The following is a 57,671-nucleotide window of genomic DNA, read 5'->3' as shown; positions in this document are numbered from 1 at the left end:
ATTAACTTCGACTTAATGATCGATTGATAACTGTAAGTGCCATCTTTCGCCATCACTAAAGTAGACACCGGCTGCTTGCGAATCAATTGCAGAGTCAAACCTTCCAGTGCGATACGCTCCAGTTTTGGATTTACTGCGATCAAGGAAATAGAGCGGGCTTGTTCTTTATTGAGATAATTCAAACCACCATCAGCTTTGTAACCCACCAATTGAGTCAGTGGTGAAACCAATGCCTGGTTTTGAGCGAACACACTGCGACCACCGCCGGCTTCAAATCCTTCGGCTTCAAAATGAAGGCGATAGGTGCCTTTGGCGTATTGATTCAGTAGCAGGTCAAATTTTGCGTAACCATCGGCATCGGTGGTTTGGTCGGTTAAACGCTCGTTGATGACACGCAATTGCGCTTGTTCATCGCGTAATGGATCAACAAAACGATATCCTTTGAACTGACTGAAATAGAACTCGGATGGGGTTAGATCCAGCGTTGCAGACACTTTTCGATCTTGAGCCGGAGTACCGAATAGGTTTTTCAGTTCAATCTGAGCCTGGATTTGTTCCTGGTTGAACCAGCCTTTTGATAGATTTGGAATCAGTGACGAGCTGATCTTCATGGTATCCGGCTGGAATTCCTCGACGGTAAAGTCCACTCCGCCCAGTCGGTAATCCAGATAGCCCTGTTTGGTCAGTAAGTAGAGGTTTGCTTGGTATTGGCCTGTGCTACTGGTCAGTTTGGTCTTAAAGGATAAGTCGAACAGACCTTCTTTATTGAGCGTGAGCTTTTTACTCAAGACCTTCTTGCCGCGTGCGTCGGTGATGGTGAATTCCAGTGGTAGGCCAGCGGTAGAGCGGAAGTCGCTGTCTTTCACAATATTGGCAAACTTGACGGTTTCACCAGGGCGATAAATACCACGGTCGGTAATCACATAGGCAGATAATTGATTCTGATCTGACCCCATCTGTGTTTCACCGGAGACATCAAATCGGGAGTAGTTGATCTGGCGAGTGTATTGATCATACGGTAGGAAGGTGCGGTCCTTACCTTTAGAGACTAAGAAAACCGTGGGTTGTTGTTCACGATAGAGACGGCTTAAATCGTGCAGTTCAACCTGCCCTTGTGGATCAGTTGTGCCAGAGAATACAGGCACACCGTTTTTACCCAAGACTTCGACAGAGGCATTGGCCACAGCCTGGCCGGTGGCGATGGATTGCACAAACACATGCTGGCGATTGAAATCACGGGTCTTCTTAACGATCACGCCCAGGTCTGTTACTACAATCAGACGTTTGTCTTCCTGACCGTAGACCTGACGGTTGCGGTTCATGTCCCAACCGGACACTTCCACAAAGAACACGCCCATACCGGCTTCTTTCAAATAAGAAGCTAACGAAACGGAGGCGTAGTTCAATTCTTTTGGATGCTTTTTGCTGAGCTTTAAAATTTGTTCATAGGCAACCGTGATGTTGTCTTTCGAGAACTCATAGTTTCGGAAATATGGGTTCTGAACATCACCACTGGTTTGGCTGATCAGGTGGTTCAGCTGCTTGTCTTGTAGTTTGTGAATGCCGACTTTTAACGCTGTATGACCACGAGACATCAGACTCAGGGTTTTATCACCAGACAGTGAAAGCAGGGAACCGTCACCCATGATGCTGGCTTCTTTCGGGTAATCATCAATGTAGATCACTTCATGGAAGTTCTTCGCCAGGGCGTAATCGCTACTCGATTTCATGCCTTTCTTGACGTTCACATAGATAGCGCGGCCTTCCGGTACATCCAGTTTTAGATTGTAGTAAGGGGCGCTTGCGTGCTCGTTTTCCATCCATTCAGGCGAAAGTTTTTGCATCTTCTTCTTGGACAGAGACAAGGCGCGATCAATATTCCAACGACGATCCTTCTTAGGTAGCAGGTAGACCTCAAGGTTGCTCTGAACTTCATCTAAGGTAATGCCATCGGTGAATTGCAGGCTCAGGATTTGTTCTGGCTGATTGTCCTGGTTTCTTAGAATTCGAACGTCGGCATTGCTGACTTTCAGGAAGTCGCTGATGTTGGGTAACAGAACCTTTTTGTTAATTCGGTTGCTTAGCGTTGCGTCAGATCCGACGGTTTTTAGCTCTTTTGAGACTTTTAAATAGGCGTATTGATCATGAACAGGCAGGCTGATTTGCTCACTCTTCAAGTAAATTTCACGATCATTCAAGCCGTAGTTAATCTCAAAACTCGGTTTATAGGTCTTGCTTAAATCCTCGCCACCGTCTTGAGGTTGAATAATTTCGAAGCCTACATGCTCTCTGAGGGTTTCTTTATCCACAGGGTGACTGAATGACACGGTTGCCACTAAATATTGGGCATTTCGTTTTGTTGGATCTTTATACAAGCGGAAGTCTTCTGTGGAAGCAGAGAAATCACGTGTGGTGAATTCATAACTCAAATCCGCCATTTCAATGTGATCCGCAAAGAAGTTTTCAGCGAAAGTCACTTTGTATTCCTGGTTCGCAGGCCAGTCTGCATCCGGGGTAAATTGAATGCGGTTGTCACCCACCCAGCGCCATGTACCTGCGCGGTTAGGGAAGAGCTTAATGCCTTGAGTGATCTCCTTATCGACTTGCTCAATCGGAGCCACTGAAAGGCGAGTATCCGGTCGCGCAATCAAGCCCGTAGACAGGTAGTTGGAGAAATCTACGGTTTGATAATCAAAAGAGATTGTCAGGGGTTTTGGCCGGATGGTCTCTTCATTCTGTGAGATTCCCGGTTGGCTGAGTAACGCCGTGACTTTCGGCGGTTTGGGAACAAACAGGTGATACCATGTGCCGCCCAATAGTCCAAAAATAATGAGACTGATCGACCAGAATTTCTTGGGTTTGGTGCGACGGGTTTCATTTAGTCCGGACAGCCATCCAGGCACCGTCCAGCTGATGCCGAGAAAACGAAAAAAGATCAGGTTCAGCACCCAGGTGATGGGTGAAAAGACTAATTTAACAACGAACCAGATAATCGACATCAAGCTTGATGCGATAGCAAACATGGCACTTCTCCCTGTGGCATTTTCTTTGAAATATTTTAGACGACGTTACTCGAACGTGAGGCGGTGAAGTATAACTTTCGCACCAAGATGCGTCATTGTAAAAAACAATGTTATTGTTTCAGATTGTAAAGGTATGGACTGCGGTGAAATGCCTAGGGAAGGAATTATTTAATGTTTTACCCGAGACAGCATCAAGGCTTTTTCATCGCCGGCGAAAACCCCAAGATGGGCGCTAACGCAGTGAGGTAGGGCAGCGAGCGAATAACCACCTTCCAGCATACTGACAATTTTTCCGCCGCAATATTTATAAGCTTGGTTTTGCAACCAACGGGTGAGCCAAGCAAAGTCTCGGGTTTCCCACTCAACGGTCGCCATTGGATCTTGTCGGTGGGCATCAAACCCAGCAGAAATAAGTATGAGTTGTGGTTGGTGGATGGCGAGCGCCGGTTCCCACACGTCGTGTACCGCCTGACGCATAAACTCCCCATTGCTGTGCTCTTCAATCGGCAAATTTACAATGTGTTCGGGCAATCCATACCAGTGGCTATTCGGGTAATAAGGGTGTTGGAATGAAGTGCAGACTAACGCTCTTGGATCATCGCGCAAACACTCGATGGTGCCGTTGGCTTGATGAACATCAAAATCAATAATAGCGACGCGCTCTAAGCCGTAATGGTCCAGGGCGTATTTGGCCGCTATGGCAATATTGCTGAAGAAGCAAAACCCCATCGCCTTACGAGGTTCAGCATGATGACCTGGCGGACGAGTCGCACAAAAGGCCACTCGGCTGTTCTTACCTGACGTGCCATCAGATGCTTTTCCTAATACTGCATCCACCGCATTCATACCTGCACCGGCCGCGTACCAGATGGCATCCATTGAAGTTGGACTCAGCGCCGTATCTTCGTCCACCATAATCAAGCCATGAGCGGGCTCAATCCCTAACAACTGATCTATGTAACCGGCAGGGTGAACCGTCTCAACCCATTTACGATCCGCCTTCGTGGCCATCTCTTTATTTAATGCATCAAAAAACGGCTGCTTTTCCAGATGCTTCATTATCTCAATCAAGCGTTCCGGGCATTCCGGGTGGTGATCCGTCATGCGGTGATCCAGGCAAGCGGGATGCGTAATAAAGGTGATGTCTGACGAAGAGTGGTCTGTCATGGGCTTTGGCAGTGATTCGGTCGGTTTAATTTTTGGCAAAGTATACCCTCTAACTTAGCCGTGTCGTCAAAAAAAGTATTGAGATAGGTTAATCTTTGTTTAGTTCCCACATGCTTTCTAAGGGCAAGCGCAATATACTGCGCAGACAACCTATCCACAGAGTTCATAAAGGGATTTAACTTGTAGGTCTGAATGGTATGGCAACTAAATATCTCAAATACTTTTTTGAACCCCGCTCGATTGCAGTGATTGGGGCTTCGGATAAAGAAGGCAAGATGGGGCAGATTGTCCTTAAAAACTTGCTGGAAAGCGATTACAGCGGGCCAGTCTATGCTGTGAACAAGCATAAGACGGGGGATATTCAGGGCGTTCCTACTTATAAGCGCATTAAATCTCTACCAGAAAAACTCGATCTGGCCGTTGTTTGTACTCCGCCCGAGACGTTATTGCTAATTATGCAGCAGTTGGTTTGGAAAGGGGTTCGGGCGGTAATGCTGCTAACGGGGGGGTTATCTCGTAAACATTCGTGGTTTGATAACAACCTGAACCAAGCCGTATTGCGTCTTGCAAAAGTAAATAACGTTCGTGTGATTGGCCCGAATACTTTGGGGCTGATGTCGTCGGTGAATCCGATCAATATTAGCTACGGGCATTTGCCAATCCATAAAGGCAATGTGGCGTATGTTGGTCAATCAGGAACGGTGGCCAGTAGTGTGCTCGATTGGGGACATGCACACGGGTTTGGTTTCTCGCACTTCATTAACCTGGATGACCGTGGCGATGTGGACCTTGCCGACATTGTGGATTATTTGTCTCTGCATCGTTCGGTTCGGGTAATTTTGCTGCATGTGGAACACATCAAGCGGCCGGAAAAGTTCATTGCTGCTGTTGGTGCTGCGGCTAAAGCCAAGTTAGTGGTTGCGGTGCGAACCGGAGACAGTGAGGCGGTGATTGGTGAGGGCCATCGTGTAGCTCAGGGCATTCACGATTCAGGACGCATCTATAAGCAGATGTTCCGTCGCTTAGGGGTGATGCAGTTGCGCTCTCCCTTGGATTTGATGGAAAGCCTGCCGATTCTTGAACAGCAACGTCGATTTAAAGGTAATCGGTTAGCTATTTTATCCAACAGTATCGGTATGGCGATGGTCGCCACGGATCGTTTGTATGATCACTCTCGTACGGATCTGGTGAAACTGAGTGACGACACCATTGAGCAGTTAAGCAAGGTATTGCCTAAATACTGGTCTCATCAAAACCCGGTGGATCTTGAAGTCGGGGCGTCAGCGAAGACGTATATCAAAGCCGCTGAAATTCTCTCTCGTGACCCGAATGTGGATAACTTGTTGATTTTACACGTGCCGAGTGCTCACGCGCATTCCTATGATATTGCGGAAGCGTTAGTACAGCATCGTGATAAGTTGCGTGTTCCTATTATGACCTGTTGGGTAGGTGAGGGCAGTCTAGCGAAAGCGCGCTCTTTGTTTGATCAACACGGTATTCCTTCGTTTAATAGCCCGGAAGTTGCTGCTCAAGCGTTTCGTCAGTCGGTAAATTATCACTATTCGCTCTCTATTCTCAGAGAAACACCTCTCCGATTGAAGCTTGATGAGTACAAGCAATCCTCGATTGATATTCTGGATCGCTACATCAATGGCGATGAGTTAGCACCGGATACTCTGGTGACGTTGCTTAGCAACTATGGTTTGAAAGTTGTCGATACCGCGTTTGATGATGACCCCTATTCATTAATTCAAAAAGTGGAGAAGCTGGGTTACCCGGTTAATTTAACGATCATCAATCAGCGACGTTTAACGCCCTTTTCCTATCGGGATGATCCGTTGAAGTGGCGGGGCTGTCAGCGCAATATTGTTGATGCCAATGAGCTGGCTCAAGCGGCTGAAACGCTTGTCCAGCGTTACAAGAAGCAAGACCCGAATGAGCGTTTAATCTGTTTTAGTGCTCAGAAAGTGCTTAAACCTACCTTTGGCTTGCAGTTCAATATGGGGGTGACACGGGATGACACCTTTGGCCCGATTATTTTCTTCGGTGCAGGTGGTTCAACCGTAAATATTCGTGCGGATCGTCAGGTGGCTTTCCCACCATTGAATATGACATTGGCCAGTGATTTGGTTCGACGATCTTATGTGTCTCATTTGTTGAGTGATTTTGGTGACATTGGGGAGTTGCAGAAAAAGATTTTGGCAAAGGCCTTAGTGACCTTGTCGCAGTTGGTTATTGATCATCCTTCGTTGGCTTTGTTGGAAGTCTCAGCGCAGTTTGAGCATAAGGATCAACTGGTTGTTTACGATGCCTCTGCGACGGTGGGGCAGAAGAGTAGAACCTTATTCCACGGCTATCCTGAAGAATTAACGACTAAATACGAGTTGAAACGAAGTAAAACGTCCGTGACTTTACGCCCGATTATGGCGGAGGATGCTCATGCGATCATCGAGTTTCAGGACAGTATTTCACCCGAAGCAAACCGTTTTAGATTCTTCCATCGACAGGCACGTTTTTCGGCCACAGAAATCGCCCGGTTAACCCAAATCGATTACGACCGGGAAATGGCGTTTGTAGCGACGCAGAAAAAACCGCATTCTCACGAAGATAAGATCATCGGTGAAGTTCGTACTTGGACGGACCCGGACAACGTCAGTGCCGAATTTGCCGTGATGGTTCAGGATCAACAAACGGGTGAAGGGCTTGGAATGGCCTTGATGAAAAAAATGATTAAGTACTGTCGCCGTCGAGGTACGCTATCAATGGTGGGTACCGTACTTCCTGATAACTCAGGTATGCTAAAACTGGCCGAGAAATTGGGCTTTGAGACGCGATATAACTCTGAAGAACAGGTTACGGAGTTGTATATGCCGCTTAATAAGCCAAAAGAAAGTTGGCAGAAAGTCCGTTTGGCGGAACTGGCAGGAAAGTAGTTAACTACAAACAAAAACGCCCTGATATTACAGGGCGTTTTTGCGATTCAAGCGTAGTAATTACGCTTTAAATGCTTCGTGAAGGTTGCTGATGTACTTATCAACCAAGCCTTCAAATTCCATCTTAACCACTGGCGAAATCATCGCACGAGTCAGCTTTGGCAGCGGCAAGGTCAAAGTTGCTTTGGTGTCGAATACGACATCGGTGCCACCGTCAGCATTTTCAGTAATTTTCCAAGTACCAAATACTTGTGCATTACTGTCTTTGGTTTTTGCAGGCTTCCATGAGATATCGCGCGTCGAAGCGTCTGACTGATATTCACAGGCGTACACGGTTTGAATAGATGCAGAACCTGCGCCTACTTTTTCCATCTCCCAACGATATTGATTGTCTGCTTCTTTAACCAGGTTCTCTAGCTTAGGGAAGTGGCTGGTGGATTCAGGTACGTCAGCCAATAACTCGAATACTTTGTCTGCATTCGCGGCGACTGAAAAAGATTTGTTGATTTCAATGGTAACGTCAAAAGCCATTGTAGTTCCTTAACGATTTATACATCCGAGTGAAATTGTGAGGATATGGATCTGATACACGATAAATCATATCCCTTTATTATTAACGGAGCATTGTAGAAGTTGAGGACAAAAGAAGAAAGTGGTGAATGCGCCATCCGTGTCGGATAGTGACGTGGTTGGGTAGTGTTTACTGAAAAATTCTATATATGGAGTGCTAGGTGAAAAGTATTGGTGGACATTAAAAATAGTTAGATCTGTGTAACTTGTGTCTCACTTTCGTTTGTTTCTTTTGTTTTTGGATAGTTAATTAAGACTCCTCAGTTTAGATAATGATCTACTTTGTCGAAATTTATCTTGATCACAAAGGAATGTGACTATGTTTCCAAAAGAGTTTTATTTAATTCCCGAAGAAATCTTCAGAATGGGAAATGCTTCAGAGCCAAAGCTTTCGAATGTACGAGCCAGAGATGTGAATACTATGGAAGTGAATGGTATTAGAGTTATTATTGCGAATGGCAAAGGAGTGAGCGTTTTTGACAAAGTGGGGATTAATGAATCTCCTATGAATGGGTGGGTTTGGAGATTTCCTCCAAATTGTAATCTTCCAGCGGGGCTAAAATTTGTGCAGGATAAGCCTCATCATTATTGTATTGCTCCCATTCAGAATATGCCTGTTGATAAGTATAAGGGGCTACTTGAAGAAATGGCCTTGAAAGCCCAAAGGGTTTATAAGAAAGAAGGTAAGGTTGTATGAGCAGAATTGATTTAGTTTTCGCCGAATCTGAACTAAAAATTATCCTGGAAGGGCTTGCTGAGTTAGAAGCTAAAACAGCTCATATTTGTGAGACTTCGGATGACGACGATGAAATTTCTGACTATGGAAATGATCTGATTGAAATTCGTTTGTTACTTAGCTCATTGAAAGAAAAGGCAGTTAAGGAATTCGGAGATCATATTCTTAATTTTTCTAGAGAATCTCTGTAGTAAATAATCGAATGGGGGCGTAACCCCCACTTATTAATTATCACTCTTCACTAAAATTCTTAGCAATACTCTCGATCACATCCAGTAATTCATTCACGATCAACGCCATAGAGCCGGTGAATTGACTGATCGCATCTGACTCGCCCAGTTCATCATGAATTTCTTCTTGATAGGTATCGGTGAATTTAATGCGCTTGATGATTAGCTGATCATCAATGATCAGTTCCAGCTTGTCTTTCCAGTTCAGCGCAAGACGTGTGACGGACATGCCGTTATTCAGGTAATTCAACGCATGCTCATCCGCTACATCCATACCGGTTAAGCGTACTGAACCGCCGTCTTCGTCGTCACTTTTCAGTTGTGCCTCGAAGCCCAGTTCCATGTGCTGTGGTAAAGAATGCTTACCATTCAACCACGCAGACATAACGATAGCCGGTGACATTTCGGTTTGTAGCGGAACTACTGGCATTGTGCCGAGGGCTTTACGCAGTGTTGATGCAACTTCTTCTGCTTTGGAAGAGCTGCCAGCGTTTACTAGCATCATGTTCTTTTCAGGGATGATGACCGCCAATGTGTCTTGGGTACGGGAAAGTGCATTAGGAAGCAGTAGGGTGGTAATGTCTTCCTTTAGCTGAGCTTTTTCTTTACGACGAACCGGGCGGCCATGTTCTGCTTCAATTTCTGCGACTTTTTCTTCCAGACGCTCATTGATAGCCGAAGGTGGAATTACTTTTTCCTGATGGCGAAGATTGATGATCCAGGTGCCCATGATTTCATGGACTAACATGTCGGGTGCTTGTTTGATTGGTGCTGCCCAACCGTTACGTTTTCTTTCTTGCTGACCGCAAGGCTTAAAGGAAAATTCTTTTAATTTCTTTTCCAGCTCGTCAGCGGTGATTTCTAACGGACGGGTAATTTGATAACTAAAACATTGTTTAAACATAGGAATCTTTTAGGTTTCTTTATTGTTAATGCTGTGGAATAGGGTGTTGGTTAGTAGTCACTTTCCAGCTGGTTTAGACGAAGCCAGCTTTCCTGAAGTAGGCGTACCAGTTCATCGCACTTGTCTTGTGACATCAGTAACAGGTCGGAACACTCACGCAGCTGATCGTCGAATTCTTCAGGTAAACGATCCGGGAAGAGTTCATAGGCACTGGCGATTTCGAAACTTAATTCTTCGTTAAATTCAGAGCATAGTCTGTCGAGCCAGCGTTCGGTAATGGCTGCATTCATACAGTAAACCGTCTCGCCCTGAAGGTCGTTGTTCATTTCACGAAGCACTTCCCAGGCTGGGTGACCCATTTGACTGAGTTGATACTCTTCAAGATCAAGATCGGCCAGGCGTGCATCTTCATCCTCCCAGCTTTCTTCCGGGGTAATAATCGCGTCTTTGATGTCATTGTTTTCTAATGACCAAGCGGCGATCACAGGGTAGCTTTGGTCACTGTAGCTGCTGCCTTCTACGGAGATAAAACGAGGTAGTGAGTCGGTCATCGGGTTACCTTGTGCGTGATTTGTAGGATGAAACACGCAAGTTTAGCAAAGCAGGTATTACTACTGCCATGTAATTTTCATGTGAAATGGGAATTAGGTGCTTGGTATGAGTGTGCTAATTGGCAAAACGATTTTTAAATTCAGAGGGCGTTAATCCCATGATCTTGGCAAAGACTTTTCGGAAACTGTTTACGTCCTCATAACCCACATCAAAGGCAATTTGTTCTGTGGTTCGCTGAGTGGATTCGAGCAGGTTACAGGCATTTTGAATCCGTACTCGTTGAAGGTATTGCAAGGGTTTGAGGGTGGTGGCTTCGGTAAACTTTCGCAAGAACGTGCGTTTGGTCATAAAGCACAGAGACGCAAGGTCTTCAATCTTGATTGCAGTACCGTATTGTTGGTGGATATGGTGCTGAATTTTGAGGATGCTTTCTTGCCCGTGATCCATTTTGGGCATAAAACTTTCGTAGTAACGTTGTTCTCGTTTGCCGGTATCCACAATCAGATATTTTCCCAGTGCCCGCATAACTTGGGGGGACATATAGCGTGCTACCAGTTCGAGACCCAAGTCGATCCATGACATAAGACCGCCTGCTGTAATCAGATCCCCTTCATTGATCAAGATGCTTTCGGCTTGCAGCGTTATTTGTGGAAACGACGCCTTCAGATGATCGGCTAATTTCCAATGTGTTGTCACTCGACGATTATCCAGGCGTCCTGCTGCGCCTAAGATAAATGCTCCCGCACAGGCCGAACATAAAACCGCGCCCTTGTAATGGGCTTGGTTGAGGTAGTCCAGAAGCGCTTGATCCGGTGTTTGATAATAGGTGTTGTTGATGCTGGGCGGCAGAATCAGTACATCCGGGGTTTGATTTCCGGAGGGCATTTCGTCTTTGAGGTCGATAATTTTTGGTGAGAATCTCACCGAAGTCTTTTGTTCTTCGGCAAGGGTGTTTGCCAACTCGAAGAGTTCTTGCAACCCAAACGTTGCGCTCTGTAAGGCACCCGGATAATTGATGATGGAAAGCTGAATGGACTTTGTTTGGTTGGGTTTGATGTCTGATTTATGAGTTGTCATTTTTGAACTGCTTATTGTCACTTCTGCCGTCGGTCGAATATTCGCATCATACGCATAATGGCTCCTGACATTCAAACACAGTTAGGAGAAGCTTATGTCACAGGTTGCTGTTAGGTCACACACTTCGGATATGCCACAGACCGCGCTAATTTTGGTGGATTTTCAAAACGATTACTTTCCTTCGTTTCCAGGGGCCAAATTGCCTTTGGTGGGGACGGAAGCCGCAGCGGATAATGGGGCACAATTACTGGATGCTTTCAGGTCTCAGGGGTTACCTGTTGTCCATGTGCATCATGAATTTCCATCCGAACAAGCGCCGTTCTTTGCGGCCGGTTCTGACGGTGTAAGTATTCACACCAGTGTTCAGCCTAAGCCTGAGGAAGTTCGCGTGCTAAAACACAAAGTGAATAGCTTTGTGGGAACCAATCTTGATCATCTGTTGAAAGAGCTTAATGTTTCTCGATTATTTATTGCCGGCGCGATGAGTCATATGTGCATTGATGGCATCGTCAGAGCGGCTACGGATTTAGGCTATGAGTGCTTCCTGGCCCATGATGCTTGTGCAACACGGGATCTGGAATTCAATGAGGTAACGGTTCCGGCGGCGCAGGTTCATGCAGCGTACATGGCGGCATTAAGTTCAAGTTACTGTTTGGTCGATACGACAAAGGCATTGCTTGGTCATCTAGAAGTTGCTTGAACATTAATACATAACTCCTCGGCTGCCGACTGGTAGCCTTTTTTGGGATTTTTCTGGCATCTGAGTTTTGTCATTGAATACGCATCCGTGATCAAGCAAACCAGCAAATAAATCCATCATTTTCAACTAGAGTTAATTGACTACTTTCACTTCTTTTGAGTATGAGGTTTTCAGGCAATGAAAAAGATTTTGGTACTCTATTACTCTAGTTACGGACATATTGAGACGATGGCAGGGGCTGTGGCAGAGGGCGCAAAATCCCAGTCTGGTGTTGAGGTTGAGGTCAAACGGGTTCCAGAATTGATGCCAGAAGACGTTGCTAAACGCGTCGGCGTTAAAATGGATCAGGCGGCACCGATTGCGACGCCGGCGGAGTTAGAAAACTACGATGCGATCATCTTTGGTACACCCACTCGATTCGGCAATATGGCCGCTCAAATGCGAAACTTTTTGGATCAAACGGGCGGTTTGTGGGTTCAAGGAAAATTGGTGGGCAAGGTTGGCAGTGTCTTTACGTCCACTGGTACAGGTGGTGGCAATGAAACCACGGTGCAGTCGTTTCATACCACCTTATTTCATCATGGCATGATTGTGGTCGGGCTACCTTACGCATGTGCGGATCTGGCTGATATTAGTGAAGTTAAAGGTGGATCACCCTTAGGAGCAGGTTGTATCGCAGCCTCTGATGGTTCTCGTCAACCTTCTGCGAAAGAGTTGAACATGGCCCGATTCCAAGGCGAGCATGTGGCTAAAATCGTGTTATCTATGAAGTAATAGTGACCACTATTTATTCATCATGAAAGGCAAGGTAGACTACTTGATCTCACAAATTAGTCTGATTTTTTCAGAGTATTCAGTTTAGGAGATGCAGGTTGCATGCGAAATCGAATTTTACCATCGAATGGTTTTACCCTAATCGAGTTGATCATGGTTATTGTGATTTTGGCCATACTGTCTGCCTTTGCTCTTCCTAAATTTGCCCAACTTTCCTCATCTGCTAAAGCGGCAACCATCAACAGCATTGCCGGTTCCATGCGTTCGACCATTAGTATCATCCGAAGTAAAGCCTTTGTGCAGGGATTAACAATAGCGTCATCGAACCCGGATGCGGGTCAGTCGGCCTATATTGTGGAAACCGAGGCTGGCCGGTCTGAAGTGGATTGGCGCAACTTGTGTCCTGAAAGTGAGGCTGAATTGGCGGATGCTTTGGATATGATGGACCATATTGATTTCACTGATAATGGTGATCTCACGGGAGTCACTAATAACCAGTATACGTTGATTGGTTATGATCAGAACGGTACCGTCAATCCAACCACTGAATGTTATGTCCGGTACGACTCTTTTGGTGACCCTGAGTGTACAGTGACTGTGAACACCGATGGTTGTTGATCGTTTTAGGTCTGTACACTCTCAAACCTTTTGAAATCGTACCTGTTTTTCAAATCTGCCAGGTCTTGTTTTACTGAGCCGTTCTAAGCTGGGTAAGAATAAATCGAATGGCTTCTTCACTTTGATAGGAATTATGGTTCGAAGGAACGATGATCTCTTTCTCTGCTTGTGATAAATGGGCACTTGGGTATTTTACAACGCCGTCGGAAATGCCATCGCATTCTGCTTGTGAATGGCATTCAGTTGCGGATTGTGACCCTATGATCGAATAGGCCGTACCTTCAATGGGGAGTTCATTCAGGGTTTCAAGTAATGGGTGTCCAGGACGAAGTACCTGGACGCTGTTAGGGCCATAGTCCCTGAGGAATGGCAACATTCGTTGCGTGATCTTATCAATACCAATCTTATCGACGAGAGCTTTGAACATTGAGATAAAGTTCTGAGGCAAATGGACTAGGCTTGAACTTACGCTACCAATAAAAGAACTGGCGGTTTCGGAACCTCTGTGTGGTGTGTCGAGAAAGAAAACCCGATTGTTTTGTGTCTGTGGCTTAAATATCAGTAGGTCCGCAATTGGATCATTTGACGCGATCGAAAGCTCTTCTGGCCGTTCTTTGAAGGTGGTGTCCCACAATTGATAACCGGAATCCACCACCATCGTATGGGCCAGAATACCGCCCATGCTGTGCCCGATGTAGACCATCTGATTTTGAGATTGATTGCCTTGAGCTTGCTTGCCTTGAGCTTGCTTGCCTTGAGTTTGATTGCCTTGAGCTTGCTTGCCTTGAGGTTGATGGCTCTTAGAGCGATGGTTGGTGTTCAATGCCAACAGTGCTTTCAATCGATTTCGAAGATGCATTCCATTGAAGAAGGGCGGTGGACCTGATGGATAAAAGGCATGCCAGATTTGATATCGACTGTGTAATTCGGCGTCGTTGAGAATATTCAGTGTGAGATATCGCCAAATTAAAGGATCGGAGTTCAATCCATGAATCATTAAGATGGGGATTTTCTCATCACTTATAGCTTCGATAGCAAAAATACCCCGACGGCTTTCTGCGAGATCTGCATTAAAGAAACCGTCCCAACTGAATTGATCTATGTTCGCGTGTTCCAACAGAAGTAAGTAGGCCGCTGCCGGTGTGTAGGCGATTTGATAGTGATTATTGCCGAGTTCAAGTGGGGTTGAATGATCCATTGGATACAATTGAATCGTTAAATGCCATCCCGTTGGGCTGCGTTCCAGAGACTTCATCACAAAGGTGGCATTACGGAAGACCCCTTCTTTCGGATAGAACAGATCTGTTCCGTAACCCGTATTGGATCGGTAAGCGATGGCGGGTACACCGAGTTGACCGTGCTCCTTAATGGTCAGATAGTCATCCAATGTTTTGAGGTGCTCCGTCAGAAAGTACTGTTGTCGTTCTTCTAATGGTGTATCCAGCGTTACACGAACATTTCCGTGAGAAAGAGATCCTTTCTGAATGAGTAGTTGGTGAACAAGAAAGGATAAGCTTTTGTTATGGGTCTGAAGCAGACCGAATTTCTCTAATGGTGATATCTGTGATCGGGTGAGCAGTTCCTGTGTGCAAATAGTTCGCAGGAGATGATTTAACAGGTTGTCGTCGAGGTGCTTGAAACATTGCGTCTTGATCTCATCAGAGGGCAGTTGCTTCCAGACCGGTAGATAAGGGTTGAGGTAGGGTGTCCCATTCGAGTGAACCAGCACCGTTTCATCGGAGGGAGTTAATACAATAAAACGGCCTGAACTGCACCCCGCCAACACGATGCACACCAGCATGACCAGTACTCGCGGGCGAAGCGGGAATAGAAGCCGGAATAAAAGCACCATAAGCTATTAATTTCCGGGCTGCGTCTCAATGATTAAGGTATTGCTCAGCGTTTTATGAACGGGGCATCGATCGGCGATTTCCATCAAGCGAGCACGTTGTTCTTCCGTCAGGTTTCCAAACAGTTCAATGCGACGTGTGATTTTCTCTGCATAGGTGTCTTTCTCTTGGCACTCCTGACAGTCTTTAAAGTAGTTCTTATCGTGAGTGAGCGTTACTTTAATGTGTTTGAGGGGCAGTTGTTTGTGATCCGCATACATGCGTAACGTCATGGAGGTGCATGCGCCCAACGCCGCCAGTAAATGTTCGTAGGGATCAGGCCCAGAATCACGGCCTCCAACGCTGGTGGGTTCGTCTGCCAACCACAGGTGTTGATCGCTGACTACAAATTGAGCGAACTTGTGATCCTTTTCTTCCACCACAATTTCATTTTTTCCGGCCGATTTGGGGAGATCCCGTTGGGCCAGTTTCAACTCTGTTAAGTCAAGGTAGTGGCCAATCCAACCGGAAATAACATTGGCAACGTACTGGGAGTCTTCTTTTTTACTTAACAGATGATCAGCCTTGTCGAGTGAGACAAAACTCTTTGGATGCTTAGCAGCCTGATAGATGTATTCGGCTTGTTTAATCGACACGGTGTCATCAAGTGGCGAATGCATAACCAGTAGCGCTTTTTTGTTTAAGGCAAACATCTCCTGACTGTGTTGTTTGACGTCGTCCAGAAACTGTTTTTTGATCTTGAAGGTACGCAAGCCCAGTTTTACTTCGGCCTCTCCTTGGCGTTCAATTTCATCTATGGCACTGACAAAATTATGAGTCACATGTTCTGCCTGGGCGGGGGCACCAATGGTGACCACGGCTTTGCATTCCGGAATATCATTCGCCACCGACAGTACGGCGGCACCGCCAAGAGAGTGTCCGATGAGCGCCTGTGGCGCCTGGTGATGGGTTCGTAAAAAGTCTGCGGCACTTAACAGATCCTGCAGGTTTGAGGAGAAGTTGGTGTTGGCAAAGTCGCCGTCACTGTTACCAAGGCCGGTGAAGTCGAAGCGCAGCACGGCGAAGCCTTCTCCCACCAGGGCTTTTGAAATTCTGGAGGCAGCGGCGATGTCTTTTCCACAGGTGAAACAATGGGCGAACAAAATGTAAGCGAGAGGTTGGTCAAGTGGCGTCTCCAGAAGACCCGCAAGGGTTTGTCCGTTGCTTTGAAATTCTACTTTTTCTCTCATTTGACTGCTCCTAGTGCCACGTATTCCAGGTTGTCTTCAGGAATGTTAGGAAATTCTTGCGCCTTCCAGCGGGTTTTGGCGTCTTCTATTCTGTCACGACTGAATGACACAAAGTTCCAATGGATAAAAGGTGTTTTGGCAAACTTCTTTCCACCTAACACAATACAGCGGGTATGACGTGTGCAGCGAATGTGTGTGTCTTCTTCCTCCAACAGAACAAAGTCCCCTGCTTCATAGGTTTGACCCTGGATTTCGATCTGACCATATATGAGGTAGATGGCGGTTTCCTGATGGGCTTGTGGTTGGTCAAGGTGGGCACCGGCGGGTGCGACAACGTCCAGATAAAACATGGGGCTGTAGGTCTTGATGGGTGAACTCATGCCATAGGCTTCTCCTGCAATCAGTCGAATCATTTTTCCGTCGTGGTTCAGCTGAGGGAGTTGTTCTTTTTTGATGTGATGAAAACTTGGCTCGATGGTTTCCAGGGCTTCCGGTAAGGCTACCCAACATTGAAGGCCGTTGACCTGATGCTCTGAAGCTCGGACTTCAATGGACTCTCGTTCCGAATGTACTATGCCTCGGCCAGCGGTCATCCAGTTCACATCACCAGGGTGGATTTCCAAGTGATTACCCAGGGAATCCCGATGCAGAATACTGCCTGTGAATAAATAGGTGAGTGTGGATAAGCCAATGTGAGGGTGAGGTAAGACATCAAAGCCTACGCCGGGTGAGAAAGTGGATGGCCCCATGTGATCAAAGAAGATGAAAGGTCCCACCATCTTTTTTTGAAAGTTAGGCAAGATTCGTTTAACCACCAAACCACCGATGTCGTGTTCAGTCGCTTTGAGTATCTGGGCCATATTATTACCTCGTTTTGTGTTACCTCGTTTTGTGTTACCTCGTTCTGTGTAACCTAGTGCTGTGTACATCCCGATTGTGAGTGATTGAGTTTCTACAACGCAGCGAACAGTAAGTGAGCTGCCGAGGTTTTGTGTGTCTTAGATATGTCTGATGATTCAGTTTTAATAGGTGATTTAACTCTAGTAGCAGTTGATCAATCTGTCAGTTGAGTGCAGAAAGCGATTAAAGGGGAATTGTACGAGCTGTCTTTAACGGTCTGATGAGGAAAGTGAAGACGTGAGCGAATGACTGTAACTTCAGAAATGGAGAAGGGGATAGCTAAAAAGAACGTCCTTGTTCTACAGGAAGTCTAACATCTTAATTTTCAAACGCTTATTTCTCAAAGGTACCGTAACGAGGCTCTTCGATTTCCTCTTCACTATCTAAAAACATCTCCATGCTCTGAAATGAGTTTTCATCTTCCGCTGGATTGTAGCTATCGGTTTCCATCCATTCTTCCCGAATCTCCAGTATTTTCTCGATATTATCTAAAAACAGAGGCACCAGATTAGGATCAAAGTGTTCACCTGCTTCTTCAGTAATCAGGTTTAATGCTTTATCAATAGACCAGGCCGGCTTATAAGGGCGGGCAGTGGTCAATGCATCAAAGACATCGGCCAGGGCAACAATCCGACCTTCCAATGGAATCTCTCTGCCTTTCAAACCTCTGGGGTATCCGGTTCCATTCCATTTCTCATGGTGTGTGTAAGCGATACTGGCTGCCAGAGCCAATAACGGAGAGTCTTGATTACCGATGATCTGATGGCCGATAAATGGATGGCGTTTCATGACCAACCATTCTTGTTCTGTGAGTTTCCCTGGCTTAAGTAGTACTCGGTCAGGGATGCCTATCTTACCAATGTCATGCATCGGAGCAGCGGTACAAATCAGCTCGCACTCTTCTTCAGTCAGGCCAGCGGCTTCCGCAATGACCTTGGAATACTTACTCATCCGGATAACATGAAGCCCTGTCTCATTGTCTTTGTATTCTGCGGCGTGACCAAGGCAATGAATAATTTGCTCTCGTGTTTTGTTGAGTGCGTCAATGCGTACCAAAGATAGGTGGGTTCTGACTCGTGCCAATACAATATTGGGGTGTGCAGGTTTTGTGATGTAATCCACTGCTTTGCAGTCAAAGCCTTGTGTTTCGTGGGCGTCTCCCGACATAGAGGTGATAAAGATGACAGGTATGTCTGCTGTTTCTTTCATCTTTTTCAGTTCGGCAACTGCTTCATACCCTGACATCTCAGGCATCACAACATCCATCAGTATCAGATCCGGGGTATGGTTCAATGCGACTTCTATGGCTTGCTGACCACTTTTAGCAAACAGTAATTGGTATTGACCACCCAAAATGCCTCGTAAGACCTGAATATTCGCTGGTTCATCGTCAACGATTAAGATTCGGGATTGCTTTGTTATGGTTGTGGACAAAGATTCGTTGATTTTGCAATCTTTTATGTTGTCCATGTTCTGCTCCTTCAACTCACCGCACTGTTGTTCAGAGGGGGATCTAATTGAATGGTGGTTACTAATTTCCTTAGTTTATTTAAGTCATCCAGTGCGGCTTCATATTCCAGGTCATAGATGGTCTTTGACATACTTTCTATGACGGGCTGGAAGTTATCGTCGTTTAATGATTCTGTGAGTTCCTGAAACATTTCAGATGCATTCATATCTTTTGAGTTAAGCGCCGCTTCTAACTCGTCCAATAAAGGATAGATCTCTTCAGGAGATAGTGGCTCAGATAATTGAGCGCTTATTGATCTGGGTTCGGGGTTAAGCGTTAAAGTGATGTTCGGTAATTCAGCATGAAATTCGCTGACGGCCAGTGTCAAATCCATCAACAGGGTTTGAACTTGTTGATTTAGTGATGATGTATAGGATTCGAGGAGTTTGCTGAGCTCCGTCGATGTCTCATGAATAATAGTGGCACCCAGGTTGCCGCTGGTGCCTTTTAATCCGTGAATTACTTCATAGGCTTCTGTGAATTTCTCTTGATGTAGCAACTCGGGGAGTACTGAAACACAGGTTTCGGCCTGTGTTAGCAGTTTCTGAATTAAGTGTTCAAGTAGTTTTTTGTCCTGGCCAAGTCGGAACAATGCTTGAGTGATATTTATATGTTTGAATTGATGGTCCGAAGAGGTGACTTCTTCCAGAAGAGGTGGTGTGTTGGTCGATGAATCTTTCCAAACGTCTGAAAGCTTTCCAAAGAGTTCCTTTGGATCAATCGGTTTGGAAATGTAGTCATCCATTCCCGCATCCAGACAGCGTGCTCTGTCTTTGGCGGTAGTGTTTGCGGTCATTGCAATGATGGGAATGTCCTTCCAAAGATCATTCTCTCGTATATGTCTGGTTGCTGCCAATCCATCCATGACTGGCATTTGCATGTCCATTAGGATGGCATCAAAACCATAAGGGTTGCTTATGAGTTTTTCCAATGCAATTCCGCCATGTTCCGCGATGGTGACCGTTGCGCCAACGCCGGTAAGCATGGATTTTGCCACTTCTTGATTCACTTCGTAATCTTCAACTAGCAGCAATTGCATCCCTTTCAGCTGGTCTTGTGTCACTGCTTTTTGAGGGGTGAACGATTGATTCATTTCTACAGTGGTACTTTGTTCATCAATTATCTGTACCAAGACATCGAACAAGGAGGACGGGGTAACTGGCTTAGTTAGAATGGAGTCGAAGGTTTGGTGATCTGTATCATTCAGTAATTCATTGCCATAGGCGGTTTCCAGGATGATGACGGGTTTGTGTACGCCGAAGATGTCCTGAATTTTTTGTGCGGTGGTAATGCCATCGATGCCGGGTAATCGCCAATCTGTCATGACAATGTCATAAGGTTCATTGGCTTTAACGGCTTGCTGCGCCAGAGTTATGGCTTGTTCTCCGGTTCGGGCTAAGATGGTTTTACAGCCAAAGCTTGTTGCCATCTTATCAAGGGCTTCCAGAGCCTCGGGAGAATCTTCGACAATCAACAGATTCAACTTCTCAAAGGCATAGCGGTCATACGCCCGGTAATCGATTGTTTCTTGGCTGATGGAATAGGGCAGTGATACTTTGAAAATTGTGCCACTCCCTAATTTGCTGTCTACGGAAATGTGTCCGTGCATCAGGTTAACCAGCTGCTTAACAATGGAAAGCCCTAAGCCTGTTCCTCCATATTTGCGGGTAACGGAAGAGTCAGCTTGTTGGAAGGGGGTAAATAGATTTTCTAAGGCATCCCGATCCATACCTATCCCTGTGTCCGTTACCGAAAAGGTAATCTCTGCATTGTGGCTGTCACCCTCGCTTTCAATATCCAGTTTTACAAAGCCCTGATGAGTGAACTTTAAAGCATTGTTGATGAGGTTGGTTAGGACCTGACTTAAGCGAACCGAGTCACCGATCAAATTTCTAGGTACGTTATGCTCCAGAGTAATAATGAATTGGATGTCTTTACTTTTAGCAACGGTATGACTGATGTTGGCGATGTTGTCGATCACCTCTTCGAGGTGGAAAGGAGCGCTTTCAATATCGAGTTTGCCGGCTTCGATCTTAGAGTAATCGAGAATGTCATTGATTATGTTCAGTAACAGTTTTGATGCACTATCGACTTTTAGTAGTTGTTGTCTGTGCTTGGTCGGAAGGTTCTCTTGAAGCAGTAAATAGATCATCCCGGTGATAGCGTTCATCGGTGTACGAATTTCATGACTCATGTTGGCCAGAAACTCGTTTTTGTATTGATTGGCCTGGATAAGTTCTTTTGTTCGTTCTTCAACGGTAATTTCCAGGTGTTGACGATGATTATCTAGCAATGCTTCAAGTTGTCTTTGCTTGGTAATGTCGTTGATGTTCAGCAATATGTAGGTTTCCCCATCGTTCTGAAACGGGGAGATTCTCAACTCTGCCAGGAACTCGGTGTTATCGAGTCGGATTGCTTTGAAATCTCTGGGTTGATCCAGTTCCAGAGTGCCTAATGGCTGGTTCTTGCTCATGGATTCTTTAATGTCCGTAATGAGCATCATGATGTCGGGAAACATCTCGTGAATTGAAAAGTCGAATAACTCAACCTGTTCAAACCCAAAGAGTTTTTCTGTTTGGCTATTCCATCGTTGAATTGTGCCAGACATGTTGATGACGACCATGCCATTGGGGGAGGCATCGAAGGTTTTGATCAGCTCTTGTGTGAGATTGTTGAAGGTATTTGCCAGCAGATTGGTTTCTAGGTCATAAGAAGAAGTGTCGTCGTGAATGGTGCGTTCACCTCGTCTAATTCGCTCTGCAACAGAGGTTAAATGTTCAATTGGACGACTTACAGAACGAGACAGTGCGTAGGCGACAATTGTCGCTAAAATGATAAAGCCAATGGCCAGTTGCGTGATGGTTATTTTAAGAACGGTATAAGGGGCATATGCTTCTGCTTCATCAATCTTGGTGAGTAATCCCCAGCCAACACCCGGTAAGAAACTGGTCATGGCTAGTACCGGCACGTTGCGGTAATCGACCACGTTATCATGGAAACCCGTGTTTCTTTCCAGCGCAAGAATAATAGGAACATCGTGACGATTGGCGGGAATCGTGCGTTTAAGTGCAGCATCAGGATCAAAGCGTAGTGGAACTAAAAACCGGGCGTCTCCATTAGGTAAACGTTCTGCTAGTAAGGTCTCTCCTGTTTCACCTAAGCCGGTGTAATCCTGAGTGATTTCAGTGAGCTGGTTGCCATCGACCTTAACGTGAATTCGCCCTAGAGTCTCGCCATTGAGAATCAGGTCTGTGTGTAAGTGCAGGATTAGATCTTTGTTGATGTCGATGGATATTCTGTATTGAACCAGAGAGTGGTTTTGTTCCGCTGAAGGAATGCTCCGAAGTTGATCGTTAATGATGTTCAGGCCAATACGGGATGCATTGGTGGATGCCAGAATGACATTGTCTAGGTCTGTGATTGAAATTGTTTTGAAGTAGGGAATGGAATTCTTAGCGTCATTAAGGATACGGATCATCTTATTGACATGTTTCTCATTGGGTTCTTCTAGTTGTTTCTTTAGGGATATCCTCATTTGTGTCCGGCTGGCGACCAATTTCAAGCGTTCTTCGTTATTGCTTATAAATGCCCTCACTCGTTGACTTTGGCTTTGAGCTGCGAGTGATAAACGCTGATAGAAATTCTCATCCAAATTAATTTTAAAGTTGTACAGCGCAATACCGCCTGCAGAAATAAATGCAAGGAAGGCCATTAACAAGAGTAATAGGGTGATCTTTTGCCGTATGGATCTGGGAGGCTTTTGCTTGTTTTGCTGATCTTTTAGAGGATTGACGATGCGCACTAGGGTGCCCTCGAGTTCGGCTCTTTTTGTAGAACCTCTCAATTAATATGCGATCGCCTGGCCAGGTAATCTTATTTTCTATATTCATTGGAGTATTGTCGTGGGGTGCTATAGCGTCAAGCTGGCTTGTTACCATACTTGTGAGTTTTTATATGGATTCTTTATAGTTAAAAATCGGAGATCACTGTAGGTATTTTCGTTCGAATTTTTGAATCTCAGATTTTCAAAAGTGGGTGATAGCCATGAGGTGAGGTTTTAATGATTAGAGATGGCTGGAACAGGTTCAGTTAATCTCTTGTTATTACATTGAAATCATTCATCTTATGTGTAAGGTGAAACTGTTTAGGGTCTCTCGAAAAACTCAAAAGCATTATGGATGATCTCCTACAGGCATATAGATATATCGACCATAAAAACGCAGGCGGGTGGAGATTTTGACGCCGTTTCTTTTTTCTTTGCTGGTCTGAGTTCAATTTTATTCATCTGATTACTGGTGTGTAGTCATGCTTTTCCCCTAGAGATTTCCTGCCCTAACAGTTAAAATTGCGCGTCTTTTGTTTCGTGCCAGTAGCCTCTGTTTATGGAAGTATCCAAGTTTCATTTCGACTTACCCAAAGAACTCATCGCCAGTCAGCCATTAGAGAGCCGCAGTGCTTCGCGCTTATTGCAGGTAAACGGTAATACCGGTGAGATAGCTCATGGCAAGTTCACTGATGTGATTTCTTTGTTGGAGGCTGGTGACCTATTAGTATTCAACAATACTCGTGTTATCCCGGCTCGCTTGTTTGGTCAGAAAGAATCCGGTGGGAAAATTGAAGTACTGGTGGAGCGAGTGATTGATGAACGAAATGTGTTGGCTCACATGCGTTCAAACCGCTCACCAAAAGCCGGTGCAAGAATTTTGTTGGAAGACAAGCAATGGGTTGAAGTGACGGGGCGGGAAGGCGCCTTGTTCAAGATCCGTTTTGATGATCAAGGGCAAACCGTGCTTCAGGCGCTGGAAGAACTTGGTCATATGCCATTACCGCCATATATGGAACGGGAAGATCAATTAGAAGATCGTGAGCGTTATCAAACCGTCTATGCTCAAAAGCCGGGTGCCGTGGCTGCACCAACCGCCGGACTTCATTTTGATGATCAGGTATTGGCGGCTCTCAAGCAAAAAGGCGTTGAGTTCGGTTATGTAACACTGCACGTTGGCGCAGGTACCTTTCAGCCGGTGAAAGTGGATAACATCCATGATCATGAAATGCACTCTGAATACATTGAAGTGGACGAGACCATTTGCGAACAGATTAGAGCCTGCAAAGCCAGAGGTGGTCGAGTTGTTGCGGTTGGAACGACCAGTGTGCGTAGTCTGGAATCGGCCTGTTGGAAGAGTTCTCTTCCTAATTCCGAAATAGAACCTTACTTTGGGGAAACGGATATCTTTATCTACCCCGGGTATGAATGGAACCTGGTGGATGCCATGGTGACTAATTTCCATCTACCTGAATCTACCTTGATTATGTTGGTCTCGGCCTTTGCTGGGTATGACAACATCATGGCCGCTTATGATCAGGCTGTGAAACAAGAATATCGTTTCTTTAGTTATGGTGATGCGATGTTTTTAACACGTAAAACTGCTTAATTAGAGAAAAAACAGGCTGTTTTACCGAGCGGCCTTGTAAAACAAACTTTCATCGCCATTAACTGAAGTCATGAGTGGCCTGTTGCTTGGGCGGTGTACCTCAAAATTGAACATACATTGAAGAATGCCAGGAGTATCTGTGTCTCGAACCTGTTTTATGAACTTTTCTGTGAGCACGACCTCGGGGAATGCTCGCCGAGGTAAATTAGAGTTTCCACGAGGTACTGTGGAGACACCTGCATTTATGCCGGTAGGGACTTATGGCACAGTAAAAGGCATGTTACCAAGAGACATCGAAGAAATTGGTGCTCACATTATTTTGGGTAACACGTTTCATTTGATGCTGCGTCCGGGTACAGATGTAGTGAAAGAACATGGTACGCTTCACGACTTCATTCAGTGGGATAAACCTATTCTTACCGATTCCGGTGGTTTTCAGGTGTTCAGTTTGGGTGATATGCGTAAGATCACCGAAGAAGGGGTGACGTTTAAATCACCAATTAATGGCAGCAAAGTTGAATTGACGCCTGAGCGTTCGATGGAAGTTCAGCGAGATCTTGGCTCTGACATTGTCATGATTTTTGACGAATGTACTCCGTATCCTGCGACGGAAGAGCAAGCGAAAGAATCGATGGAGTTGTCGCTACGTTGGGCGAAACGCAGTAAAGCGGCGCACGGTGATAGCCCATCGGCCTTGTTCGGCATCGTTCAAGGTGGCATGTATGAAGACCTTCGTGATGTATCGTTGGAAGGTCTGACTGACATTGGTTTTGATGGGTATGCCATCGGTGGTTTGTCTGTGGGTGAGCCAAAGGATGAAATGATGAAGGTCTTGTCTTACATCACACCAAAGATGCCTGAAGACAAGCCGCGTTATTTGATGGGTGTGGGTAAACCGGAAGATTTGGTGGAAGGCGTGCGTCGTGGTGTTGATATGTTCGACTGTGTGATGCCAACACGAAATGCCCGTAATGGTCATCTCTTCACTACTGAAGGTGTGATCAAAATTCGTAATGCTAAGCATCGTCACGACACCAGTACTTTAGACAGTGAGTGCGATTGCTATACCTGCACTAACTTTTCCCGAGCCTATCTGCATCACTTGGATAAGTGTCAGGAAATGCTAGGGGCGCAGCTAAACACAATCCACAATTTGCGGTATTATCAACGCCTTATGGCAGGCATTCGTGCTGCTCTTGAAGAGGGTACGTTTGATGAATTTGTACAAGAATTTTATGCGAAGCGCGGTATGGACGTGCCTTCTTTGACGGAAACGTCTCAGGAAGTTGCTGATTCAAGCGATTCGTAAACACGAATACGTAGAAACAACGTTTAAAGCTTTTGATTTTTAACTTAATGATAGGAGTATCTTAGTGAGCTTTTTTATCTCTCAAGCAATGGCGGATGCCGGTGCAGCAGCACCAGCGGGTCCAAGTGCAGTTGGTCAGTTGGTTATGTTGGGCGGTTTCGTCCTGATTTTCTACTTCTTGTTGTGGCGTCCACAATCCAAGCGTGCCAAAGAACATCGTGAATTGGTAAGTAATCTGGGTAAAGGTGATGAAGTTGCTACTACTGGCGGTATGCTAGGGAAAATCACGGCAGTGACCGATGACTATGTAGCAATGGAAATTGCAGACGGCACAGAAGTAAAACTTCAGAAAGTAGCCGTTACTGCAGTACTGCCAAAAGGTACAATTAAGTCGGTTAAGTAATAATCCAAATAAATCCCTCGAACGAGGGATTTATTTCATTTAACTTTCTTAATTGCTATGTAGAATAAGAATGTAGTGGCTGAACACAATGACGTTAGAAACCATCTCATACGGTTCCAATCTTCACAGTACACTATGATGTTTAACGGCTGGCTTCGACCAGTCGTTGTTGTATTCAGATGAGGGCGTTCGTGCTCTCATTCAGGACGAAAGTAAGGCACGAATATGCTTAATAAATATCCCTTGTGGAAATATTTAGTAATTCTTGCGGCAGTGGTGATCAGCTGTATTTATGCGGCACCCAATATGTATCCGGAAGACCCTGCCGTTCAGATTTCCGAAACTCGCAGTAGTGGTGCTTTGAGCGATCTAAAGCTCAAAGAAATTCGACAAACCCTGGATCAAGCCGGGATTGATATCCTGCTAGAAGAGAAGGGCGACAAGAAAGCGCTGTTCCGCTTTAAATCAGGGGAAGATCAGCTTAATGCGAAGCCTTTGATTGAAGGTGTGCTGGGTCGAGACTTTATTGTCGCGTTGAATATGGCGTCGACTACGCCGGATTGGTTGAGCTCTTTGGGCGCTGGGCCAATGAAACTAGGCTTGGACTTACGCGGCGGTGTACACTTCCTGTTAGAAGTTGATATGGAAAAAGCGATTTCACAACGCATGGATGTGTACGTTGGTGAAATTAAGCGTGTGCTCAAAGAAGAAGACATTCGTTACCGTCGTGTTGAGTTAGCGCAAGAAAGTTCGCTTGAGATTACCTTCCGTAAGGCAGAAGATCGTGAAGCGGGCCGTAGCTTGTTACGAAGTGAATACAATGAATTTGAAGCGGCTGAACGTGAAGACGATCAATACTTCTATCTTGCATTGAAATTGACGCCTCAGAAAATCAAAGAAATTAAAGATTATGCGATTACTCAGAACTTAACGACCTTGCGTAATCGTGTGAATGAATTAGGTGTTGCCGAGCCTTTGGTTCAGCGTCAGGGCCAGGACCGTATCGTGGTTCAGCTACCAGGTGTTCAGGATACAGCAGCGGCCAAGCGTGTTCTCGGTGCAACGGCTAACTTGCAATTCCGTTTGGAAGCGTTACCTGATGCCTCCATCACTCAGCGTCAGGCGTTCTCTTTCCGCGATAATCCGAATCGTCGTGCAAACATTGAAAAAGACATCATTATTACCGGTGAAAGTGTCTCTACAGCATCTCTTGGTTTTGATGAAAACGGCTTGCCGCAAGTAAACATTACCCTTGATGCCAGCGGTGGTAAATTAATGCACCGTGTGACGCGTAAAGCGGTTGGTCGTAAGATGGCTGTAATTTTTATCGAGCATAAAACGCGTACCGTTAAGAAACTGGTTGATGGTGAGCTGGTTGATGAGCGTCAGAAATATTCTGAGCAAGGCATTATCAGCTTGGCGACCATTCAAAGTCCGTTAGGCAGCAGCTTCCGTATTACCGGCTTAGATAGCCCGCAAGAAGCTTCGGATCTTTCTCTGTTACTTCGTGCAGGTTCTTTGGCTGCGCCAATTTACTTCGTAGAAGAGCGTACCGTAGGACCAAGCCTGGGTCAGGAAAACATTGATCTGGGTGTGACTTCGGTCCAAATCGGTCTGGCGTTGGTGCTGATCTGTATGTTGGTGTTCTACCGGGTGTTCGGCTTGGTTGCTAACCTTGCATTGGTATTGAACCTGGTAATTTTGGTGGCAGTGATGTCGCTAATGTCTGCCACTCTGACGCTGCCTGGGATCGCCGGTATCGTATTAACCGTAGGTATGGCCGTTGATGCGAACGTGTTGATCTTCTCCAGAATCAGAGAAGAGTTAAACAATGGTGTTCCGCCGCAATCAGCAATTCATGCGGGTTATGAGCGTGCCTTTGTAACCATCTTTGATGCCAACTTAACGACGTTAATTGTTGCTGTCATTTTGTTCTCTGTAGGTTCAGGCCCTGTTAAAGGATTCGCTGTAACTCTAATGGTAGGTATTATCACTTCGATGTTTACAGCAATTATGGTAAGTCGCGGATTAATTAACTTAATCTATGGTGGCCGTAATATTCAATCAGTATCGATTGGAGGTGTGAAGTAATGGCATTAAGTGATTTACAACTCGACTTCATGGGGAAGCGTAAAATAGCGACCCTCTTTTCTTTGATCTTGTTAATTGCATCCATCGCTTCTTTGGCTACGAACGGCTTGAAGTTCGGCCTAGATTTTACCGGTGGTACATTGATTGAAATCGAATATTCTGAGGCACCTCAGTTAACGGATGTTCGTAAACAGCTGGAAGCAGCAGGCTACGAAAACGCCGTTGTTCAGAATTTTGGTAAGGCTAATGACGTCCTGATTCGTATGCAAAGCGATAAGCAGGGGCTTGGGGATGAAGTGTTAAAAGCACTTCAAGGTAAAACCGAGGTTGAAATCGAGCTTCGCCGAACTGAGTATGTTGGTCCTCAGGTAGGGGAAGAGCTGCGTGAGCGTGGTGGCCTTGGAATGTTGATCGCTCTGCTTGTCGTTATGGCGTATGTTGCGGTTCGATTCCAATACAAGTTCTCTGTCGGTGCGGTATTGGCATTGGCTCATGATGTGATCCTGGTATTAGGTTTCTTCTCAATCTTCCAGTTTGACTTTGACTTGACTGTATTGGGTGCCATTCTGGCGGTTATCGGTTATTCGTTGAACGATACCATCGTTGTATCTGACCGGATTCGTGAGAACTTCCGTATTGTTCGAACGGATTCTGCTATGGAGATTATCAACCAATCCTTGAACGAGACTTTGGGTCGTACCTTGATGACGTCTTTGACGACTTTATTGGTATTGATTGCACTGTATCTGTTCGGTGGTCCAAGCATGGCTGGCTTTGCCTTAGCATTGTTGGTGGGTGTCACTGTTGGTACCTACTCTTCTGTGTATGTGGCAGGCACCTTGTTGATGGCTCAGAACATCTCAAGAACGGATATGATTCCTGCTGAGAAGCCAGAAACAGAAGAAGGGGTTATCGAAGGGGAAGAGGAATACGTGCCTCGTCCAGAGGATTTCCGTTAATCCTACCTCGGTTTCAAGATACAAAAAAGGCGCTCGATGAGAGCGCCTTTTTTATGTCTATTGAATTTCTTATCGAATCACTGCGTGTATAGAGATTCTAAAAGTTCTTTACGGCCCAGTGAGTAGGAACGCCGTTTTCATCGTAGCCAATTTTTGACGTCGCGTATTGCTCTTCCTGAACTAGCTCTCTGAGGTTATCAAGGGTGTTAAAGGGGAGATCAACAATTAATGAATTAACCAACCAGGAAGGGAGTGCACCACCAGGATCAGCATGTTGAAACCAAACAATGTTGATAGAACCGTTACCTGTATCGTACAGGTTATAAGTGCCTTTGGATTTGGTGACCCGTACCATATCTGTTTCAGGCACCATGCCTTCTACGGCCTGGACATCAATAGACCAGTGTTTGTAGTCATCTGAATAACTATAGATATCGTGGATAACCACATCTCGATCACTGACTAATAGAGGCATATCGCTGATTTGGTATACGTATACGTCGAGAAAGGAGTCTTGCTGAATGATTTCCGCGCTAGAGCATTGGTGAACCCAGCGGGTGAATGAATCCGGGTCCTGGAATACGGCTAAAATGGCGTCAATAGACGTTTGTAGTGTCATCTCGGCTTTAAACTCTCTAAAGTCGGAGTTAACCATTTCTCGGGATGAAATTCGAATGCCTTCCTCATCTTTTTCAATATGCCAAGCCTCATCCGCATAGGATAGCAAGGAAAGTAGATTAAGAAGTAGACAGAAAAGACCTGAGAACGTGATACGAGGAATGCTAGGCAGCATGGATCAACCCTTTTAATAATTATTATGGCGTCCTACTTTAGCGGATATTAAACGGTCGAGAAAGTGATATCCCGGCAAGAGATAAGAAAGAAGATCTAATGCACATTTTGGGGTTTGGGGTGTACGCGCTTTTGAATTGCACGTTCTCATACCACAACGAGCGTGAGTTATGAGAACGTCGACAGTATCACCGTTGACTAGTGATTAGTGACTAGTGATTAGTGTGTCGTCTGGATTGGGCGGACTCAATCAGGCCCAGCATCGAATTGAATGGGAACTCTTCATGAATGGATTGTTTTAGCCAGTTTGGTATCTTACCGCCAGGATTCAGCTGGTGCTCCAAATACACTTTAGTTTTGTCGTCTGTTATTTTTGCAAGTCGGATTTGAGCTTTAAAGGTTTCCGGAATAACCAAGGTTGACTCTTCTGGCGTCATGTTTTTACGTAGTTCCAGGTTCAATACGAATTCGCCATTACTTTGATGTTCTACCTGAATTTGTAAAACACCATGTCGATCCTTTAACGGGAACGGATAATCGCGAACATAATATAAGTAAAGGTTCGCATCGTCAGTCTGACTGATATGGTGAGCTGTTTGGCAACGATACAGCCATTTATTGCAGGCGTTAGGGTCTTTAACAACATCGATGAGTGTTTGTAATGGGGCATTAACTTCCGCTTCTATGCGGCTGATGTATTGATCTGCTTCCAGAGTAGAGCGAAATAGCTTGACGTTATGTGTTTGTTTGACTTGATTCCAGTCTGCATTGCTGATGCTGGTTGAGGAAAGAAGGGCAAAAATGAATACGCTGTTTATTAGAATTTTTATCATGTGATTTGACTGGGTTCTTTTACTACGGGTTATCTGATCAAATCCATTTTTTTAGTTAAAAAGCAATGTTCCATTAATGCTTTAGCTAGCATACTTCCAGTTAATTATCGTCTCAACTAAATAAGAGTTTAATTTTTTTACCAAATTTTAACTTTTGGTATCCATGACTTTGGACCAAGTGAGTAAACTCGTCCAGCATCATCAAGGATAACCCCCAAATTTTTTTGGAACGAAACCGGTAATGAGGCAAAGGTACGTTCAAGGATAGCGCTCCTATCTTTAATAAACGCCACTTCATGGTTTGTCTATTGGCTTTTTCAAAAAGCGAGAGGGGAATCCAGAAATACGATCGAGCCTCATGATTGAGGGCTAGGTTGATGTCATGAGTTGCACCTTCATCGAGCAAAAATATCCACGGAGTTATTTTCATCAGGCTCCGGTTGTCGTGGTGGCGCGTGATAATGTCGGATATCTGACCAATGAGTTGATGGGGTTTTAAGTGCAGCCCGATTTCTTCGAAGGTTTCACGAATGGCCGTGTCGGAGGACGTTTGATCGTACTCTTCCTTTTTTCCGCCAGGAAATGCCATGTGGCCTGACCAGGGATCACCAGGTTTCACCGAGCGTTCAATCATCAGGACTTCCAGTTGATCGAGCAGAGAGGCAGTGGCCGATGATTCATTTTGGGCCGCGTGGGGCTCATTGACCTGGCTGCCCTTGTTAAGTTTTGGTCTAAGAATCAACGCGACTGACGCTTGATGCTTGGTGTGTAAGGAACGCTTTTTCGCCGGGTAGCGGTGAACGATTTTTTTCAGTTCTATCTTTCCTAGATCCATCTGCTTTCGCTGGTCAGTCGATGATGTCATCTTACGACCTAGAACATGTGACTGAATAAATCAGCCGGTCGATCAGTGAATATTCCGTCTACCAGCATTGCTTTTAATTGTCTGGCTCGATACGGATCATTCACAGTGAAACATCTCACCGCCATATTCATTTGATGGCATTTGTTAATAAAACCTGAGGTAACTTCTTGATGATCAATATGAATCGCTTTGCATTTCAGGTTAATTGCGACCAATGGCCAACCCATATATCGGTTCTCGATGTTCAATGCCCGGTAACATGTTGGCCAGAGAAACTGAGCTGTTTTTAATGCCAGAGGGTCAAAGCTTGAGAGTATTAGGCGTTCAGGATTTTTGAACTCTCGTTTCAGTTGTTGAATGACCAGTCGGGTGGTTCGAATGGCATTGGAAAACTTGGGCTTAAGCTCAATGTTCAGTTTTAAATCCGGATGCTGATTGGCAAATTCGATCAGGTCTTTTAGATGAAGAATACCTTGATCAGAGAAATCAGGATGGAACCAGCTGCCACTGTCGAGCGTCTGGAGTTGTTGCCATTTGTGCTGACTTACCTTGCCCTTGAATGATGTTGTCCGATCCAGTGTGTGATCGTGGAAGATAATGGCATGATTGTCGGCCGTTAACATGACGTCCACTTCAATGAATCGTACTCCCAACTTATAAGCCAAGGCTAACGACGCCAACGTGTTTTCAGGTGCATAGCCTGCAACGCCCCGGTGTCCGATTAAGAAAGGGTAGTCGATTTCATTTACGTCCATGTGAGTTATCCAACATGTGATTAGGTTAAGTCTAAAACAGTGCCTCAACATTAAGTGGTTCTGAGGCTGATTTGCTGAGCAAGAAGTGTAGAATGTTCGGCGAGTTGCGTCACTATTTACTGTGCGTGTCGTGATATTATACGCAAAATTAATGTTTCTTCGTCGAGTATGAGTATCGAACTATGAGTTGCTGCGGATCTGAATCGTGTCATACACAACCCCAAAAATTTAACGGGTCGTGGTTGGTCAGCTTAGTGTATTGGTTTACGTCCAGGTTGTTCCATTCCTTTTACCCGAAACGATCAGAACGACGTCATCAGCACGTCATGCGGTTGTTCCAGTTTTGTGCGGATCGTGGGCATGTATTGGCGTCTTCCGTGTATGGACACATCCTGTTGTTTCGAGGTGTCAGCCCCTGGGATAAAAAACAAGGGGTCGATTATTTGTCATACGCAGCTGAGCAAGGGGATGCTAAGGCGGCTTATCAAATGTCTGAATTGATTAGCGAGGAAACATTCGGTTTGCAGGGAGACGAGGGCAGGATCTTTGGTTATTTACTGATGGCTGCCAAAGCGGATCATTTATTAGCACAGCAGAAGTTGTTGGCGCTAGTGGAATCCGGAAGCGTGCACAGATTGGCTGATATGAACTCAACCGATAAAGCCTTCATTAAACAACTTCAATCTCGTCATTGTTAATTCAATTTCGACACAACTTGTACCGAGATCAGAGCGGGTTAAAGTACAACCTTTTGCCCACTCTGGACACATTCAACCGGAATAGAGAATCGCTCCTCAATCTGTGTTTTTAAAATGTCCGACGCTAAAGGCTCTCCGTGGTTGATGAAGACCTTTTTGGGTGATGGCTGAATCTTTGATAGCCAATTAAGTAGTCCGGCTTGATCCGCATGGGCTGACAACGAAGTCAGTTGATGTACTTCTGCTTTTACCGGAATGTATTGTCCGTGCATCTTTATCTGAGTGGCTCCGTTAACCATCGCATCTCCACGGGTTCCTGGTGCTTGAAAGCCGCTGAATACAATACTGTTCCGGTAGTTTTTGGCCATGGTTTTTAAATGATGAAGGACCCGTCCACCGCTTGCCATACCGCTTGCTGAGACAATCACCGATGGGTACGTGCGATTGTTCAGCTCGATAGACTCTTCCATGGTTTTAACGTACGTGGTGTTGCGGTCAATCCGTTCGCAGTCTTCTTTTGAGAGCTTATGTTGTCGATGGAAATGGCTGTATATCTCGGTGGCTTTGATGGCCATTGGGCTGTTCAGGAAAATCGGAACCTGGGGAATTCGGTGGCTTTCTTTCAACTTGGTAATAATGTGAAGTAAGAGCTGAGCTCTACCCACGGCAAAGGATGGGATTAAGACAATGCCGCCTCGTTGCACGGTATCAGTAATGATCTTAGCAAGAATCTCATCGGCGTTAACTTTCAGGTGTTGTTCATCTCCGTAGGTCGACTCCATCACCACATAGTCACTGTGGGGTGGTGATATTGGGGGATACATCATTAGATCATCATACCGCCCTAAATCGCCCGAAAAGCACACCGACGTTTCGGGGGTTTCAAGACGAATGCTGGAGGCTCCGAGAATATGACCTGAAGGAAAAAACTCAGCCCGCCAGTCCCGGTTTAACGATAACTGCGTCTCCGACCCTAGTGGCTCAAATAGAGATAAGGATCTTCGTGCTTCTTTCTCTGTAAACAATGGCAAAGCCGGAGAGTGCTTTGAAAAGCCTTTTTTATTGGCATATCGTGCGTCTTCTTCCTGAAGAAAACCAGCATCGGGGAGCAATACATCGCATAGGGCTTTGGTGCCTGACGTACAATAAACCGGGCCATGAAAGCCTTGCTTCATTAGTGCCGGTAAAAAGCCGCTGTGGTCGATATGGGCATGGGTAAGAAGAATGGCATCGATACTGGCGGGATCAATTGGAAATGGTTGCCAGTTTTGCAGTCGTAGCTCTTTCTGCCCTTGAAACATTCCCGCATCAATCAAAATACGTTTATTCTGATAGCTAACCAGAGTCTTTGACCCGGTCACGGTTTGGCACGCACCTAAGAATTGAAGTTTCATATGCTTTGTTCTTGGCTCAGGATGTGGGATTAAGGTTCGTCTGCTTTTAGTGTTTATCAGTTTTTGCTTTGGTCTACTTTTAGAGTAGCAGTACCTTGCATAAGATTTTGCAATCCTGAGTAAGAAAAATCATTGATTTGGATTAGCCGTTACGACATTCAATCTATTATAGTGTGGTTAGAATTAAGTTGAATATGTTGAGTTTATGTATAAAAACAAGGGGTTAGAAGTTCTTCGATTAGGTATAGATAGCCATCAGGAACGGATCGTTTATTTAAATGCCGATTGCCATGTAGTGCAGTCAGAAGGATTTACTTCTCATTCACGAGTGTGTGTGGACACAGGCATTGAATCAATTATTGCTTCGGTCAATATCACCCACAATGGATTGGTAACGTCTGATCAAGCGGCATTTTCAGAGGCAGCATGGCGAGCACTTGGGTTGAAGGGTGGTGAGCGCGTGATGATCAAACATGCCAAACCGGTTAATTCGATGTCTCATGTTCGCAGCAAGTTATATGGTGGAAAACTCGATTATCCGGCGTGTCTTGAGATAGTTTCGGACATTCAATCGGGCCAGTATTCAGACATTCAACTTTCGTCTTTTGTCTCAGCGTGTACCGCAGATCGCTTGTCTAATGAGGAAACGTTGGCGTTAACGCGATCTATGATTGATGTCGGTGAACGTATTTCCTGGGATCAACCCTTAGTGATGGACAAACATTGCGTGGGTGGGCTACCGGGCAATCGAACCACCCCTATTGTGGTGGCCATTGTTGCGGCGTGTGGTTTGATCATGCCTAAAACCTCTTCCAGAGCTATTACGTCGCCGGCCGGAACTGCAGACACTATGGAAGTGTTAACCAATGTAGAGTTGACTCAAGAGAAAATGCAGCAGGTCGTTGCTCAAGAGGGGGCTTGCTTGGCGTGGGGCGGATCTGTCAGCTTGAGCCCGGCGGATGACATTATCATTCGTATCGAGCGGGCCTTAAATCTCGACAGTGAAGGCCAGTTGGTGGCTTCGGTGCTTTCCAAGAAAGTAGCAGCGGGATCAACGCATGTATTGATAGATATTCCTGTTGGGCCGACAGCCAAGGTACGCTCGTTTGAGCAAGCCAGAAAGTTAGAAGATAAACTGGTGAAAACGGGCAAAGCGTTAGGCTTGGAAGTGTTGGTTCATCGTTCAGATGGCAGTCAACCGGTGGGACGGGGGATTGGCCCGGCGTTGGAAGCTCGGGATATTCTCAGTGTTTTGAAAAATCATTCCTCAGCTCCTGTCGATCTTAGAGATCGAGCGGTGTACTTGGCTGGCTTAATGTTGGAAATGGCTGGTGTGGTCGATTCCGGGGCTGGCGTCTTGAAGGCGCAAGAGGTCTTGGACAGTGGTGAAGCTTATCAAAAATTCATTGCGATTTGTGAGACACAAGGGGGGCTAAAAGAGATCCCGAAATCTTCACATCAGGTAGATCACCTTGCGTCTTGTTCAGGAATTGTGACTCATTTTAATAATCGATGTTTAGCACAATTAGCCCGATTAGCCGGCGCTCCGAATTCAAAAGTAGCGGGAGTGGAGTTGTTGGTACGGCTGGGTGATCGGGTGGAGAAGGGCCAACCCTTATTTCGAATTCATGCCAATGCCAAAGGCGAAATGGAATACGCATTAGATTTTTTAGCGCAGCATAGTGATTGTTGCCAGGTATCAGGAGAAACCGTGTGAGCCGAGTAATTATTAATATGGGGCTGGAAGCCAAGGTGGTTTCCGAATTATTGGCTGGAATAAATGCGGAACTGGCGGAATTTGAATCGAGAACCTTCCCTGATGGGGAAACCTATCAGAATTTAATCACTGAAGTTTCAGACAAAGAATGCATTGTATTAGCGAATGGAGTGCAGCCCGATAGCCAGTTCTTATCCTGGATTTTCATGGCGAATAACCTGAAAGAGTTAGGTGCCAAAAGCGTCGGTTTGTTGATCCCTTATTTACCATACATGCGACAGGACATTCGATTTAAACCGGGAGAGTGTGTTACTTCACGCCATTTTGCCAGAATGATCAGTGATGCTTTTGATTGGATGATGACAACCGACCCTCACCTTCACAGATACAATGCATTGTCAGAGATCTACACGATCCCGACCCAGATCGTTCCTGCTGCACCAGCGATTGCCCGTTGGATTAAAGCGTCTGTCGAAAACCCTGTTATTATTGGGCCAGATATCGAAAGTCAGCAGTGGGTTGAAGAGGTTGCGTCGTTAGTTGGGTGTCCTTTTGAAGTGCTATTGAAAGAACGTTCTGGCGATCGAGAGGTGTCAGTCAGTTTGCCGTTACGTGATGACCTTATGGAATACACCCCGGTGTTGGTGGATGACATCATTTCCACTGGTCGAACAATGGCGGAAGCCGTTACCAACCTGATTAAATGTGGTTGGCAGCCCCCTGTTTGCATTGGCGTTCACCCTTTATTTTCAGACGAATGCGTAGAACTTCTTGAGCATGCGGGGGCTCAGCGCGTGGTCAGTTGCAATACCTTAGTCCACCCAACGGCGGCGATTGAGCTTAGCGCTGACTGGTCTGAGGCATTGAAACAATCCTCGTTGATGGATGCCTGTTAATTATTCAAGATTGAAGCTGTTGCCGCTGTTTGACGAAAATAGCGGCTTTGGCATAGCCACACATATAAAGCAGGTCGGTAATGATGTTGTGCACGTCGGAGCGTCCAACGGCGTCTTGTTGTTTGTGAGATGAAATAATTGCCAGAGCTTTGTTGGTTAAATCAGAGGCATCTCTGCCTTTGAATTCACGCGTTTCTTTTCCCAGCATGTAAAAATCCTGGAATATTTTTTCCGCATCGAAGGGGTATTTTTGTGCTCCATCAAGAAAGAATTTCGGTAAACCTTGTTCAGCAATAAGCTTATATGTTCGGTTCATGGCCTGATTCTCATTTACGTTAGCAGTGCATCCTTAAGTGTTCGAATTATAGGCAATGAATATGATAGTTTTTTGAGCTAACGCAATGATTCTGAATAATAATTTGACTTTGTAGTCAGGTATTTAGCCTTTTGGGGGGCGGTAGTCGCTTTCTTTGCGATTATTGGTCAAAACTTGCGCTTTTTTATGTGAAATGGGCGACATCACGTTTTGGGTTCACTATAATGCCCGGCTTCTTTTTTGAAGTACTCATTTGAGGCGGGCTCTCAATGAGGTACTGGTCATGAATACACAGGAAATGAGGGAAACATTATGACACCTCTTGTTGGCGTGATTATGGGCTCTAAATCTGATTGGAGCACCATGGAGCACACTGTATCTATGCTTGAACAGCTTAAGGTTCCTTACGAAGTTGAAGTGGTTTCGGCTCACAGAACCCCGGATAAGTTGATGACCTATGCTGCAACAGCAGAAGAGCGTGGTTTACGTGTGATTATCGCAGGAGCGGGCGGAGCTGCTCATCTTCCTGGTATGGCCGCATCAAAAACCAACTTACCTGTTTTAGGTGTGCCTGTTCAATCTAAGGCATTAAGCGGACAAGATTCGTTGTTATCGATCGTTCAAATGCCAGCGGGTGTTCCAGTAGGTACCCTTGCTATCGGCCGCGCCGGTGCAACTAACGCTGCTATTTTGGCCGCACAGATGTTGCAATTCGAAAACGATGAAATTCGTCAGGCAGTAGCTGAGTTCCGTCAGGCGCAGACAGATAAAGTTCTGGCTGATGCTGATCCAAGAAATCAGTAAGTAACAAGAGTCTGTGGAGTGGCTGTAGATAACAGTCACTGTCCATTTCTGTTGTTAAGCGTAAGTTTCAATTGAGGTATACAGAATGAAGGTTGGAGTACTCGGTGGTGGTCAGCTTGGACGCATGATGGCAATAGCTGGATATCCTTTGGGTATTGAATTTGGCTTGTTCGATCCCGCAAAAGATGCGTGTGGTGGCCAAGTTGCTAAGTTACATAATTCGCCTTTCGAAGTGACTGAAGAATTGAAGAAATTTGTAGATGAATATGATGTATTTACCTACGAGTTCGAAAACGTACCTTTAGAACTAGCTGAGTATATTTCACAGCACAAGCCTTTATACCCAGGTAAAGACGCGTTGTATTACAGTCAGCACAGGCTGCGCGAAAAGCAGTTGTTTGTTGATCTGGGTGTGCCTGTTACCAAGTTCAGTAAAGTGGATGATCGTGCTTCTTTATTGAATGCAGGCCAAGAAGTTGGCATTCCCTTTATCCTGAAAACAACCACCTTGGGCTATGACGGCAAGGGTCAGTATCGCGTTACTTCAGAGGCAGAGCTGGCTGAATTGGCGGATAAATTGTTCCCGGAAGATGGTGAAGCTTGCGAACATACCACTTACGCAGGTGTAAGCGAATACATTGCAGAAGCTTTTGTTAACTTTACTCGCGAACTGTCGATCATTAGTGTGCGTGATCAGGCGGGTAACTGCGTGTTTTATTCTCCGGCAGAGAATGAACACAGAGACGGTATTCTTCATCTAAGTGTGGCTCCTGCAGCTAACTTGTCGGATGAGAAATTAGCAAACCTTCAAAGCTATGCGCGTAAGTTGCTTGAGAAACTGGATTATGTGGGTGTGCTTTCTATCGAGTTTTTTGAAACTGATGAAGGCTTGGTAGTCAACGAGTTTGCGCCTCGCGTACATAACTCCGGACACTGGTCAATGGAAGGCAGTATTACTGGTCAATTTGAAAACCACATTCGTGCAATTTGTGGTTTGCCATTAGGTGACACGACCAACCGTTCTGTCAGTGCTATGTATAACCTGGTTGGGCATGATGTTAATCGTTCTGTTATGACAGAATCTGATGTTCACCTGCATTGGTATGGCAAAGAGATTAAAGACAAGCGTAAGGTTGGACATGTGAATATTTTGGCTGAAAACTATGACAGCCTGAATAAGAAGATCGAATACGTCGATGGTCAGATTATTTAGTCTCTGAATTAGCATTAAAAAAGGGAGCCCTCGGGTTCCCTTTTTTAATGCTTAAATTTTGGTGTTTGACTTTTAACTGTGAGAACGGGATTCACTGACGGATTAGCAGACCTGGTTTCGACCGTTATTCTTCGCTTCATATAGTTTTTCATCGGCTTTATGAACTATTTCATAACAGTCTTGGAGGTTGGTGGGGGTGATTGTTGCTACACCTGCACTGATTGTGATGATATCTGCTACCTGACTGTCTGTGTGTTCCATGTTTGCGTCCAGAATCGCTTTTCGTGTGCGTTCTGCAAGCATTACTGCATCGTCATGAGAGGCATTACTGAGGATCACAATAAACTCTTCTCCGCCGTAACGGGCTACAAGATCGTCAGCTCGGGTGGCTTGGCTGGAGATAAGGTTGGCCACTTGGCGAAGCAGTTGATCTCCTTGCTGATGACCATAGTGGTCGTTATAACGCTTGAAGTAGTCAATATCGATCAAAATACACGAGAGAGGGTATTGGCGCCGTAGGCAGCGGTTCCACTCTTTGATCAGGGTGTGGTCAAAGCTGCGACGGTTTGCAATACCGGTTAACGGGTCACTCATGGTCTGTTCTGTAAGAAATTCTTTCGTCTTGATCAGTTCAGAATTCGTTGTCTCCAGGCTTTCATTCTTTTGTTGAAGAGATTTAAGCAGTCCCTGATTTTGATACTGAAGTTTAAGCGATTCATTGACCCAGGTAGAAAAGGTGTTGCCCAGCATAATCATGACAATTAAGAAGAGAATGCACAGTGTACCCATGGTGATGTTGAATTCATTGCCAGACAGAATATTCATGATGATGGCAGGTATGAAAATCAAGCAGACAAAGATGTTCTGAGCGCGTTGAGAAGGGGCTAAGCTCATACTTCCCCCCATAGCCGTTGCCGATACAATCCAAATCATCAGAAGGCTGTAGGCTTCATCTGTATACAGATTGAAAAGCACAAAGCTGGCTCCCCAAATGGCTCCGGTGAAGGATGACCCAAGAATAAACTTATTGAGGGCTTTATTGGCGGGTTGCTTGAGGTAGTTCTTGTTTTTGATTTCTTTACGAACTTGTTGTAGCCGGAAAATGGACACAGTGAGTATAAGGCTGTACCACACCAGTATGGTTAACCAGGGAACTTTTGTCCAAAACAGAACCAGAAGGATGCTGCTGTTTAAAATAGTGGCAGGAACAGACTTTATTGAGTTGGAATAGAGTAAAGAAACTCGCTTGTATTCCGGGGTGTCTTCCTGGTGGTGTTCAACGTCCATTGAGGTACTTCCTGTCCTTAGCGGCTAAAACCTTCATACTATCATTGAGATGTGTGTTTTTTGTACTACCGTACGACAGAAGTTTCGTTAATCTTTGTGAGCCGTATCTGTAATTCGGCCATATTTACGCTCAAAGAGCTTCCAGGTCAGGAAATAAGGTAAGTAATACGCGACCAGAAGAATCACAAAAGAGCGGCTGGCCAGCTTTTTAACATGGTCATCGTCCATACCATTTAAAGACGGAATCAAAATCGTGCCAATCAGGAAAATTGCCCAAAGAAGTCCACCGTAGATCTTAAAACCCTTGGTAATCTTGTTATGAAGATCCTGTGCGTGTTGGTTTGGTGACATAGATAAACGCTCTGATTTAAAGAAGGGAGGTAGTGTATCAAAAGAGCGAAGGTTTAACAGACCGGAAGTGAGGAGAGAGGGGAAATGCTGGCCCTGATGTTTATCAGGGCCAGTAAGATAGGGCAGTGCTATGCCATCTTTAAAGTATACAGTTTTAGTTGTTCTGCAAACTCTTGAAGACGTTCAATGCCAGACTGTTCAGCTTCGTGACACCATTGTTTTAAGGCGGATAGCAATTCTTCTCCACCTTTTGAACGACGTGCCCAGATTTCCATTAATTCCTGCTTTTTCTTGTAGATTTCGTTCAGCAAGTCATGAGATTCCAAAAGCTGGTCGCGTTGTTTGATAGCTTTTTCATTAAGAAGAGTTTCGTCTCGGCACAAAACTTTCTTGGCGCGATTGAACAGGCGTTGAAACTCTTCACTTGCTTTGGCTCGTTCTTCCTTGATGGCAGGCTTAATAACCGTTTTGGTGTAAGCAGACATGATCTGGAATCGGTTGTGTACAGCAGCTTTTGCGGCATCCAGATCCAGAGTTTGTTTGCTTGTGTCTTTTACTGGAACAGGGGCTACTTTGCGTACTTTTGCCAGTTTCAGGAAAGATAAAATTTGAATCCACATCCAACCAATATCAAATTCCCAAGGTTTTACAGACAGTTTTGCAGAGTTAGGGTAGGTATGGTGGTTGTTATGCAGTTCTTCACCACCGATGATGATACCCCATGGTGAAATATTCGTGGCTGCATCACTGACTTCAAAATTACGATAACCCCAGTGGTGTCCAAGACCATTGACGATGCCAGCCGCAAAGACAGGCATCCACAACATCTGAATTGCCCAAAGCGTGATTCCGATTGGGCCAAATGCCAGTAGATCGATTGCCAGCATAAGAAAGACACCTTTCATCTTATGAGGCGTATAGAGATTGCGCTCTAACCAATCGTCTGGAGTACCGTTGCCGTATTTTTTTAACGTTTCTTCGGTGGCGGCTTCCTTGTATAGTTCCGCTCCACGAAGTAAAACGGTTTTTAAGCCTTTTACTACCGGGCTATGAGGGTCTTCTTCTGTTTCACATTTGGCGTGATGCTTACGATGGATTGCTGTCCACTCTTTTGTGCTTTGAGCGGTAGTCAGCCAGACCCAGAATCGGAAAAAATGTTGTACTGCAGGGTGAAGCTCTAATGAGCGGTGAGCAGAAAATCGGTGTAAGTAGATGGTTACACTTAAAATGGTTAAGTGTGTCATGATTAGCAACGCAGCAAGGAAGTGCCAGAAGTTACTTCCTAATAAACCTTGTTGCCATATTTGTTCCCACATTTAAGCTATCTCCGGAATTGTTATAAGCAGCTGAATATAGATCGGCTATTAATACCATGTTTTGGAAAAAATTTCTGTATTAATTGCAGTTGAGTTTATCTGTGTACGTTGAAATTAGAGGAAGTTGTCACACTTTATGACGCACTTATCCATTATTTATCAAGATGATGACATTGTTGTTATCGATAAACCTTCAGGCCTGTTAGTCCATAGATCCAAGATGGCGCAAGGCGTGAAGGAGTTTGCTTTGCAGATTTTACGAAATCAGATCGGTCAGAGAGTGTATCCGGTTCATCGTCTCGATCGCCCTACATCGGGAATTTTAGTCTTTGCTTTGAGTGAACAGGTTTTAGCTGAAATTTCTGGTCAGTTTGAACGCTGTGAAACACGTAAGCAGTATCAGTGTGTGGTAAGGGGGTTTACTGGGGAAGGAGTGATTGACCATCCGTTGAGTGATCCTGTGGATGATCGTCGTTTGTTGCGCCAAGGCGTGACGCATGAGGCAAAAGACGCAGTGTCTGAGTATAAAACGCTAGAACACTATGAGCTGCCTTGGCCTTCCGGAAAGTTTCAGACGACGCGATATTCTTTAGTTGAAGTGTATCCTAAAACAGGTCGCCGACATCAAATCAGAAAACATATGGACCATATTGCGCACCCTATTATTGGGGATACGCGTTACGGTCAGGGCAGTCATAATCGACGTTTTAGAGACGAGTTTTCATGTCATCGTCTGCTGTTGGCGGCCACAGGTCTGGAAATGACGCATCCTGTAACTAAGCAGCCCCTTCAGTTTGAAGTTCCGCCTGCAGAGGAAATGACAGCTGTGATTGATCAACTTCGGGCATATCAGGTGTCTGATTAAACCGCATTTGGTAGAAACTGTCTGGGTCGAGGCTGCAGGTGAACTCTATTTTCTCGTCTTTTTGCTGAGCTAGCTCTCTGAGCCTTTTTAAACTGTGTAGACGATCGGCTCGACAGCAGTCGATGGACGCACTTAATAGCGTGTTAAATGAATAATCGTTTGGTGTTTTGATTTGAGTTGCACTTAACACCGCATCTCCGCAGTGGAGTAACCAGTCGCTTCCTTTTCTAATCGCAACGCCAGCATGGCCTCGGCTGTGCCCTGGCAGATTGACCAGTAAAATATCGTCGTTCTCAGGGAATAAGGGTGAGAACTCAAAGCCTTTCCAAAGACCACCTGTAAATGAATGAAGCTTCCATTTTGCGCTGTGCTGCCAGTGTGTCGGAAGATAGCGCCACCGTTCTAGCAGGGTTTGTGGGTCGCAGGCTGCTTCAAATTCCCGACGCATGACATGAATGGTGGCATTGGGGAAGTCTGATAAACCACCCGTCTGTAAGAAATCCATGTGGGTAAGTGCAATGTGGCGTACATCATCACGGGTGTATCCGAGTCGTTCAACGTGATTAATGGCACATTCGATGGTCAATAAAGCCGGTTGAACGACCATAGGACGCGTCTTGCCCAGCGTAACATCGGTGCGCTCAATGTCTTGTCGGCCAATACCAGTATCGATTAATACTAATCCCTTTCCGGTTTCCACCAATAAACAGTGGTTGACCAGAAATCGGGTTTCTTTGATGCCGTCGGTCGGAAATAAAAAACGTGAGCTGAATGGATTTAGGGTGCCGCAGTTGAGGTGATGAATTTTTCCGGTCATGACGGCATTGCTCCAGGGGCAGTGTTGGTGTGGCTAAGGGCGATTTAATATCTCTATACAGGAACGCATTGTTGTCTGATACGGCAGAGTGTTTCCTCCAATTTATACGTCCTAAGTTGAATGTTCATACTAGATTTAAGATAGGAATTAATAATTGACCGAGGGATTAAGCGATTGAGACCAGAGGTACGTTGTGAACTTTTTAAGGATACCCACAGAAATTATAGATTCATGGCAGGGGACTTTAAATCTTATAGCGCAGTTAATGCAGGTTTCTGCGTGCATGATAACCAGTGTTTCTTCCAAGACCTGCACTGTTAAAGTCTTAAATCAGTCTAATGACAATCCTTTTCTTCTAAAAGAACGTCTGCCGTTTAATAAAGATGGCTTGTGCCGGCAGGTTGTGGATACCAATAGAAAGTTAGTTATTGAGTCCTTGGATGAACCGGAACTCTACCATGAAATGAAATGCTATCTTGGGGTGCCTTTGCATTGGCCGGATGGTCAAATCTATGGCACCTTGAGCTTAATGGATACCCAGTCCCGTAGTTTTGATGAAGAGATGGCAATCTTTGATCATTTTCACCAGCTGATCGAGTTTCAATTGGCTTTGGTTTATGAACAAGATCAGCATGAACATGCATTAATTGCGATTGATCGTTATCAGCAGCAGCATAAAGAGCTCACATCGAGAGATGCATTGACGGGTGCCTACAATCGTCGGGCGTTGCAGGAGTTGGCGATTGCAGAGCTGTCCCGAACTACACGGAAAGCCGGGTGTTTTGCCTTGGTATTACTTGATGTTGACCATTTCAAGCAAATCAATGATGAATACAGTAATACGGCGGGGGATGCAGTATTGAAGCATCTGGTGATGTCTTTGGAAGGGATGTTGCGCCAGAGTGATTTTGTTTCGCGGTTTGGTGGCGAAGAGTTCTGTTTGTTAATGCCGGAGATGGATGCTACCAAGGCTTATTACATATTAGAGCGGGTACGCAAGAGAATCTTGAGTAAACCGGTGGAATACAATGGTCACTCCATTTATTACACCGTCAGTATCGGCTTGTCGCTTTTTGAAACGGGCATGATTTCCACGGTAGAAGAGCTTTTAAATATGGCAGAGTCTGCACTGCATGAGGCGAAGCAGGGTGGGCGAAACAAAGTGGTTGTTGCGACTCTTGATGCCCAGGAAGAAGCCGCTTATGGAGTCTTTTAGCGTTTGAACCTTGATTGGGATGAAAACGAACAAGGGGCCTGCTGGCCCCTTGCTTTGTATGGATGAGACGGTTGGGTTAAACCTCAGCTTCGGCTTCCGCTCTCCTGTCTTCAGATGCCAGAGCTTTGTCTTCTTCATGAAGGCACTCAATCCAGTCTTTTTGATCCACCAAATTGAGTTTTCCATCTCTGGTTGTTCGAATCGGAACAATATAATTACATGATGTTTGTGGTTTTACGCTGGCAAATACCGGATTGAAGCCAAAGCTAACCGCCATCTCAATAATCGATTTTTGGTTTTCCGGATCGATATCGGCGGCTTCATCGATATAGATAGGGATCTGATATCGACCTTGTTCTTTTTCGGTGAGTAGCTGACGAATAAAGAGCATGCCGCACAGTAGCTTGATAGTGATTCGTGTTCCGTTCGAACCGGCTGAATCAATACGATCAAAATATTCAGTCTCGTCGTTTCGGTTCACCACTTTAAAGCGAACATCGAATAGGTCGGACAACGTTAATCCGCCTTTTTCTGAACCGGCCCGAATCAAGTAATCTTTGGCATCTTCCAGTTGCTGATTTGACAGGCTGGAGTTTGAAAACGCCATATCAAAGACAGATAAGGTATCACCTTGTTCGTAGGATTCAGAGGTCGCCAGAATGGTATCGATGGCGTCTACGATGTGGCCGCGTTCAATGACATCGATTCTGAAATCCTTGAGGTTTGAAATGTGGTTTTTGCCAACTTTTCGGTTAAAGCTGTTCATTTCATTTTTCAAGCGATCCAAGTCTTGGCGTAAGCCTTTAATGGTAGAAGCCACTTCCGTTAAAGCTACTCGGGACTGGCGCTCGATGGCTTCGCGCTCGTTATCCAGGTTATGGAAGGCCGAAATCAGTTTCTCAAGGCGCGTGTCTTCATCTTCTTCAATATCAAATTTGGTCACCCCGGAGTTGAATACCATCTTGTAACTGTTTTCGATATTCAGGTTGGTCAGGTTGAGATCACGACATTCTTCATTAAATTGATCCAGCTGATCGCTCAACGAGTCCATATCGATCTTAATCTCTATCGGATAGGGAACCACATAACCTTGGCGAAGTTCCAGACGGTCATCCATGCGTCGCTTGGCTGATTCCGCCATGCGTTGATGTTGACGCTCCAGTTGGTCACGTTTCACTTTGATCTGGCTGCGTTGGTCTGCCAATTGGCTGGACTTGGCTGTGATGTCTTGTTGTTTGATTTCGATGATGGCTTTCTCTTCTATGAGCTGTTCTTTCAGAGAAAGTTTTTCATCGTATTGATCTGACAAGGCGCAGTAGAGCTTGAATTGTTCAAGATCTTTCTCGGCTTTTTTCAATTCTTCGTATAGCACTTCTCGTTCAGTCAGTTTGCTCTCAAGATCTTTGGCAATTTCTTCCTGGGTCTCTAGCTCTTCAAGAGATAATTTAAGCGCTTCGATTTGTTCTGCTAACGCAACTTTATCTTCGGTTGTGCTCATGTCCGGCGCACTTAGGTCGCTCAGATCCATCGTTGCGCCAGGTAGTTCTAGAGTGGTGCCTTTGATGTTGTCTGCAATTTGCTCAATAAAGGCGCTAAAGGCGGCTTCATCTTCAATTTGTACATCCCCTTGCTTGGTGGTTGCCAGGTTTAGTACATCCTGGTTAAACAAGCGTGCAATGAGGTCGACTTCATTAAATGACAGGTCTTCGCGGATACGGGAATACAAGTTGTATTCAATATTCTTAAGTTGGCGCTCAAGTGTCCTTAATTGGCGGTCAACTTCGCGACGGCGGGAGACAATGGTCGACAAGTTCTGACCTTTGATACCCTGAATACCGTGCGACAGGCTTTCATATTCCGCTCGACTCTCAGTTAACCGGTTAGTAAGTGTGTCCAGGTTGGTGAGCGCAAACTCTTGATCCAAACGGGCGTAGTCAGCCAACCAACGTTCAATGTCAGCGAGATCAATCGCAACCTGATTCAGCTGGTTGGTGTAGAGCTGGTTTTGTTCGGCCAAGCCGGACTGTTGGAAGACGATGCTTTCCAGTTCTTCACTCAGTTCGTCACGGTTGCTTTGAATGTAGTCATCCCATTCGGTCAGGGCAATATCCAGTTTGGGCTGAAGATGACTAAGTTTGCCTTTCAGTTCTCCGCGTTTTTGGCGGAGTTGTTCCAGAGATTCAACGGCATCTTGTTGAGATTCTAATAGCTCTAGCTGTTTACGAGCTCTGTTCACCTGCTCAAAGGACGATTGCCAGACTTCATAAAAGTCGATGGCACCGGCACTGATGGCACGATCAAAGACTTTAAGGATGAAGCGTTTAACGTCTTGTGCTGACAGGTTGTGGAGATTCAGAATCTTACGGAAAATTTCTTTATAAATAGGTGCATCACTGTTGTTGGCTAGAGGCACCATTCTTAGATTAACTCGGCTGTCGAACTTGGTCGGACCACCAGTCAATAGCGCATTCAATTCATTCGGCTTGAGTTCAACCGGGTTCGCGCCTCGATTGTTCAGATCAATAAAGACTTTACTGTATTTCAGTAGTTTTCGGTCTTCATAATAATCATCAAGATTCAGTTCGCCCTGATAAGTAAAAAACTGGTGTTCATAGCCTGCCACAGGACCTAAGCCTGCAACGCCAATGACTACCTTTCCTTCGGGAAGGTTTGCTTCTAATAAGATGAAAGAACGGTCAGACGAAAAGTAAAACTTTCGTGTTTCTTCAATGGAGTGACCATCCCACTCGGTCAATCTCAGATCGTTAATCAGTGGGAATTGCAGCGCATTAATAACGGACGATTTACCCGTGTTATTGGGTGCGCAGATTGAAACCGGTTTGTCCAATGGGATAACGCACTTTGAATAGCCCGCAGTGTTAAGTAATGCCAGTTTAGTTAGGCCGTACTGAGTATTGGTGTGTGGCATTATTGATTCTCCTCAGGGACTAACGTGGCTTGTTCATCTTCATCATCTAAGGGTGAATCTGACATTGAGAATTTATCTGACAACTCCATGACGGCATCAATGTAGCGGTAGCAGGGAGCCAGTAACTTATATTCTTTACCGATTTCTTTTGCGAAGCCTAAACGCACCATACGTTTGATGACTTCGTTACGGATGTCTGACGGGCTGGTGATGTCAATCTGTTCGTATATTGAGGCATTCTGATGGAACAACTTTTCAAAGGTATCGCGACTCAGTGTTTGTTCAAAGAGTGCTGCTACCGGGTCATAACCTTTGTCTGCCCAAAACTCGATGAGGGTATAAAGGAAGAGTGCAATTCGACGTGACGTTTTGGTCATGGTGACTGAGGTGTCTGGCGTCGAAAAGTAGAAGTAGCCTCTGGCATCCTTTATAAGGTTGTAACCTAAGCCGCTGAATAATGCTTGGTATGAACTCAGGTGCTGATCCAGAGATTGCCATAAGATCAGGTCGTTTTCAGTAATGTGAAAACCTGACATCAGCTTTTGATAGATGGTTGTCAGTGATGTCAGTTGGCTTAGATCGATGATGTTTGTGCCTGTCATTGGGTTACTTTGGGTGTAACTAGAACTGCTCATGCCAATGCCGGATCGGTGTGCTGATGTCGATTGGTCAGATGGCGATTTGTTAGATGGCAATTGGTTTGATGATTGAGCTCCAAAAGTAGAGGTGTCTAGGGTCGAAAAGTTAGTGTCTTCGTTATTCATAATGAGTCTAAACGCTGGTGCTGAGACCAGAGAATTTCCATTCAAAAAATTAGTGATTGTCCGCCGATGTGGTTTCTGGCGTCTCTGTTAGCTTACGGCCACCCAGGGTGTGGGCGATCAATCGTGTCTTATTTACTAAATATTCCCGTCGCTCTCTGTGTTCGGCCAATTCAATCTGATTGTTCTCGATTAGCTGAAGGTATAAGTAGAGCAGCTCATCAGACGGGATATCCTGGTAGGTTTCTTTCAGCCAAGCCAGGTAATCGTCGGTTTGCTTAGTGGGTGTTGTGGCCAATACTTCGTGGAAGTCAGGGACATCAATGGGCTCGTATGGTGTCAGTTGGTCATCATCCGGCAAGTAAATCTCATCTTCTTTGGTTTCAATGACGTCTGCCAGATAGCTGACAATGTGTCGATGCAAACCTAGGTTATGACGAGCCGTTTCGGTAGCAATGACAGGCATTACATTGTGAACGTGGTGATTTAATCCCAGCTTACGGATGTTCGCCAGAACTTTAGAAACAGCACGGGTAACTTCGGTGTTTTTCCGCAGTTCATCTCTCAGTGGCATCAATAGGTCGGTGGAACGACGTAAGCTTTGCTGACCTAGCTGAAAGACTTCTAATACACGGCTTCGAAGGTTGATGAAGTTTTGTTGCTCTCGCTTCATTTGGCCGGTGGTGTCAGCGGCTTCGATCAGGTTGGACAACAAGTCTTCAATACGATCACTGGTAAGTCGAAACTTGCCGAAAATATCGAGCATATCGAGCATGGGTTCGATGTATTGATCAAAGGCTTCCAGAACTGAGGCGTAACGTTTTTCCAGTGGAATCGAAGATTTCTGGGATTTGGCTTCTTCAACCAAGTTGGCGATGGCAACTTCGTTGTGCTGGAAGTGCTTGATGACCTTGCGAATTCGGTCATCCAATTTATACAGGTTTCGTTTTACTTCATAAGCATCGCGATCTGCAGCGGCAGACTGAACTCGTTGAGTGAGTCGATCCATATCATCGATAAGGACGGATACTTCCTCGGCTAATCCTAACGAATGCTCATCCAGCAGGAATTGACCGAACTCTAAAATCGGAAGATTGAGTTCCAGCTCACTGGATTTTGCTAACGGAATAACCAGTTCGTTAGATAGTAGTCTCTGTGCTTCCTTGAAACTCTGTTCAGAGGTGTACGCCGGGTTGTGGTGCTGAATCAGAGACTGCAAATTCTGGAAGGTAAAGCTTCCATTTTCATTTCTGACAATCAGAGCCTGAATGGTAGGCCAATGATCCAGCAAGGTTTGCACAATACGTTTGGGGGATATCATTACCGCGTTCTTTTTAAAAATCTTAAAGGCTGAATATGGGGGCTGCTTGTTGTATATCAATCTTTCGGAAAATAAAAGTTCTCCTCAGATAAATGGTTTGACTATGCGTGGATGAATTATCAACAGTCTACTATGCTGATGTGCACTTTGCCTAAGCGACCCATCCGATACATCAGTTGTCTTTCGGGATTTAAACCCCATTACAAGGGGGCCAAAGGGAAATATGTTTCACCAAAGTAAATGGTTGATATGTCAATAAAAACCTAAGGTTTCGCTGTTTTTTGTCGATTTTCGACATTTGCCGGATCGAAAGAAAGGATTGACATTCCTTCCATTTTTACTCATGGTGTGCGCACTAAGAATCAAACGAGCGTATGAATTGTTTAACATTTGAACGGTTTTTAGGTTCTTGATTACACCCTGGTAAGGGAGCTGATTTGGCATATTGCCAAGTGTAGTGTGCTTAGGTCAGCAAAGAGGAATGCTGGAAATTATAAGCTTTTCAAAAGTTTAGTTTTCCAGTTTCGACCAAAAATAGCTAAAACATAGCGTGGAGATCAGTTGATGATTTACGAAGGTAAAGCCATCACGGTTAAAGAAATCGAAGGCGGCATTTTGCAGCTAAACTTCGATCTTGAAGGTGAGTCGGTTAACAAATTCAACCGTCAAACTATTGAAGATTTGAAAGCTGCGGTAGAAGCAATCCAAGGTCAGAACGGCGTTAAAGGTCTTGTTCTGACAAGTTCAAAAGATGTCTTTATCGTTGGTGCAGATATCACCGAGTTTACTGACACTTTCAAACTACCAGAAGAAGAATTGGTAGCAGCGAACATCCAAGTTAATAAGATTTTCTCTTCTGTTGAAGATCTACCTTTCCCAACGGTTGCTGCAATTAACGGCATCGCTCTTGGTGGTGGCTTTGAAGTCTGTCTGACGTGTGATTATCGCGTTATGTCTGAGAAGGCAAAAGTTGGTTTGCCTGAAGTTAAACTAGGTATCTACCCAGGTTGGGGTGGTACTGTTCGTCTTCCACGTATTATCGGTGCGGATAACGCAATCGAGTGGATCTGTGCAACTAAAGAGAAAAAAGCTCCAGTTGCATTGAAAGAAGGTGCAGTTGACGCAGTTGTAGCTCCAGAGAAACTATTGGATGCTGCTGTTGATCTAGTAAAGCGCGCTGCAGAAGGCGAGTTGGACTATCAAGCACGTCGTGCTGAGAAGACTGGCAAATTGCTTCTAAACCCAATGGAAAGCATGATGGTATTTGAAACTGCTAAAGGTTTCATTGCCGGTCAAACTAAGGGTCAATACCCTGCGCCTATCGAAGCGATCAAAGCGATGCAGAAGCACGCTGGTATGACTCGCGACAAGGCTCTAGAAGTTGAAGCAAAAGGTTTCGCTAAAATGGCGAAAACCAGCATTGCTGAATCTCTAATCGGTTTGTTCTTGAACGATCAGTTGTTGAAGAAGAAAGCGAAAGAAATGCCTAAGACTGAGCCTGTTAAGAAGGCTGCGGTACTTGGTGCTGGTATCATGGGTGGCGGTATCGCTTACCAATCAGCGCTTAAAGGCACGCCTATCATCATGAAAGACATCAACCAAGCCGGTATCGATTTGGGTCTTTCTGAAGCAAACAAATTGCTTGCTAAGCGCGTTGATAAAGGCCGCATGAAGGCTGCTGACGCAGGTAAAGTACTTAACAACATTATCCCGGCTCTAACTTACTCTGAGTTCGGTGACGTTGACGTTATCGTTGAAGCGGTTGTTGAGAACCCTAAAGTTAAGAAAGCAGTATTGGCAGAAGTTGAAGGTCTAGTATCTGAAGACACTATCATCACTTCTAACACGTCAACTATCTCTATCGATTTGTTGGCTGCTGATCTTAAGCGTCCTGAAAACTTCTTGGGCATGCACTTCTTCAATCCTGTACACATGATGCCTCTAGTAGAGATCATCCGTGGTAAGAAGACGTCTGACGAAGCAGTTGCTAAAGTTGTTGCTTACGCTCAAGCGATGGGCAAAACTCCAGTTGTTGTTAACGACTGCCCAGGTTTCCTAGTTAACCGCGTATTGTTCCCATACTTCGGTGGCTTCGCTGGTCTATTGCGCGATGGCGCAGACTTCCAGAAAGTTGACAAAGTTATGGAAAAATTCGGTTGGCCTATGGGTCCAGCTTACCTACTTGACGTTGTTGGTATGGACACTGCTGTTCACGCTAACGAAGTTATGGCGGAAGGCTTCCCTGACCGTATGAAGGCTGACTACAAGTCTGCTATGCAAGTGTTGTTCGAAAACGATCGTTATGGTCAGAAGAACGACAAAGGTTTCTACGCTTACGAACTAGATCGTAAAGGTAAGCCTAAGAAGACTGCTGATGAGTCTGTTTATGAGCTTATCAAAGACGTTGTAGGCGAAGCGAAAGATTTCTCTGATGAAGAAATCATCGAACGCGTAATGGTTCCGATGTGTATCGAAACTGTACGTTGTCTAGAAGAAGGTATTGTTGAAGATCCTGCTGAAGCAGATATGGGTCTTATCTTCGGTATTGGTTTCCCTCCATTCCGTGGCGGCGCATTGCGTTACATCGACTCAATGGGTCTAGACAAATTCTGTGAAATTGCTGACAAGTACGCTGATCTTGGCAAACTATATCACCCAACTGAAAAGATGCGTGAAATGGCTAAGAAAGGCGAGAAATACTTCGGCTAATAGACGACCAGGATACCAATAGGAGAAAATCAATGGGTTACAATCCTAATGATGTAGTAGTAGTCGACTGCGTACGTACGCCAATGGGTCGCTCTAAGGGCGGTGCTTTCCGTAACGTTCGTGCCGAGACTCTGTCTGCTGCACTAATCAACGCTCTTTTTGAGCGTAACCCTAACGCTAACCCTGCAGACGTTGAAGACGTAATCTGGGGCTGTGTTAACCAAACTAAAGAACAAGGTTTTAACGTTGCTCGTCAAATTTCTTTGATGACTTCTGTGCCTAAAGAAGCAGGTGCTTTGACGGTTAACCGTCTATGTGGTTCTGCAATGTCTGCAATCCATACTGCTGCTCAAGCAATCATGACTGGTAACGGTGACGTATTCGTTGTTGGTGGTGTTGAGCACATGGGTCACGTTGACATGCAACACGGTTTCGACCACAACCCAGAAGCATCTAAGTATTCTGCAAAAGCATCTAACATGATGGGTCTTACTGCAGAAATGCTAGGTAAAATGCACGGTATTACTCGTGAAGCTCAGGATGCGTTCGGTGCTCGTTCTCATCGTCTTGCTCACGAAGCAACCGTTGAAGGTCGTTTCGCTAACGAAATCGTACCTATCGAAGGTCACGATGCGAATGGTTTCAAAGTTCTAGTAACTGAAGACGAAACTATCCGTCCTGAGACTACAGCAGAAAGCCTAGGCAAGCTTCGTCCAGTATTTAACCCTAAAGGTGGTACTGTAACGGCAGGTACTTCATCTCAGCTTTCTGACGGTGCGTCAGCAATGTTGATGATGTCTTACGCTCGTGCTAAAGAACTTGGTCTTGAGCCAATGGCGCGCGTTAAGTCTATGGCTGTTGCTGGCTGTGACGCTGCGATCATGGGTTACGGTCCTGTTCCTGCAACTAAGAAAGCACTTAAGCGTGCTGGTCTACAAACTACTGATATTGACTTCTGGGAGCTTAACGAAGCATTCGCAGCTCAGTCTCTACCATGTGTTAAAGACCTTAAGTTGCAAGACGTTGCAGAAGAGAAGATTAACTTGAACGGTGGTGCGATCGCTCTTGGTCACCCACTAGGCTGTTCAGGTGCTCGTATCTCTACTACCCTTCTTCATATCATGAATCAGAAGGGCGGTGCACTAGGTGTTTCTACTATGTGTATCGGTATGGGTCAGGGTGTTGCTACCGTATGGGAGCGCCTATAATTTAGGCCCTGATTTGCAGAAAAGCCGAGGTTCTCCTCGGCTTTTTTGTCTTTGATATTTCTAAACTTTTCTTGACCCTGTGAAGAATTACCCCTATATATTCGGACAATAATAATTCTACAGATGCATCAGCGCTGACATTTTTTTTGGTGATGAGTAAGGAACGTATGGCAAAATCTTTGGTAATTGTGGAGTCCCCTGCAAAGGCAAAGACCATCAATAAATATCTAGGAAACGACTTTGTTGTTAAGTCGAGCGTGGGTCACATTCGTGATTTGCCAACGGGGGCTGGTTCAAAGAAACCAGTGGACACCAAAGCAAGAGCCGCTGAAGCAGCTAAGACCCGGAAGATGGCTCCGGAAGCTAAGGCCGCATATAAAAAGGAAAAGGCTCACAAACAGCTGATTGAAAAAATGGGCGTAGATCCTGAAAAGGACTGGTCTGCCAAGTATCAAGTCTTGCCTGGCAAAGAGAAAGTTGTTGATGAATTAAAGAAATTAGCCAAGAGCGCCGACCACATCTATCTCGCAACCGATTTGGATAGAGAGGGAGAGGCGATCGCATGGCATTTGCGTGAAGTGATTGGCGGTGAAGAAGATCGTTTCAGTCGCGTTACGTTTAACGAGATTACTAAGACTGCGATCAAAGAAGCGTTTGAGCATCCTGATGAGTTAAATATGGCTCGTGTGAATGCACAGCAAGCGCGACGCTTTTTGGATCGAGTTGTTGGCTTCATGGTTTCGCCTTTGCTATGGAGTAAGATTACCCGAGGGTTATCAGCAGGACGGGTGCAATCGGTTGCTGTTCGACTTGTGGTTGATCGTGAACGTGAGATTCGTGCATTCAATCCGGAAGAATATTGGGAAGCATTCTCTTTTCTGAATCATGCTGCGGATAGCAATATTAAGTTTCAGGTTGCTAAACATAATGGCGAGAATTTCCGTCCGGTCAATAAGACCCAGGCTCAAGCAGCTGTCGCGAAACTTGAAACAGCTGCATACAGTGTTACTAAGCGTGAAGATAAGCCAACCAAATCCAAGCCGGGGGCACCGTTTATCACGTCTACGCTACAGCAGGCAGCAAGTACTCGCTTAGGCTTTGGTGTGAAAAAGACCATGATGCTTGCTCAGAGGCTCTATGAGGCGGGTTACATTACATATATGCGTACTGACTCAACCGCATTGAGTAAAGACGCTGTAGAAGCTTGTCGTGGCTTTATTGATGATAACTTCGGTGACAAGTATCTACCTGAGAATCCAAATGTGTATTCTTCGAAAGAAGGAGCCCAAGAGGCGCACGAGGCGATTCGTCCTTCTGATGTAAATCGATCAGGCGCTTCTTTGTCGGATATGGAGCGTGATGCTCAACGTCTGTATGAACTTATTTGGCGCCAGTTTGTGGCCTGTCAGATGGTTCCGGCTGAATACACCTCTACCACTATTACGGTTACTGCGGGTGAGTTTGAATTGCGTACTCGAGGCCGTGTGGTTCGTTTTGACGGTTACACCCGAGTAATGCCGCAAATTGCTAAGAAAGAAGACGATATTACTTTGCCTGATTTGCAGCAGGGTGATCAGCTGGATCTTAACAATGTTGAGGCCAAGCAACACTTTACCAAACCACCTGCACGTTTTAGTGAAGCTGCTTTGGTAAAAGAATTAGAGAAGCGTGGCATTGGTCGTCCTTCTACCTACGCATCAATCATTTCAACCATTCAGGATCGTGGCTACGTTCGTTTAGAAAATAAGCGTTTCTATGCTGAAAAGATGGGCGAAATTGTTACTGATCGCTTGTTGGAAAGCTTTAATAATCTAATGGATTATGGTTTTACAGCGGGCATGGAAGAACAGTTGGATGATGTTGCAGAAGGCTCTAAAGAATGGAAAGCCTTGCTCAATGAATTCTACGGCGACTTCAAAACCAAGTTAGATCACGCTGAATCTGATGAGGGTATGCGTCCAAATACGCCTACCGAAACCAATATTATGTGTCCCGATTGTGGTCGCAACATGTTGATTCGTAATGCGACAACGGGTGTTTTCCTAGCGTGTTCTGGTTATGCGCTTAAGAAAGACGAACAGTGTAAGAAAACGTTGAATCTGGCTCCAGGTGAAGATGCTGTTGCGGTTGTAGAAGGCAGTACCGAAAGCGAGCAGGACGAAGCGGAAACGCTAGCACTTCGTCAAAAAGAGCGTTGTCCGATTTGTGATAACGCGATGGAAAGTTACCTCATTGATGAGTCTCGTAAACTGCACATCTGTGGTAACAACCCAGCGTGTTCTGGTTACAAGCTTGAGGCAGGTACCTTCAAAATTAAAGGTTATGATGGTCCTGTGATTGAATGTGATAAATGTGGCTCTGAAATGCAACTGAAAACCGGCCGTTTTGGTAAGTATTTTGGTTGTACCAATGAAGAGTGTAAGAACACCCGTAAGCTCCTGAAGAACGGTGAGCCTGCGCCACCGAAGATGGACCCGGTTCCGATGCCAGAGTTGAAGTGTCAGAAGGTAGATGACCATTACATTCTGCGCGATGGAGCGACAGGTATGTTCCTGGCGGCGAGTCAGTTCCCGAAAAACCGTGAGACGCGTGCTCCAAAAGTAGTAGAGCTGTTACCGCACAAAGCTGAGATCGATCCTAAATATCATTTCCTATTGGAAGGGGAAGCCCGCGACGAGAATGGAAATGAGGCTCAGATACGTTTCAGCCGTAAAACTAAACAGCAATACCTGATGACTGAAAACGCTGAAGGTAAAGCAACGGGTTGGACTGGTTTCTATGATCAGGACACTAAAAAGTGGACCTATACCGAATCCAAGAAACCTGCTAAGAAAAAAGCAGCCCCCAAGAAAAAGTAACAAGGTTGAAGAGGAATGGGTTAAATCTAATGCGTTAAACCTATCTGGTTTATTAAAAGATTTAACCTCCTTTTCCTTCTGATATTTTGTACACTAAGCGTTACCTAATACCCGATCCCTGATCGGGTTTATTTTGCCCGTGAACTCCTTGTTCAGAGTTTCCTCAATACTTCTAATCAAGCATAGGAAGATCGATTATGTTGATGGTGATCTCGCCAGCCAAGACATTGGATTATGACTCTCAGCCGACGACTCAAAAATTCAGTCAGCCGTTGTTTCTGGATGAATCTGCGGAATTGGTGAATGTACTGAAAGAGAAATCGCCGTCGGATATCTCTGATCTGATGAAAATCAGTGCAAAGTTGGGCGAACTCAATGCCAATCGATTTCAGGAGTGGACGGCCCCGTTTGATGAGGCTCAGTTAGCAGATTTAACTGTGAAGCAAGCCGTCTTAGCGTTTAAAGGTGATGTCTATACCGGCTTGGATGCAGAAACCTTATCAGAAGATCAGCTGGACTTTACTCAACAGCATTTGCGTATCCTTTCTGGCCTTTATGGCATTCTAAAACCGTTGGATCTTATTCGCCCTTACCGTTTGGAAATGGGAACCAAGCTTGAAAATGCTCGTGGAAAGAATTTGTATGAATTCTGGGGTGATAACAATGTGGATTACATTAATCAGCAATTAGAAACCTTAGGTTCTGATGAATTGGTGAATCTTGCTTCTACTGAATACTTTAAGTCAGTCAACACCAAGAAGCTAAAGGGAAAACTGATCACTC

At 45.2% G+C, this 57,671-nt stretch carries 46 protein-coding genes (2 of these 46 running past the window's edge); 22 read left to right on the top strand and 24 right to left on the bottom strand.

The genetic code is table 11. The features are described from left to right. A protein-coding gene (locus tag QQL66_RS07850) for an alpha-2-macroglobulin family protein (protein WP_284380552.1) crosses the window boundary here: on the bottom strand, positions 1 to 3,023 show its 5' portion. It extends 2,854 nt beyond the left edge of the window; only the first 3,023 of its 5,877 coding nucleotides appear in the window; the start codon lies at positions 3,021 to 3,023; the stop codon falls past the left edge of the window. Positions 3,024 to 3,191: 168 nt separating this feature from the next. Then, positions 3,192 to 4,229, bottom strand: coding sequence for a histone deacetylase family protein (locus tag QQL66_RS07845; protein ID WP_284380551.1), 1,038 nt, complete (start codon positions 4,227 to 4,229; stop codon positions 3,192 to 3,194). 158 nt (positions 4,230 to 4,387) lie between these two features. Between QQL66_RS07845 and QQL66_RS07840 the strand changes: the two genes are divergently transcribed. Then, on the top strand, positions 4,388 to 7,123 hold the full coding sequence (locus QQL66_RS07840) for a bifunctional acetate--CoA ligase family protein/GNAT family N-acetyltransferase (RefSeq protein ID WP_284380550.1): 2,736 nt from the start codon (positions 4,388 to 4,390) through the stop codon (positions 7,121 to 7,123). A 60-nt stretch (positions 7,124 to 7,183) separates the two neighbouring features. On the opposite strand, the gene QQL66_RS07835 is transcribed toward QQL66_RS07840, so the two are convergent. Next, positions 7,184 to 7,654 carry an SRPBCC family protein gene (locus QQL66_RS07835; protein WP_284380548.1) on the bottom strand — a complete coding sequence of 157 codons (471 nt, stop codon included), beginning with the start codon at positions 7,652 to 7,654 and terminating at the stop codon, positions 7,184 to 7,186. Positions 7,655 to 8,012: 358 nt separating this feature from the next. Here QQL66_RS07835 and QQL66_RS07830 point away from each other — a divergent pair, with 358 nt between their 5' ends. Beyond that, positions 8,013 to 8,390, top strand: a complete 378-nt coding sequence (locus tag QQL66_RS07830; protein WP_284380546.1) for a Tse2 family ADP-ribosyltransferase toxin — start codon at positions 8,013 to 8,015, stop codon at positions 8,388 to 8,390. Continuing rightward, positions 8,387 to 8,620 (top strand): hypothetical protein, encoded by a 234-nt coding sequence (locus QQL66_RS07825; protein WP_284380545.1) that lies wholly within the window; start codon positions 8,387 to 8,389, stop codon positions 8,618 to 8,620. The genes QQL66_RS07830 and QQL66_RS07825 overlap by 4 nt, the downstream gene beginning before the upstream one ends. Positions 8,621 to 8,660: 40 nt before the next feature. Here the strand turns inward: QQL66_RS07825 and QQL66_RS07820 are convergent, their stop codons facing one another. From QQL66_RS07820 to QQL66_RS07810, 3 genes are all read right to left on the bottom strand, one after another. Then, positions 8,661 to 9,563, bottom strand: coding sequence for a recombination-associated protein RdgC (locus tag QQL66_RS07820; protein WP_284380543.1), 903 nt, complete (start codon positions 9,561 to 9,563; stop codon positions 8,661 to 8,663). Between the two features lie 50 nt (positions 9,564 to 9,613). Next, complete coding sequence (locus tag QQL66_RS07815; protein WP_284380542.1) at positions 9,614 to 10,114, bottom strand: hypothetical protein; 501 nt, start codon at positions 10,112 to 10,114, stop codon at positions 9,614 to 9,616. A 115-nt stretch (positions 10,115 to 10,229) separates the two neighbouring features. Continuing rightward, positions 10,230 to 11,192, bottom strand: coding sequence for a GlxA family transcriptional regulator (locus QQL66_RS07810; protein WP_284380541.1), 963 nt, complete (start codon positions 11,190 to 11,192; stop codon positions 10,230 to 10,232). A gap of 94 nt (positions 11,193 to 11,286) precedes the next feature. On the opposite strand from QQL66_RS07810, the gene QQL66_RS07805 reads away from it, so the two are divergent. From QQL66_RS07805 to QQL66_RS07795, 3 genes are all read left to right on the top strand, one after another. Further along, entirely contained in the window at positions 11,287 to 11,892 is a 606-nt protein-coding gene (locus tag QQL66_RS07805; RefSeq protein ID WP_284380540.1) for a cysteine hydrolase family protein, read from the top strand. A gap of 177 nt (positions 11,893 to 12,069) precedes the next feature. Beyond that, a complete protein-coding gene (gene wrbA, locus QQL66_RS07800) occupies positions 12,070 to 12,666 on the top strand; it encodes an NAD(P)H:quinone oxidoreductase (protein WP_284380539.1) in 597 nt (198 codons plus the stop codon). A 102-nt stretch (positions 12,667 to 12,768) separates the two neighbouring features. Further along, positions 12,769 to 13,284: a pilus assembly FimT family protein gene (locus QQL66_RS07795; RefSeq protein WP_284380538.1), complete on the top strand. Its 516-nt coding sequence runs from the start codon at positions 12,769 to 12,771 to the stop codon at positions 13,282 to 13,284. A 70-nt stretch (positions 13,285 to 13,354) separates the two neighbouring features. On the opposite strand, the gene QQL66_RS07790 is transcribed toward QQL66_RS07795, so the two are convergent. The 5 genes from QQL66_RS07790 to QQL66_RS07770 form a co-directional block, all read right to left on the bottom strand. Continuing rightward, positions 13,355 to 15,136, bottom strand: a complete 1,782-nt coding sequence (locus QQL66_RS07790) for a lipase family protein (protein ID WP_284380537.1) — start codon at positions 15,134 to 15,136, stop codon at positions 13,355 to 13,357. Positions 15,137 to 15,142: 6 nt separating this feature from the next. Further along, complete coding sequence (locus tag QQL66_RS07785; protein ID WP_284380536.1) at positions 15,143 to 16,363, bottom strand: bifunctional alpha/beta hydrolase/OsmC family protein; 1,221 nt, start codon at positions 16,361 to 16,363, stop codon at positions 15,143 to 15,145. Next, entirely contained in the window at positions 16,360 to 17,223 is an 864-nt protein-coding gene (locus tag QQL66_RS07780) for a pirin family protein (RefSeq protein ID WP_284380535.1), read from the bottom strand. The genes QQL66_RS07785 and QQL66_RS07780 overlap by 4 nt, the downstream gene beginning before the upstream one ends. Positions 17,224 to 17,596: 373 nt before the next feature. Then, a complete protein-coding gene (locus QQL66_RS07775; RefSeq protein WP_284380534.1) occupies positions 17,597 to 18,733 on the bottom strand; it encodes an HD domain-containing phosphohydrolase in 1,137 nt (378 codons plus the stop codon). An 11-nt stretch (positions 18,734 to 18,744) separates the two neighbouring features. Further along, positions 18,745 to 22,575, bottom strand: a complete 3,831-nt coding sequence (locus QQL66_RS07770; protein WP_284380533.1) for a hybrid sensor histidine kinase/response regulator — start codon at positions 22,573 to 22,575, stop codon at positions 18,745 to 18,747. A 580-nt stretch (positions 22,576 to 23,155) separates the two neighbouring features. On the opposite strand from QQL66_RS07770, the gene queA reads away from it, so the two are divergent. The 5 genes from queA (at position 23,156) to secF (ending at position 28,967) form a co-directional block, all read left to right on the top strand. Next, on the top strand, positions 23,156 to 24,205 hold the full coding sequence (gene queA / locus QQL66_RS07765; protein WP_284380532.1) for a tRNA preQ1(34) S-adenosylmethionine ribosyltransferase-isomerase QueA: 1,050 nt from the start codon (positions 23,156 to 23,158) through the stop codon (positions 24,203 to 24,205). Between the two features lie 157 nt (positions 24,206 to 24,362). Beyond that, positions 24,363 to 25,514 (top strand): tRNA guanosine(34) transglycosylase Tgt, encoded by a 1,152-nt coding sequence (gene tgt, locus QQL66_RS07760; protein ID WP_284380979.1) that lies wholly within the window; start codon positions 24,363 to 24,365, stop codon positions 25,512 to 25,514. An 88-nt stretch (positions 25,515 to 25,602) separates the two neighbouring features. Continuing rightward, a complete protein-coding gene (yajC, locus tag QQL66_RS07755; protein ID WP_284380977.1) occupies positions 25,603 to 25,917 on the top strand; it encodes a preprotein translocase subunit YajC in 315 nt (104 codons plus the stop codon). Positions 25,918 to 26,142: 225 nt separating this feature from the next. Further along, a complete protein-coding gene (secD, locus tag QQL66_RS07750) occupies positions 26,143 to 28,008 on the top strand; it encodes a protein translocase subunit SecD (RefSeq protein WP_284380531.1) in 1,866 nt (621 codons plus the stop codon). Beyond that, a complete protein-coding gene (gene secF / locus QQL66_RS07745) occupies positions 28,008 to 28,967 on the top strand; it encodes a protein translocase subunit SecF (RefSeq protein ID WP_284380530.1) in 960 nt (319 codons plus the stop codon). Before secD ends, secF begins: the two co-directional genes overlap by 1 nt. A 97-nt stretch (positions 28,968 to 29,064) precedes the next feature. On the opposite strand, the gene QQL66_RS07740 is transcribed toward secF, so the two are convergent. From QQL66_RS07740 to QQL66_RS07725, 4 genes are all read right to left on the bottom strand, one after another. Then, positions 29,065 to 29,760: an START domain-containing protein gene (locus QQL66_RS07740; protein WP_284380529.1), complete on the bottom strand. Its 696-nt coding sequence runs from the start codon at positions 29,758 to 29,760 to the stop codon at positions 29,065 to 29,067. A 211-nt stretch (positions 29,761 to 29,971) separates the two neighbouring features. Next, positions 29,972 to 30,592 (bottom strand): START domain-containing protein, encoded by a 621-nt coding sequence (locus QQL66_RS07735; RefSeq protein WP_284380528.1) that lies wholly within the window; start codon positions 30,590 to 30,592, stop codon positions 29,972 to 29,974. 112 nt (positions 30,593 to 30,704) lie between these two features. Further along, positions 30,705 to 31,457 (bottom strand): NUDIX hydrolase, encoded by a 753-nt coding sequence (locus QQL66_RS07730; RefSeq protein WP_284380527.1) that lies wholly within the window; start codon positions 31,455 to 31,457, stop codon positions 30,705 to 30,707. Positions 31,458 to 31,465: 8 nt separating this feature from the next. Further along, positions 31,466 to 32,212: a glycerophosphodiester phosphodiesterase gene (locus QQL66_RS07725; RefSeq protein ID WP_284380526.1), complete on the bottom strand. Its 747-nt coding sequence runs from the start codon at positions 32,210 to 32,212 to the stop codon at positions 31,466 to 31,468. 254 nt (positions 32,213 to 32,466) lie between these two features. On the opposite strand from QQL66_RS07725, the gene QQL66_RS07720 reads away from it, so the two are divergent. Beyond that, positions 32,467 to 32,910, top strand: a complete 444-nt coding sequence (locus QQL66_RS07720; RefSeq protein WP_284380525.1) for an SEL1-like repeat protein — start codon at positions 32,467 to 32,469, stop codon at positions 32,908 to 32,910. 38 nt (positions 32,911 to 32,948) lie between these two features. Here QQL66_RS07720 and QQL66_RS07715 read toward each other — a convergent pair whose 3' ends face one another. Beyond that, a complete protein-coding gene (locus QQL66_RS07715) occupies positions 32,949 to 34,304 on the bottom strand; it encodes an MBL fold metallo-hydrolase RNA specificity domain-containing protein (RefSeq protein WP_284380524.1) in 1,356 nt (451 codons plus the stop codon). A gap of 205 nt (positions 34,305 to 34,509) precedes the next feature. Between QQL66_RS07715 and QQL66_RS07710 the strand changes: the two genes are divergently transcribed. After that, the gene (locus QQL66_RS07710) at positions 34,510 to 36,021 is read left to right on the top strand and encodes a thymidine phosphorylase family protein (protein WP_284380523.1); all 1,512 of its coding nucleotides are present in this window, start codon (positions 34,510 to 34,512) and stop codon (positions 36,019 to 36,021) included. After that, positions 36,018 to 36,917 carry a ribose-phosphate diphosphokinase gene (locus QQL66_RS07705; protein ID WP_284380522.1) on the top strand — a complete coding sequence of 300 codons (900 nt, stop codon included), beginning with the start codon at positions 36,018 to 36,020 and terminating at the stop codon, positions 36,915 to 36,917. The genes QQL66_RS07710 and QQL66_RS07705 overlap by 4 nt, the downstream gene beginning before the upstream one ends. Positions 36,918 to 36,921: 4 nt before the next feature. Here QQL66_RS07705 and QQL66_RS07700 read toward each other — a convergent pair whose 3' ends face one another. Further along, positions 36,922 to 37,233 carry a hypothetical protein gene (locus tag QQL66_RS07700; protein WP_284380520.1) on the bottom strand — a complete coding sequence of 104 codons (312 nt, stop codon included), beginning with the start codon at positions 37,231 to 37,233 and terminating at the stop codon, positions 36,922 to 36,924. A 312-nt stretch (positions 37,234 to 37,545) separates the two neighbouring features. Between QQL66_RS07700 and purE the strand changes: the two genes are divergently transcribed. Together purE and QQL66_RS07690 are read left to right on the top strand one after the other, a co-directional pair. Next, positions 37,546 to 38,037: a 5-(carboxyamino)imidazole ribonucleotide mutase gene (gene purE / locus QQL66_RS07695; protein WP_284380519.1), complete on the top strand. Its 492-nt coding sequence runs from the start codon at positions 37,546 to 37,548 to the stop codon at positions 38,035 to 38,037. 85 nt (positions 38,038 to 38,122) lie between these two features. After that, a complete protein-coding gene (locus tag QQL66_RS07690; RefSeq protein ID WP_284380518.1) occupies positions 38,123 to 39,250 on the top strand; it encodes a 5-(carboxyamino)imidazole ribonucleotide synthase in 1,128 nt (375 codons plus the stop codon). Positions 39,251 to 39,352: 102 nt separating this feature from the next. Here QQL66_RS07690 and QQL66_RS07685 read toward each other — a convergent pair whose 3' ends face one another. From QQL66_RS07685 to QQL66_RS07675, 3 genes are all read right to left on the bottom strand, one after another. Next, the gene (locus QQL66_RS07685; protein ID WP_284380517.1) at positions 39,353 to 40,537 is read right to left on the bottom strand and encodes a GGDEF domain-containing protein; all 1,185 of its coding nucleotides are present in this window, start codon (positions 40,535 to 40,537) and stop codon (positions 39,353 to 39,355) included. 87 nt (positions 40,538 to 40,624) lie between these two features. Then, a complete protein-coding gene (locus QQL66_RS07680) occupies positions 40,625 to 40,888 on the bottom strand; it encodes a hypothetical protein (RefSeq protein ID WP_284380515.1) in 264 nt (87 codons plus the stop codon). 128 nt (positions 40,889 to 41,016) lie between these two features. Next, positions 41,017 to 42,204 (bottom strand): DesA family fatty acid desaturase, encoded by a 1,188-nt coding sequence (locus tag QQL66_RS07675; protein ID WP_284380514.1) that lies wholly within the window; start codon positions 42,202 to 42,204, stop codon positions 41,017 to 41,019. Between the two features lie 136 nt (positions 42,205 to 42,340). Between QQL66_RS07675 and QQL66_RS07670 the strand changes: the two genes are divergently transcribed. Continuing rightward, the gene (locus QQL66_RS07670) at positions 42,341 to 43,069 is read left to right on the top strand and encodes a pseudouridine synthase (RefSeq protein ID WP_284380512.1); all 729 of its coding nucleotides are present in this window, start codon (positions 42,341 to 42,343) and stop codon (positions 43,067 to 43,069) included. On the opposite strand, the gene QQL66_RS07665 is transcribed toward QQL66_RS07670, so the two are convergent. Next, the gene (locus QQL66_RS07665; RefSeq protein ID WP_284380511.1) at positions 42,981 to 43,886 is read right to left on the bottom strand and encodes an MBL fold metallo-hydrolase; all 906 of its coding nucleotides are present in this window, start codon (positions 43,884 to 43,886) and stop codon (positions 42,981 to 42,983) included. The genes QQL66_RS07670 and QQL66_RS07665 overlap by 89 nt on opposite strands. 193 nt (positions 43,887 to 44,079) lie before the next feature. On the opposite strand from QQL66_RS07665, the gene QQL66_RS07660 reads away from it, so the two are divergent. Then, complete coding sequence (locus QQL66_RS07660; RefSeq protein ID WP_284380510.1) at positions 44,080 to 45,102, top strand: sensor domain-containing diguanylate cyclase; 1,023 nt, start codon at positions 44,080 to 44,082, stop codon at positions 45,100 to 45,102. Between the two features lie 76 nt (positions 45,103 to 45,178). Here QQL66_RS07660 and QQL66_RS07655 read toward each other — a convergent pair whose 3' ends face one another. Genes QQL66_RS07655 through QQL66_RS07645 form a run of 3 tightly spaced genes read right to left on the bottom strand, consistent with a single transcriptional unit; the run spans position 45,179 to position 50,113 of the window. Beyond that, positions 45,179 to 48,031 carry a hypothetical protein gene (locus QQL66_RS07655; RefSeq protein ID WP_284380507.1) on the bottom strand — a complete coding sequence of 951 codons (2,853 nt, stop codon included), beginning with the start codon at positions 48,029 to 48,031 and terminating at the stop codon, positions 45,179 to 45,181. Then, positions 48,031 to 48,795, bottom strand: a complete 765-nt coding sequence (locus QQL66_RS07650; RefSeq protein ID WP_284380506.1) for a condensin complex protein MksE — start codon at positions 48,793 to 48,795, stop codon at positions 48,031 to 48,033. The genes QQL66_RS07655 and QQL66_RS07650 overlap by 1 nt, the downstream gene beginning before the upstream one ends. Before the next feature lie 49 nt (positions 48,796 to 48,844). After that, positions 48,845 to 50,113 (bottom strand): hypothetical protein, encoded by a 1,269-nt coding sequence (locus QQL66_RS07645; RefSeq protein WP_284380504.1) that lies wholly within the window; start codon positions 50,111 to 50,113, stop codon positions 48,845 to 48,847. Between the two features lie 564 nt (positions 50,114 to 50,677). Here QQL66_RS07645 and fadB point away from each other — a divergent pair. The 4 genes from fadB to yaaA form a co-directional block, all read left to right on the top strand. Next, positions 50,678 to 52,822: a fatty acid oxidation complex subunit alpha FadB gene (fadB, locus tag QQL66_RS07640; RefSeq protein WP_284380502.1), complete on the top strand. Its 2,145-nt coding sequence runs from the start codon at positions 50,678 to 50,680 to the stop codon at positions 52,820 to 52,822. Between the two features lie 32 nt (positions 52,823 to 52,854). Then, complete coding sequence (fadA, locus tag QQL66_RS07635; protein WP_284380501.1) at positions 52,855 to 54,030, top strand: acetyl-CoA C-acyltransferase FadA; 1,176 nt, start codon at positions 52,855 to 52,857, stop codon at positions 54,028 to 54,030. A gap of 167 nt (positions 54,031 to 54,197) precedes the next feature. After that, positions 54,198 to 56,888 (top strand): type I DNA topoisomerase, encoded by a 2,691-nt coding sequence (gene topA, locus QQL66_RS07630; protein ID WP_284380500.1) that lies wholly within the window; start codon positions 54,198 to 54,200, stop codon positions 56,886 to 56,888. A gap of 197 nt (positions 56,889 to 57,085) precedes the next feature. Continuing rightward, a protein-coding gene (gene yaaA, locus QQL66_RS07625; RefSeq protein WP_284380499.1) for a peroxide stress protein YaaA crosses the window boundary here: on the top strand, positions 57,086 to 57,671 show its 5' portion. Its footprint extends 209 nt past the window's final position; only the first 586 of its 795 coding nucleotides appear in the window; it begins with the start codon at positions 57,086 to 57,088; its stop codon lies off the right edge, out of view.

The organism is Litoribrevibacter albus (genome assembly GCF_030159995.1).
Lineage (GTDB): Bacteria > Pseudomonadota > Gammaproteobacteria > Pseudomonadales > Litoribrevibacteraceae > Litoribrevibacter > Litoribrevibacter albus.
This window is presented reverse-complemented; position numbering and strand designations above follow the sequence as displayed.

Excerpts from the sequence above, each read along its gene's own strand:
- yajC (WP_284380977.1), top strand. The coding sequence starts at position 25,603 with ATGGCGGATGCCGGTGCAGCAGCACCAGCGGGTCCAAGTGCAGTTGGT.
- QQL66_RS07700 (WP_284380520.1), bottom strand. The coding sequence starts at position 37,233 with ATGAACCGAACATATAAGCTTATTGCTGAACAAGGTTTACCGAAATTC.
- QQL66_RS07730 (WP_284380527.1), bottom strand. The coding sequence starts at position 31,457 with ATGACATCATCGACTGACCAGCGAAAGCAGATGGATCTAGGAAAGATA.
- QQL66_RS07645 (WP_284380504.1), bottom strand. The coding sequence starts at position 50,113 with ATGATATCCCCCAAACGTATTGTGCAAACCTTGCTGGATCATTGGCCT.
- QQL66_RS07810 (WP_284380541.1), bottom strand. The coding sequence starts at position 11,192 with ATGACAACTCATAAATCAGACATCAAACCCAACCAAACAAAGTCCATT.
- QQL66_RS07710 (WP_284380523.1), top strand. The coding sequence starts at position 34,510 with ATGTATAAAAACAAGGGGTTAGAAGTTCTTCGATTAGGTATAGATAGC.
- QQL66_RS07685 (WP_284380517.1), bottom strand. The coding sequence starts at position 40,537 with ATGGACGTTGAACACCACCAGGAAGACACCCCGGAATACAAGCGAGTT.
- QQL66_RS07725 (WP_284380526.1), bottom strand. The coding sequence starts at position 32,212 with ATGGACGTAAATGAAATCGACTACCCTTTCTTAATCGGACACCGGGGC.
- QQL66_RS07805 (WP_284380540.1), top strand. The coding sequence starts at position 11,287 with ATGTCACAGGTTGCTGTTAGGTCACACACTTCGGATATGCCACAGACC.
- QQL66_RS07780 (WP_284380535.1), bottom strand. The coding sequence starts at position 17,223 with ATGGCCCAGATACTCAAAGCGACTGAACACGACATCGGTGGTTTGGTG.
- QQL66_RS07665 (WP_284380511.1), bottom strand. The coding sequence starts at position 43,886 with ATGACCGGAAAAATTCATCACCTCAACTGCGGCACCCTAAATCCATTC.
- secF (WP_284380530.1), top strand. The coding sequence starts at position 28,008 with ATGGCATTAAGTGATTTACAACTCGACTTCATGGGGAAGCGTAAAATA.
- QQL66_RS07775 (WP_284380534.1), bottom strand. The coding sequence starts at position 18,733 with ATGGACAACATAAAAGATTGCAAAATCAACGAATCTTTGTCCACAACC.
- queA (WP_284380532.1), top strand. The coding sequence starts at position 23,156 with ATGGAAGTATCCAAGTTTCATTTCGACTTACCCAAAGAACTCATCGCC.
- QQL66_RS07820 (WP_284380543.1), bottom strand. The coding sequence starts at position 9,563 with ATGTTTAAACAATGTTTTAGTTATCAAATTACCCGTCCGTTAGAAATC.
- QQL66_RS07675 (WP_284380514.1), bottom strand. The coding sequence starts at position 42,204 with ATGTGGGAACAAATATGGCAACAAGGTTTATTAGGAAGTAACTTCTGG.
- QQL66_RS07840 (WP_284380550.1), top strand. The coding sequence starts at position 4,388 with ATGGCAACTAAATATCTCAAATACTTTTTTGAACCCCGCTCGATTGCA.
- fadA (WP_284380501.1), top strand. The coding sequence starts at position 52,855 with ATGGGTTACAATCCTAATGATGTAGTAGTAGTCGACTGCGTACGTACG.
- wrbA (WP_284380539.1), top strand. The coding sequence starts at position 12,070 with ATGAAAAAGATTTTGGTACTCTATTACTCTAGTTACGGACATATTGAG.
- topA (WP_284380500.1), top strand. The coding sequence starts at position 54,198 with ATGGCAAAATCTTTGGTAATTGTGGAGTCCCCTGCAAAGGCAAAGACC.
- QQL66_RS07670 (WP_284380512.1), top strand. The coding sequence starts at position 42,341 with ATGACGCACTTATCCATTATTTATCAAGATGATGACATTGTTGTTATC.
- QQL66_RS07830 (WP_284380546.1), top strand. The coding sequence starts at position 8,013 with ATGTTTCCAAAAGAGTTTTATTTAATTCCCGAAGAAATCTTCAGAATG.
- QQL66_RS07790 (WP_284380537.1), bottom strand. The coding sequence starts at position 15,136 with ATGGTGCTTTTATTCCGGCTTCTATTCCCGCTTCGCCCGCGAGTACTG.
- QQL66_RS07680 (WP_284380515.1), bottom strand. The coding sequence starts at position 40,888 with ATGTCACCAAACCAACACGCACAGGATCTTCATAACAAGATTACCAAG.
- QQL66_RS07690 (WP_284380518.1), top strand. The coding sequence starts at position 38,123 with ATGAAGGTTGGAGTACTCGGTGGTGGTCAGCTTGGACGCATGATGGCA.
- QQL66_RS07835 (WP_284380548.1), bottom strand. The coding sequence starts at position 7,654 with ATGGCTTTTGACGTTACCATTGAAATCAACAAATCTTTTTCAGTCGCC.
- QQL66_RS07795 (WP_284380538.1), top strand. The coding sequence starts at position 12,769 with ATGCGAAATCGAATTTTACCATCGAATGGTTTTACCCTAATCGAGTTG.
- tgt (WP_284380979.1), top strand. The coding sequence starts at position 24,363 with ATGAACTTTTCTGTGAGCACGACCTCGGGGAATGCTCGCCGAGGTAAA.
- QQL66_RS07655 (WP_284380507.1), bottom strand. The coding sequence starts at position 48,031 with ATGCCACACACCAATACTCAGTACGGCCTAACTAAACTGGCATTACTT.
- secD (WP_284380531.1), top strand. The coding sequence starts at position 26,143 with ATGCTTAATAAATATCCCTTGTGGAAATATTTAGTAATTCTTGCGGCA.
- QQL66_RS07825 (WP_284380545.1), top strand. The coding sequence starts at position 8,387 with ATGAGCAGAATTGATTTAGTTTTCGCCGAATCTGAACTAAAAATTATC.
- purE (WP_284380519.1), top strand. The coding sequence starts at position 37,546 with ATGACACCTCTTGTTGGCGTGATTATGGGCTCTAAATCTGATTGGAGC.
- QQL66_RS07815 (WP_284380542.1), bottom strand. The coding sequence starts at position 10,114 with ATGACCGACTCACTACCTCGTTTTATCTCCGTAGAAGGCAGCAGCTAC.
- QQL66_RS07735 (WP_284380528.1), bottom strand. The coding sequence starts at position 30,592 with ATGATAAAAATTCTAATAAACAGCGTATTCATTTTTGCCCTTCTTTCC.
- QQL66_RS07715 (WP_284380524.1), bottom strand. The coding sequence starts at position 34,304 with ATGAAACTTCAATTCTTAGGTGCGTGCCAAACCGTGACCGGGTCAAAG.
- QQL66_RS07740 (WP_284380529.1), bottom strand. The coding sequence starts at position 29,760 with ATGCTGCCTAGCATTCCTCGTATCACGTTCTCAGGTCTTTTCTGTCTA.
- QQL66_RS07785 (WP_284380536.1), bottom strand. The coding sequence starts at position 16,363 with ATGAGAGAAAAAGTAGAATTTCAAAGCAACGGACAAACCCTTGCGGGT.
- QQL66_RS07650 (WP_284380506.1), bottom strand. The coding sequence starts at position 48,795 with ATGAATAACGAAGACACTAACTTTTCGACCCTAGACACCTCTACTTTT.
- fadB (WP_284380502.1), top strand. The coding sequence starts at position 50,678 with ATGATTTACGAAGGTAAAGCCATCACGGTTAAAGAAATCGAAGGCGGC.